General features: G+C 54.6%; 44 protein-coding genes (2 of these 44 only partly in view). 20 read left to right on the forward strand and 24 right to left on the reverse strand.

The features are described from left to right. Positions 1-1,260, forward strand: the 3' portion of a protein-coding gene (locus Poly59_RS28455) for a sulfatase family protein (RefSeq protein WP_146537440.1). 315 nt of this gene lie to the left of the window's left edge; only the last 1,260 of its 1,575 coding nucleotides appear in the window; its start codon lies off the left edge, out of view; the stop codon is at positions 1,258-1,260. Here the strand turns inward: Poly59_RS28455 and Poly59_RS28460 are convergent. After that, a complete protein-coding gene (locus Poly59_RS28460) occupies positions 1,254-1,619 on the reverse strand; it encodes a tetratricopeptide repeat protein (protein WP_146537441.1) in 366 nt (121 codons plus the stop codon). The genes Poly59_RS28455 and Poly59_RS28460 overlap by 7 nt on opposite strands. Positions 1,620-2,125: 506 nt before the next feature. On the opposite strand from Poly59_RS28460, the gene Poly59_RS28465 reads away from it, so the two are divergent. The 4 genes from Poly59_RS28465 (at position 2,126) to Poly59_RS28480 (ending at position 7,258) form a co-directional block, all read left to right on the forward strand. Beyond that, a complete protein-coding gene (locus tag Poly59_RS28465; RefSeq protein ID WP_146537442.1) occupies positions 2,126-3,535 on the forward strand; it encodes a sulfatase family protein in 1,410 nt (469 codons plus the stop codon). A gap of 150 nt (positions 3,536-3,685) precedes the next feature. Beyond that, positions 3,686-5,242, forward strand: coding sequence for a glycoside hydrolase family protein (locus tag Poly59_RS28470; RefSeq protein ID WP_246152005.1), 1,557 nt, complete (start codon positions 3,686-3,688; stop codon positions 5,240-5,242). A 73-nt stretch (positions 5,243-5,315) separates the two neighbouring features. Beyond that, positions 5,316-6,176, forward strand: coding sequence for an alpha/beta hydrolase (locus Poly59_RS28475; protein ID WP_146537443.1), 861 nt, complete (start codon positions 5,316-5,318; stop codon positions 6,174-6,176). 131 nt (positions 6,177-6,307) lie between these two features. Then, on the forward strand, positions 6,308-7,258 hold the full coding sequence (locus tag Poly59_RS28480; protein WP_146537444.1) for a tRNA dihydrouridine synthase: 951 nt from the start codon (positions 6,308-6,310) through the stop codon (positions 7,256-7,258). A 333-nt stretch (positions 7,259-7,591) separates the two neighbouring features. Here Poly59_RS28480 and Poly59_RS28490 read toward each other — a convergent pair whose 3' ends face one another. Continuing rightward, a complete protein-coding gene (locus Poly59_RS28490) occupies positions 7,592-8,548 on the reverse strand; it encodes a metallophosphoesterase (RefSeq protein WP_246152006.1) in 957 nt (318 codons plus the stop codon). 235 nt (positions 8,549-8,783) lie between these two features. On the opposite strand from Poly59_RS28490, the gene Poly59_RS28495 reads away from it, so the two are divergent. Beyond that, positions 8,784-9,011, forward strand: a complete 228-nt coding sequence (locus tag Poly59_RS28495) for an RND transporter (protein ID WP_146537445.1) — start codon at positions 8,784-8,786, stop codon at positions 9,009-9,011. Positions 9,012-9,471: 460 nt separating this feature from the next. Here Poly59_RS28495 and Poly59_RS28500 read toward each other — a convergent pair whose 3' ends face one another. The 13 genes from Poly59_RS28500 to Poly59_RS28560 form a co-directional block, all read right to left on the reverse strand. Next, positions 9,472-10,191, reverse strand: coding sequence for a class I SAM-dependent methyltransferase (locus Poly59_RS28500; protein ID WP_146537446.1), 720 nt, complete (start codon positions 10,189-10,191; stop codon positions 9,472-9,474). After that, a complete protein-coding gene (locus Poly59_RS28505) occupies positions 10,188-10,913 on the reverse strand; it encodes an ABC transporter ATP-binding protein (protein ID WP_146537447.1) in 726 nt (241 codons plus the stop codon). The genes Poly59_RS28500 and Poly59_RS28505 overlap by 4 nt, the downstream gene beginning before the upstream one ends. Further along, positions 10,910-12,121, reverse strand: a complete 1,212-nt coding sequence (locus Poly59_RS28510; protein ID WP_146537448.1) for an ABC transporter permease — start codon at positions 12,119-12,121, stop codon at positions 10,910-10,912. Before Poly59_RS28510 ends, Poly59_RS28505 begins: the two co-directional genes overlap by 4 nt. Then, the gene (locus Poly59_RS28515) at positions 12,118-13,278 is read right to left on the reverse strand and encodes an efflux RND transporter periplasmic adaptor subunit (protein WP_146537600.1); all 1,161 of its coding nucleotides are present in this window, start codon (positions 13,276-13,278) and stop codon (positions 12,118-12,120) included. The genes Poly59_RS28510 and Poly59_RS28515 overlap by 4 nt, the downstream gene beginning before the upstream one ends. Positions 13,279-13,506: 228 nt before the next feature. Further along, positions 13,507-14,040, reverse strand: a complete 534-nt coding sequence (locus tag Poly59_RS28520) for a rhodanese-like domain-containing protein (RefSeq protein ID WP_146537449.1) — start codon at positions 14,038-14,040, stop codon at positions 13,507-13,509. Between the two features lie 49 nt (positions 14,041-14,089). Next, positions 14,090-14,704: a c-type heme family protein gene (locus Poly59_RS28525; RefSeq protein ID WP_246152007.1), complete on the reverse strand. Its 615-nt coding sequence runs from the start codon at positions 14,702-14,704 to the stop codon at positions 14,090-14,092. Then, complete coding sequence (locus tag Poly59_RS28530; protein WP_146537450.1) at positions 14,701-15,360, reverse strand: methyltransferase domain-containing protein; 660 nt, start codon at positions 15,358-15,360, stop codon at positions 14,701-14,703. The genes Poly59_RS28525 and Poly59_RS28530 overlap by 4 nt, the downstream gene beginning before the upstream one ends. Further along, positions 15,350-16,612 (reverse strand): DsrE family protein, encoded by a 1,263-nt coding sequence (locus tag Poly59_RS28535; protein WP_146537451.1) that lies wholly within the window; start codon positions 16,610-16,612, stop codon positions 15,350-15,352. The genes Poly59_RS28530 and Poly59_RS28535 overlap by 11 nt, the downstream gene beginning before the upstream one ends. A gap of 62 nt (positions 16,613-16,674) precedes the next feature. Next, positions 16,675-17,148, reverse strand: a complete 474-nt coding sequence (locus Poly59_RS28540) for a bacterioferritin (RefSeq protein ID WP_146537452.1) — start codon at positions 17,146-17,148, stop codon at positions 16,675-16,677. 125 nt (positions 17,149-17,273) lie between these two features. Then, on the reverse strand, positions 17,274-18,698 hold the full coding sequence (locus Poly59_RS28545; protein WP_146537453.1) for an MBL fold metallo-hydrolase: 1,425 nt from the start codon (positions 18,696-18,698) through the stop codon (positions 17,274-17,276). Between the two features lie 63 nt (positions 18,699-18,761). Next, positions 18,762-19,586: a sulfite exporter TauE/SafE family protein gene (locus Poly59_RS28550; RefSeq protein WP_146537454.1), complete on the reverse strand. Its 825-nt coding sequence runs from the start codon at positions 19,584-19,586 to the stop codon at positions 18,762-18,764. Further along, positions 19,574-20,128, reverse strand: coding sequence for a rhodanese-like domain-containing protein (locus Poly59_RS28555; RefSeq protein WP_146537455.1), 555 nt, complete (start codon positions 20,126-20,128; stop codon positions 19,574-19,576). The genes Poly59_RS28550 and Poly59_RS28555 overlap by 13 nt, the downstream gene beginning before the upstream one ends. A 131-nt stretch (positions 20,129-20,259) precedes the next feature. Beyond that, positions 20,260-20,571 (reverse strand): ArsR/SmtB family transcription factor, encoded by a 312-nt coding sequence (locus Poly59_RS28560; RefSeq protein WP_390621532.1) that lies wholly within the window; start codon positions 20,569-20,571, stop codon positions 20,260-20,262. A gap of 497 nt (positions 20,572-21,068) precedes the next feature. Here Poly59_RS28560 and Poly59_RS28565 point away from each other — a divergent pair, with 497 nt between their 5' ends. Both Poly59_RS28565 and Poly59_RS28570 read left to right on the forward strand, forming a co-directional pair. Then, complete coding sequence (locus Poly59_RS28565) at positions 21,069-22,418, forward strand: sensor histidine kinase (RefSeq protein ID WP_186776579.1); 1,350 nt, start codon at positions 21,069-21,071, stop codon at positions 22,416-22,418. Beyond that, positions 22,403-23,815 (forward strand): sigma-54-dependent transcriptional regulator, encoded by a 1,413-nt coding sequence (locus tag Poly59_RS28570; RefSeq protein WP_146537457.1) that lies wholly within the window; start codon positions 22,403-22,405, stop codon positions 23,813-23,815. Before Poly59_RS28565 ends, Poly59_RS28570 begins: the two co-directional genes overlap by 16 nt. Positions 23,816-23,838: 23 nt before the next feature. Here Poly59_RS28570 and Poly59_RS28575 read toward each other — a convergent pair whose 3' ends face one another. The 3 genes from Poly59_RS28575 to Poly59_RS28585 form a co-directional block, all read right to left on the reverse strand. After that, positions 23,839-26,949, reverse strand: a complete 3,111-nt coding sequence (locus Poly59_RS28575) for an efflux RND transporter permease subunit (protein WP_146537458.1) — start codon at positions 26,947-26,949, stop codon at positions 23,839-23,841. 89 nt (positions 26,950-27,038) lie between these two features. Then, positions 27,039-28,559, reverse strand: a complete 1,521-nt coding sequence (locus tag Poly59_RS28580) for an efflux RND transporter periplasmic adaptor subunit (RefSeq protein WP_146537459.1) — start codon at positions 28,557-28,559, stop codon at positions 27,039-27,041. 236 nt (positions 28,560-28,795) lie between these two features. Next, positions 28,796-33,745, reverse strand: a complete 4,950-nt coding sequence (locus Poly59_RS28585) for a beta strand repeat-containing protein (protein ID WP_146537460.1) — start codon at positions 33,743-33,745, stop codon at positions 28,796-28,798. 248 nt (positions 33,746-33,993) lie between these two features. Here Poly59_RS28585 and Poly59_RS28590 point away from each other — a divergent pair, with 248 nt between their 5' ends. The 3 genes from Poly59_RS28590 to Poly59_RS28600 all read left to right on the forward strand — a co-directional run bounded on the left by Poly59_RS28590 (position 33,994) and on the right by Poly59_RS28600 (position 38,023). Continuing rightward, positions 33,994-34,797 (forward strand): RDD family protein, encoded by an 804-nt coding sequence (locus Poly59_RS28590; RefSeq protein ID WP_146537461.1) that lies wholly within the window; start codon positions 33,994-33,996, stop codon positions 34,795-34,797. Between the two features lie 154 nt (positions 34,798-34,951). Beyond that, positions 34,952-35,974, forward strand: coding sequence for a helix-turn-helix transcriptional regulator (locus Poly59_RS28595; RefSeq protein ID WP_146537462.1), 1,023 nt, complete (start codon positions 34,952-34,954; stop codon positions 35,972-35,974). Between the two features lie 174 nt (positions 35,975-36,148). Beyond that, the gene (locus Poly59_RS28600) at positions 36,149-38,023 is read left to right on the forward strand and encodes a tetratricopeptide repeat protein (RefSeq protein ID WP_146537463.1); all 1,875 of its coding nucleotides are present in this window, start codon (positions 36,149-36,151) and stop codon (positions 38,021-38,023) included. 92 nt (positions 38,024-38,115) lie between these two features. On the opposite strand, the gene Poly59_RS28605 is transcribed toward Poly59_RS28600, so the two are convergent. The 3 genes from Poly59_RS28605 to Poly59_RS28615 all read right to left on the reverse strand — a co-directional run bounded on the left by Poly59_RS28605 (position 38,116) and on the right by Poly59_RS28615 (position 44,238). Continuing rightward, positions 38,116-39,330, reverse strand: a complete 1,215-nt coding sequence (locus Poly59_RS28605; protein ID WP_146537464.1) for a type II secretion system F family protein — start codon at positions 39,328-39,330, stop codon at positions 38,116-38,118. A 134-nt stretch (positions 39,331-39,464) separates the two neighbouring features. Then, entirely contained in the window at positions 39,465-41,153 is a 1,689-nt protein-coding gene (locus Poly59_RS28610; protein WP_146537465.1) for a GspE/PulE family protein, read from the reverse strand. Between the two features lie 121 nt (positions 41,154-41,274). Further along, complete coding sequence (locus tag Poly59_RS28615) at positions 41,275-44,238, reverse strand: secretin N-terminal domain-containing protein (protein ID WP_146537466.1); 2,964 nt, start codon at positions 44,236-44,238, stop codon at positions 41,275-41,277. Between the two features lie 339 nt (positions 44,239-44,577). Here Poly59_RS28615 and map point away from each other — a divergent pair, with 339 nt between their 5' ends. The 3 genes from map to Poly59_RS28630 all read left to right on the forward strand — a co-directional run bounded on the left by map (position 44,578) and on the right by Poly59_RS28630 (position 47,359). After that, positions 44,578-45,426 (forward strand): type I methionyl aminopeptidase, encoded by an 849-nt coding sequence (gene map, locus Poly59_RS28620; RefSeq protein ID WP_146537603.1) that lies wholly within the window; start codon positions 44,578-44,580, stop codon positions 45,424-45,426. A gap of 83 nt (positions 45,427-45,509) precedes the next feature. Beyond that, positions 45,510-45,893, forward strand: coding sequence for a C2 domain-containing protein (locus Poly59_RS28625; RefSeq protein ID WP_146537467.1), 384 nt, complete (start codon positions 45,510-45,512; stop codon positions 45,891-45,893). Positions 45,894-46,000: 107 nt separating this feature from the next. Continuing rightward, positions 46,001-47,359 (forward strand): sulfatase-like hydrolase/transferase, encoded by a 1,359-nt coding sequence (locus tag Poly59_RS28630; RefSeq protein ID WP_246152009.1) that lies wholly within the window; start codon positions 46,001-46,003, stop codon positions 47,357-47,359. A gap of 23 nt (positions 47,360-47,382) precedes the next feature. Here Poly59_RS28630 and Poly59_RS28635 read toward each other — a convergent pair whose 3' ends face one another. Continuing rightward, positions 47,383-48,273 carry a glycosyltransferase family 2 protein gene (locus Poly59_RS28635; RefSeq protein WP_146537468.1) on the reverse strand — a complete coding sequence of 297 codons (891 nt, stop codon included), beginning with the start codon at positions 48,271-48,273 and terminating at the stop codon, positions 47,383-47,385. An 893-nt stretch (positions 48,274-49,166) separates the two neighbouring features. Between Poly59_RS28635 and Poly59_RS28640 the strand changes: the two genes are divergently transcribed. The 4 genes from Poly59_RS28640 (at position 49,167) to Poly59_RS28655 (ending at position 52,774) form a co-directional block, all read left to right on the forward strand. Next, complete coding sequence (locus Poly59_RS28640; protein WP_146537469.1) at positions 49,167-49,931, forward strand: rhomboid family intramembrane serine protease; 765 nt, start codon at positions 49,167-49,169, stop codon at positions 49,929-49,931. 304 nt (positions 49,932-50,235) lie between these two features. After that, complete coding sequence (locus tag Poly59_RS28645; RefSeq protein WP_146537605.1) at positions 50,236-51,372, forward strand: serine/threonine-protein kinase; 1,137 nt, start codon at positions 50,236-50,238, stop codon at positions 51,370-51,372. Then, positions 51,372-52,166: an inositol monophosphatase family protein gene (locus tag Poly59_RS28650; protein ID WP_146537470.1), complete on the forward strand. Its 795-nt coding sequence runs from the start codon at positions 51,372-51,374 to the stop codon at positions 52,164-52,166. The genes Poly59_RS28645 and Poly59_RS28650 overlap by 1 nt, the downstream gene beginning before the upstream one ends. Beyond that, complete coding sequence (locus tag Poly59_RS28655; RefSeq protein ID WP_146537471.1) at positions 52,166-52,774, forward strand: flavin reductase family protein; 609 nt, start codon at positions 52,166-52,168, stop codon at positions 52,772-52,774. Before Poly59_RS28650 ends, Poly59_RS28655 begins: the two co-directional genes overlap by 1 nt. Before the next feature lie 44 nt (positions 52,775-52,818). Here Poly59_RS28655 and Poly59_RS28660 read toward each other — a convergent pair whose 3' ends face one another. Beyond that, complete coding sequence (locus Poly59_RS28660) at positions 52,819-54,573, reverse strand: outer membrane protein assembly factor BamB family protein (protein ID WP_246152010.1); 1,755 nt, start codon at positions 54,571-54,573, stop codon at positions 52,819-52,821. Positions 54,574-54,603: 30 nt separating this feature from the next. Here Poly59_RS28660 and Poly59_RS28665 point away from each other — a divergent pair, with 30 nt between their 5' ends. Then, entirely contained in the window at positions 54,604-55,368 is a 765-nt protein-coding gene (locus Poly59_RS28665; protein WP_146537472.1) for a metallophosphoesterase, read from the forward strand. Here Poly59_RS28665 and Poly59_RS28670 read toward each other — a convergent pair. Then, positions 55,365-56,381, reverse strand: a complete 1,017-nt coding sequence (locus Poly59_RS28670) for a hypothetical protein (protein WP_146537473.1) — start codon at positions 56,379-56,381, stop codon at positions 55,365-55,367. The two genes, Poly59_RS28665 and Poly59_RS28670, sit on opposite strands and share 4 nt — an antisense overlap. Before the next feature lie 423 nt (positions 56,382-56,804). Between Poly59_RS28670 and Poly59_RS28675 the strand changes: the two genes are divergently transcribed. Further along, positions 56,805-57,671: the 5' portion of a M24 family metallopeptidase gene (locus Poly59_RS28675; protein ID WP_146537474.1), read on the forward strand. 273 nt of this gene lie beyond the right edge of the window; the window shows 867 of its 1,140 coding nt (coding positions 1-867); its start codon is at positions 56,805-56,807; its stop codon lies off the right edge, out of view.

Here is a 57,671-nt window from a genome sequence, read left to right on the forward strand (position 1 = left end):
AGCAAGCTGACCCTTAGCAAGCTTTTCAAAGACAAAGGTTACTCCACCGCGATCGTGGGCAAATGGCACTTGGGCTTCGGATCGGGCCAGACCGACTGGGACAAGCCACTGCGTCCAGGGCCACTTGAACTGGGGTTCGACTACTACTTTGGCGTCCCCAAAGTGAACAGCGGCTTTCCCTATGTGTACGTTGAAAACGATCGCATCGTCGGCTGGGATCCCGCGGATCCGTTGGTATATGGCAAACCGCCATTTTCAAAGACACCGACGTTCCCGCATGAAGCCGGAAACAAAACACCCAACCGTTTCTCGGGTGCTAAGAAGGCGCATGAAATCTACGACGACGAGCGAACAGCAACGCTGCTTGTCGAAAAGAGTGTGAAATGGATCGAAGAGAACAAAGACGATCCGTTCTTTCTGTATTTGCCGACCACCAACATTCACCATCCCTTCTCTCCGGCACCACGGTTCAAAGGGACCAGTGAATGCGGACTCTACGGCGACTTCATTCACGAACTGGACTGGATGGTTGGCGAGGTCATGAACTGCCTAGACAACAATGGCTTGACGGACAACACGCTTGTGATTTTCACCAGTGACAATGGTGGCATGTTCAATACGGGCGGACAAAATGCGTTTAAGGATGGACATCGTCAAAACGGCGATCTGTTGGGCTTCAAATTTGGGATTTGGGAAGGCGGGCACCGAATACCGCTGATCGCCAAGTGGCCAGGCAAAATTAAAGAATCCACAACATCGGATCAGTTGATCTGCAGTATCGACATGCTGGCTTCCTTCGCTGCGCTGACTGAACAGACGATTGAAAAGGAACAGCTGGCGGACAGTGTTAACATGCTTCCTGCACTGCTGGGTGAACCGACATCACCGCTGCGTGACCACGTCGTCCTGTCACCTTTCAAACCCACTCACCTTGCAGTTCGCAAAGGCAAGTGGATGTACATTGACGCGAAAGACTCGGGTGGGTTTGGCAACTCGAAGCCAGGGGCTCACACGTTTTCGGGTGCTGCCGCTGCGGCCCTCGTCGGCAACGTGAACAGCGATTTCACCGCCAAGGGAAAGATCCGTAAAGATGCTCCGCCTGGGCAGCTCTATGATCTCGATGCTGATGTGCTGCAAACGACGAATGTCTACCGCCAACACCCGGACCTGGTCGCAAAGATGAAAGCGATGCTGAAGTCGTACACACCAAAACCAGCTGTGAAGGCTCGCCGTCGACGCGCACAAGACCAATCTCAATGAAACCAGCCAGCGAACCATCGCTGTTGACGCACAGCGATTTCACAGAACGAGAGATAGATCGCCATCCGCTTGGCGTCGGTCGCCGACGCACGCTCGAGCCACTGAATCCCCTCTTGTTGGCGTCCCAATGCGAAGAACAAATCAGCCATCACAACGTCGACATCGGAAACATCCGGATGCGATGCAAGAGGCTTCAAATGATCCAGCGCCGCAGCAACGTCACCTGCGGCGAGTGACTGTTTTGCTGGTTGCAGAACTTCGTCTAAATCCGAATCGGGCTTATCCGGAATCGCCGCAAGCGACTCGCCAGCTTCGATTTGCGAAACGACTTCGCAGCGACCGGAATGACTGCACAGCAACTTCTCATCAGCACCACAACAAGCGATGTGGCTCGCAGAAAAACCGAGGCTTTGAGACCGCTGTACCCTGCCAGACTCATGTACTGACCCATCGCTCGTTAGCTGGACAACGCCACGTTTTCGCGGAAACGTCGAAGAAAAGAGGCATGTAAATGAGTGCGTTACTGGTCAGCTTGCGTCTGTCAAAAAACTGAAAACGCTCGTTGATTCCGAAACAACCGGATATTCCCCAATCGCTTGGGACGATCACCATGAACCGGCACGCCGCCATCTTGCCCTGAAAAGCTTTCCGATCCCCATGATCGTGCGCCGTCTTGCCAGAACGCTGTGCCAAGCGGCCAAGCACTCAGGTAAACTACTGCCTTTCAAACGACTGCCGTTTTTGATCGATGCGCCGGTGTGGCAAAGCACTTAAATCACCCAACAAAGCATCCATCGACAGCAAACCCGTTTTGAACTCCGAAGACGGGTCGCCAAAGTTCTCAATTTCCAGATGGAAACCATCGATGCGAACACGATTCACGCTGATGCTACTGTTCTTCATTCCGCAAGCCGTTTTGTGGTCAGCGGAACCAACGAAACCCAACTTCGTCGTGATCTTTGCCGACGATCTCGGGTACGGTGACATCGGCTGTTACGAGTCGACGGGCGTGTCGACTCCGCATCTAGACGCGTTGGCCAAGGACGGTTTCCGTAGCACTGACTTTTTTGTTCCAGCGAATGTCTGCAGTCCCTCGCGCGCGGCCTTACTGACCGGTCGCTACCCGATGCGATGCGGGTTGCCAGTCGCACGCAACGAAGCGTTTGAAAAATATCAGAACTACGGTTTGGCGTCTGACGAACAGACGATACCTGAATTGCTTGAACCGGCCGGCTATCACTCGTTGATGGTTGGCAAGTGGCACCTCGGCATGGAAGTCAAAGGTTCCCACCCACTCGACGCGGGTTTCGATGAACATCTTGGTATTCCAAGCAACTATTCGAAGGGTCGCGGCCCGAATCACAACACTTTGTACCGAGGCAAACAAATCGAACAGAAGAACGTCGCTTGCGAAGAGTTGACGAAACGGTACACCGACGAAGTCGTCGCGTTCATCGAGCGGCAAGAGGACGCTCCGTTCTTCATCTACGTTTCCCATCACATCGTGCACACTCCCTTGCGTCCCAGCAAAGATTTCGTCGGCACAACCAAGAAAGGCAAGTACGGCGACTTCATCGCAGAACTCGATCACAGCACAGGTCGGATCATGAAAGCGATCCGCGACTCTGGCGTTGATGACAACACGATCGTGGTCTTCACCTCCGACAACGGACCGATCGCACCTGGATCCGCGGGCACGCTCAACGGCGGGAAGTATTGCACCATGGAAGGCGGACACCGCGTTCCCGGAATCTTCCGTTGGCCTGGTCAGATTCCACCTGGGCAAGTTTCAAACACCACACTGACCAGCATGGATTTGTTACCGACCTTCTGTGAACTTGCGGGTGTCGAAACACCCACCGATCGCAAATTCGACGGCCAGAACATCCTTTCGATTCTGCAAGGCAAGACGACTGCCACACCGCATGAATTTCTGTACTACTACAACGGCACGAACTTGCAGGCTGTGCGGCAAGGCGATTGGAAACTGCATCTGCCCCGAACCGGCGCGGACCAACCATTTTGGTCAAAGCCAAACAAAGCAAACAAAGCAAACAAAGCAAACAAGAAAAAGGGATTCGTGACACTCGACAACCCGCTGCTATTCAATTTGCAGAACGACCTTGGCGAGCAAACCAACGTCGCAGCCCAAAATCCCGATGTGGTTGCTCGCTTGCAAACGCAGGCTGATGCGATCCGTGCCGAACTAGGCGATGTGCGAGTCACCGGCAACGATCAGCACGCGATCAATCTAGTCGAACCGCAGGAACGCTAATCGTTGCACCGAACCATTTGCCACAGTGAGCGACCGACGATGCACGTGTTCAATTATCCGAAATCGTCACGAACCACTGCTGCGTACAGTTACTGAGCTAAGATTGCAACCTTACGCCATGACCTTCCCAATGTCGAGAAATGAATCAGCATGACAATGCCAAGACCAGATCGAACGTTCGCATTTTCCGTCGCGGTATCCTTGATGGTTGTTGCATCGACAGCCTCGCAGGCAACAGCGGATGAATCGTGGACGATCGACAGCCAGAGCGATTGGATCGATGCGGTTGCCGTTCAAACCAATTTGGACCTCAAGGATGGGATGGCTACGCCAACGGCAAATTCGGCGATATTCCGCAGCAAGCCGAAGTCGTTCAATGAAAAACGCACTGCTAAATCGATTGTTGTTGCCCAGTCGTCGGTCTGGGAGAACTGGGAACCGACGCCAAACATTGGTCCTCAAAATCTCGCGGATGCCCCGGTCCTGCTCAGACGCGGACCGGACGACTATTGGATGTTCGGCCGATACAGCAGGCCTCGTCCCAGGAAATCAACAAAGGAAGGCAAGTCGTCGCCTGCCGATCCAGCTTTTATTCCCAAAGCAGCGACGCTTGCAGGTTTCGAGATTCCATTACAAACGACGATTTACAAAAATCAGTTTGACGCGCTTGGTGGATTAAAAAAGGGATTGGGCGGTTACCACGCCTGGCAAAGTCGGGACATGGTCAACTGGGTACACCACGGCCCGATCACCGACAGCAAGGGTAAGTGGATGACGACGGCAGAGTTCGCTGACGGCAAAGCGTATTTCTACTACGACTTCCCCAACGATCAGGATCCGCATCTCTACATTGACGACGACCTTACCGACGGCCTACCCGGCAAAAACATGGGGATCGCATTCAAAGATCCTACGCACGGTTCGGATTGCGGTTTCATCCGTGACCTCGATGGAAAGTTCCATGTCATCGCGGAAGACTGGAGCCCGATCAATGCCAAGACCCACGCTTGGGATTCGCCGCTTGCCACCCATGCGATCAGCGCCGATGGAATTAAAGACTTCAATATCCTGGCGCCACCCGTTGATCATCGCACCAAGGCGACCGGAAAAATTGGAACTTACAAGCATCCTCACTGGACCAAAGAAGATCCAGCAAACTACAAAACAAGCATTGCCGAGTACGAAATCCACGAACCCGAGCAAGACGCCTACGGTGACTGGGCAATGATTGCGATCGGCGGGCAATACTATCTGTTTTGCGACTACGATCCAGCATCAGGTGACGGAATGAGTGTCGGACGATTCACGGCGCCGACAATCGATGGTCCATTCACTTGGTGTGGGCACGTCGGCAAAGGCCATCCGGATCCCGACGTGATCTTTGCCGAAGGCAAGTTCTATCTAGCGACCCAACAAAAGTCCGATTTTGTCAGCCCCGGACCATGGGTAGAAAATGTCGAAGTGCGAGTTGGTGTCGACACTAACAATGACAGTTCCATCAACAAATGGACGGATTGGCAAACCGTCAAGGAAACTTACAGCGATGTCCCCGGATTCGCAAAACAGGTCGCAAAAACACCGGCACAGTTGGATCTGTCTGACCTGCCGGCCGGATACGGTTTTCAGTTTGAATTTAAGATCACCGACACGACCGAAAACACGTCCAAGCCAATACTGGATTCCATTCGGATCAGTTTTAGTAACTAGCCAACCGTCCTTTCGCCGGCAAGGCCCCAAGCCGCCATCCGATTTCTCAGTCCTCGAAATTAGCCAATGACCGATGCTCAATCTTCGTTTCTCTCTATTGCTGCTACTTACTCTATCAGTCAGTCACGTTTTCGCGGACGACAAGATCACCGCTTACGAAGATCTGGAATTTGCAAAAGTCCAAACCAACGTGGGCGAGAAGACTCTAAAACTCGACCTCTATCGACCGAAAAATGACGAAGCCTTGCCTGGGATCGTGTTGGTTCACGGCGGCGGTTGGTCAGGTGGAACTAAAGAGTCGTTTCGACCGCTGGCACGCGAGTTGGCGACGGACGACTATGTGGTCATTACCATTGAATATCGTTTGTCAGGCGAGGCGATGTTTCCAAGTGCAGTGGAAGACTGCAAAGCTGCAATTCGCTGGCTTCGTGCTCACGCGGCAGAGTACAAAGTCGATCCCAAGCGAATCGGCGCCGTCGGCGGCTCTGCCGGCGGACATCTAACCGGAATGGTCGCAACGACCGTTGGTAAGTACGACGTGGGCAATCACCTGGATCAGTCAAGCGAACTGCAAGCCGCCGTCTTGCTTGGTGCGGGCGTGGATCAAGTCAAACGGTCCGAGGAATCAGCAAAACCCATTCAAAACTGCGTCGTCTTCTTCGGTGGAACGTTGAATGAAAAACGCGAAATCTATGCCGAGGCGTCGCCCATCACTCACGTCTCGGCAAAGACCTGCCCGATTCTGTTCATGGATGGCGAAAAGGATCGCCCGGGAATGCGCTACGTCGACATTCGCCCTAAGCTTGATCAGTTCGGAATCGACAACGAGTTCATCATGATCCCCGGAGCGAAACATGGCCAATGGAACAAGCAGCCGTTTCGCGAGTTGTATCGAAACGAGTTTCACAAGTTCTTTGACGCAAATCTGAAGTAGCGTTGCTTCGTGCCCGCAACTTTACCGCGGCGCCGATCCTAACGCGAAGAAGCCCAGACGCTGACTGAGCTTTCGCTGGACTGTTTTGATCTCTTTCCCACTTCAAACTTTCTGAGATTCCCAAAACCATCGTGCCGAATCTTCCCTGGACCAATCCGAACCCGTTGATGTTGGCGCCGATGCAGGGGCTTACCAATCGTGCTCTACGGGCAGTCTATGGCGAACTTGCCACACCCGACGTGTTGTTCACCGAGTTTGTCCGAGTACGACCGAATGCCAAGAAGGTGATCGCCGATTCTGACTTTGTCGAAGCGACAACTTCGGTTCCGGGGATCCCGCTTGTGGTGCAAGTCATTGGCTGCGCTGACGACGGAGTGGTCGATGCAGTCAGCGACCTGGTCGCACGTGGTGTCCAGCATATCAACGTCAACATGGGATGCCCGTTCGGACGCATGACATCGGTTCTCGCAGGCGGCGGCATGTTCAAGTATCCCGAGACGGTCTATCCGATGCTCGCCGCAATGCGGCAAATTGTGCCAGGTTCACTCTCGGTCAAAACCCGACTTGGCATCGACGACCAACGCGAAGTTTTTTCGGTCTTGGATGCGTTCGAAAAAGCAAGCGTTGACTTCCTGGTCGTTCACTCACGCACGGTAAAACAAAAATACAAAGGCGAAGCTGATCACGATCTGTCGCGCGAGATTGTCCTGGCTGCCGCGATGCCCGTCATTGCAAACGGAGACATCCGATCGGTCGAGGACGCCCAACGTGTGATGAAGCAAACGGGTGCCGCAGGATTGATGCTAGGACGAGGTGCGATCGCCGATCACAAAATATTCGATCGCATCCGAAGCCGAGAACCGGGCAATCCATCAGCGGAAGCCAGACAACAAGAGGTGACAGAGCGTTTGCGGCGGCTACTTGATGGATACGAAGACATCTTTCACGGTGACGCTCAGGTGATGGTGAAATTTAAAGAGGTCCTCGCGCATATAGAGGCTCCTGAACTTGACCGTTTGAAGAAACGATTAAAAAAAGCAAGCTCCTGCATGACTCTTCGGCAACAGTTGCAAGCAATCTGAATGCGAATGAGGTAGCAGAGTTGGCTCGAACTGTGGGCCAAACGCAAATCGCTGACAGGACGCTCAAATTGCGGATCGAACACCGGCCGATAGACGTTCCATCATTTGCCACGAGATTTGACGATTGCTCGGATTGCGAGAATGCCACTCTCCGGCTTCCTCCTTGCCGAAAAGTTCGCCGAGCGGACTTCATTGCGGGTGGCACAAATCCGTGCAGTGCAACCTGCTTTCCGTTCGAGCGATTCAATCAACCAAATCACCACTGGCCGATAACCAAGCAATCGCTCTCGCGTTGGACGATCGTACGCAAATTTCCCCGCCACTTTGATCCAATCAAGCATCCATGTTTTCCTTTCTCACCCAGTGAAACTTGTCCGCCGACAATGTCTGTTCGCCATCCCAGCGATATGCGACCAGCTTACCGCCTTTGGCCACGCTGTAGTCCGTGCAGGCAACATTGCTAGCCAGTGGCGACGGCGTACCGGTCAGCCAATAGTGACCAAAGAACACGGGCGATGCATCCCGCGGATAAGTTTGAAACGATGCTAAATCAGAATCAACAATTCTGACATCCGGAACTTCATCACTGCCAAGATGGTGCTGGCGATAGCTTCGGCCAACACCGTTTTCGTACCACTTGATACGAACAGAACCGCGCTGTTGTCCTGCCCTGTCGACGATCGAGTGCCCAGCCGGCAATTGCAACTCGGGTCCCTTTAACACATTCTCGATTGCAAGATTCAGGTCGCTATCAGAGTCTTCTGCCAACGTTAGAAAATCAGGCGTGAATTGTCCACTGGTTGCAATCGCACGGTTGATACAATCGATCCCCTGTGTCTGCCACGACGCATGAGCAACACGGATTGCACCAATGTCAATCGCGACGGGAAGCGTCTTGAACCAATCAACGGTATCCACGATCTCTTTGGTTGAAAGCTGGTTCAAAGTCGCCTGATGCTGTTTCAAATTCTTGACAGAATGAGGCCGAAACCATCCGTCATGTTTTCCCGCCCGCCGAGTGTGAAACGCGATCGCGTTGTATTCGTGATTCCCCATCACGGCCAACGCGTCCCCGGCGTCCACCATCGCACGAACAATCGCAATCACTTCGCCGATTGCTGGTCCGCGATCGACAAAGTCGCCGACGAAAACAGCCTTTCGATTGGCACACCGAAACCCGTTGCCATTGCGCGAGTAACCAAGGTCAAACAGCAGAGCTTTCAATTGATCCGCGTGCCCATGGATATCACCAATGATGTCGAAGGATATTCGCCGATTGGTTACTATCAAAACTCGAATCCCATTTACGTCGCAGCAAGCATCGATCGCAAGAAATCTCGCCAACGTCAACTGACATCGAATACGCTATCGTTCCGGTGGTTGTATTCTTGTCGTTCGAAAGAGTCAACTTATCCGAGAACCGTTGGCATCTTGTTCGCGCAGCCTCAAAGCGACAGATTCATGTGGGTCACAATGCGCAGGGTGAGCGAGCGATTGACATCAGTATTCACGCAAGGGATTCTTTATGATCTGGCTGGACCGGTTACCGTTGTTCCTCTTTATCGTGGCGGCGCTAACGCTAGGACTGGCACCGTTTGTCCCCGAGCCGCACATTTGGGAAAAACTCAAGATGTTGGCTGGCGGTACCCTCAGCCGGCCGATCGACGTCTTCGATCTGCTGCTGCATGCGACGCCGTGGTTGTTGCTAACCGCTAAAATCGCCCGCATGCTGATGCAGCAAAATGATGCCTGAATGATGGATTTACGTTGCTGCTTCCGCGTCACCGACAACGTCGCACAATCAGAAAAAACACCTCTCAGTGTGTCAAAGATCGAAAACCGGTCGCGTTTTGTACTTTGTATTGTAGAGGAACCTATGCCGAAGATACCAATGCCGGAAACGAGCGAAAGTCTGCTGATTCGCGTCCACAATCCCGCAACCGCGACAATCGCTTCAGAAACGACAAGCCGATGGCTACACTTCGATCACGCAGCAAAAAATTGATCGAGTCAAGAACTTCTTCCAGACAGGGCATTCGATGCTGCTTGTTTCAAGTGCTCAGGTCGCTTCGATGCCGGAACTGAGCGAGTAGTCCTTTGTCGCAAGCCGATGTGTAAGTTACTGATTCGCAAAACACCAGCGTGCGACACGTCTCGGCCCAATCGTCAAGACACGCCCCTACGAAACCGTCCGCCAGACATGCAAGCGACTGCTACTTTGCGTGTGGCTTCTTAAACCTCAGCAGATAATTCTCCTCGAATGATTTGACTGGAACTTCATCGATAAAATCGAAACCTGCCGCAACCACCTCAGCTTGAAATACTTCCTTCCCTGCCCGCATGTGGCCAATCAGGAACTCTCGCGTTACACCCGGGATTCGGTTGAAGTCGACCAGTACCAATCGGCCACCTGGCTTTAGAGCTCGAAAGATCGAGGCCAATGATTGTTGCGGGCTTTCAAAGTGATGATACGTGTCACAGATGAAGACCAGATCAACCGAATCGGGTGGCAAGCGAATCGAAACATCCGTCCCCAAAACCGTGGTCAGATTTTCAATTCCGTCAGCGGTCGCTCGCATGGCGATGTGTTGCAAAAACTTTGGTGCGATATCAACGCTGTAAACCCATCCATCCCAACCAGTCTTCTTGGCAAACAGGCGACTGTAGAACCCCGTGCCCGCACCAACATCGGCGATCCGTTGTCCCGGTTGAATGTCACACGCCGCCATGACGTCTTCACGAGCGGCGTAGACCTCTCGGCTCTCGACCTCGAACTTCTCTAACCATTCATCAACCTTCAAATCAGGACTTTTGAAGTTGTCGTTGATACCGGCCGGCGGTGTCTTCAACGCTGCCGGCGCCTCCTGACTCCACGTCGACGTATTGGATACAAAGGCCAGGACACAAAGAGTAACTGAGAAAAAGCACTTCATTTCGATACTTCCATTGTTGTGGTTTTGGTTCTATTTAGAATTCCGTCTTCCATTTCGTACGTCGTGTCAAAGACATCCAATGATCGATGATCGTGTGTGACGACAATTACACCAGCCCCCTGTTCGTGAGCAACTTTGGCGAATAACTCCATCACCTGTCGCCCGCGCTGACCATCGAGCGCCGCGGTGGGTTCGTCAGCAAGAATCACACTCGGGCTGTTGGCCAGCGACCGGGCAACAGCAATCCTCTGCTGCTGGCCGCCGGACAGCATGGACGGATAGTTGGCGGCGCGATCGGCCACGCCTAAGTAATCTAGTAACTCCATCGCTCGGCGATATGACGCTCGCTTCGATTGCCCGTTGAGCTGCATCGCGATTTGCACGTTTTCGACAGCGGTCAAGAAGGGAATCAAATTCGATTTCTGAAAAATAAACCCAATGTGCCGGCGACGGAAGGATCGTAAGTTTGCATGAGCCGTCGCACCATCAAGAACTAACTTGTCACCAATCGTAATCTGTCCCGAAGTTGGCGGATTGATCAAACCAACGGCAGTAAGAAAAGTCGATTTCCCGCTGCCGCTAGGCCCAAGTAATGCGACGACTTCGCCTTGGGCAACCTGCATCGAGGCATCCCGCATCGCTACCACTTCGGTGTTCCCGCTGCCGTAGATTTTAGTCAACTTTGCTGCTTCGATCGCAATGGGTTTTGATTCCGTCGTCATGCCAGAGCCTCGTTCGGCGACACTTTCATCGCTTTCCAAATCCCGAGCAAACTGGAAACCACTGAAATCCCAATCACGATTCCCGCCAGTTGAATTAAATCAGCATCCGCCAAGATGACGCGTCTTGGAAAAAGCGGGAAAAGCTGTTGCCCCACCAGATACGCAATACCAAATCCGACCACCCCCAAAATCAAAGCCTGTTGCAAGATCAGACCGAGGATCACCGTGTTGGGAGCGCCAATCAGTTTCAATAAGGCGATCGAATGGATTTTGTCGAGAGTCAAGGTATACAAGATTAACGCCATGATGATCGCCGCGATCACGGTTAGCAGAACTCGAAACAAACCAATTTGCCGTCGCACCCGTTCAACGCTGCCTTTTAGCAACAACTCTCGTTCACCTTCCTTAGTGAACACAGAAACATCACCCCAACCAGAAATCGTTTCCACGGCTTGGTCAATGTTCGCACCGGGGGACATCGTCACCATCACGGCACTGATTTGCGGCCGTGCCACACCAGGCAATTCAGACGAGGGGCGAGCTGCGTTCTCCAGAATCATCGGCTGCTGAATTCCCAACTCGAATTCGGCGCCGCGTCCTTCCCTTGCCGCTCGTTCCAATCGTACGGCTTCACCGGGCGTGTCGAATTGAATGGCTTGCGCGTCGCTGACCGTGAACATCGCGATGCCATCACCACTTGAACTGATCATGTTGTTGGTGATCCCCACGACGGAGTAGGTTTCCTTGCCGAGTTTAATTTGCTCACCCAAACCAAGTCCGAGCGTCTTGTCGGCGATCATTTCGTAATGCGCTTGGCGGAGCGGTCGACCGGCATTCAGTTCAACCCAGTCCCCCTTATCCAACGGCCAACTCAAACCAAGCACGGCGATACGAAGCGGCTTACCATCACGCTCGCGTTGGATCGTGTGGTAGACAAATTCACGTGACGACTTTACTCCGGGCACCGCTGCGGCCCGATACACCAAGTTCGATGGTACTCGCGACAATTCGGCAAATGGTCCGCGAGTACTTCTTTGAACGATCCACAAATCGGCATCCACGCGTTCAATCAGTAACGTTGCGTCTTCGACGACGCCGCGGTAGATGCCCCCCATTCCCATCACGACCATCAACAACATTCCAATGCCGACGGTGGTCAGCACGAAACGCCCGAGGCTTTGACGGATGTCCCTGATCGCAAGGTTCATATCTCCGTTTCCAATCGAACCGTCACCGTCTGATCGTCTCGCAGGATGGCACCGGGTTTCGCAGGCCTGATGACAACGTCGCCTGCGCTTAGACCATCGGTGACCTCGACTGCGTCACGACTGCGCAGCCCCAATTTGACTGGCTGCCATTTCGCGTGACCACCGGACAAAACAAACACACCTTCGGCTCCGTTGCGGCGCTGCACCAGCCTAGCAGGTAATGTAACAGCGTTACTAACCTGCTCGACTCGGATAAAAGCCTCCGCTCGCTGTCCAACCGCCCAGTTCGTCGGCAGTTCATGCACTCTCACGTCGACGAGAAACTCGCGCGTCTCACGGTCCGCTTCACGACCAAGCCTGGCAACACTGCCTGGGAACGACTCATAAGGCTGAGACCGGAAAACGATTCTCGCGGGCTGATCGGTTTTCAAACGAGCCATTTCTGTTTCGTCAACCCACGCACTGATCCAAACTTCATCCATGGAGATCAGCGTCAAGATAGAACTTCCGGGAACCGCAATGTCACCCGGTTCTCGATTACGACGGATGACCAGTCCGTCGAAGGGAGCCACGATCTTCGTGTCCTGCAAACGAGCACGGTGATACTGCAAGGTCTTCTCAGCCGCTACAAGCTCCTTCTGGCCTTCGGCAATTGCTGCCTCCGCGCTTCCGATCCCCGCTTCAGCAACCGCTAAGCCTTCGGTCGCCTTGTCGGCCTCTTCGGGACTGGCGGCATTCTGGCGGGTCAACTGCTGCAACCGCGCGTTATTCCTTCGAGCTTGTTCGTAAACGGCTTCAGAACGTTCTTTGTCGCTGCTGAGCCTCGTGACCGCAGCAGATGCCGCGTTGACGTTGGCCTCGGCAATCTCGACTTGCTGTTGCAACTCCGCGTCGTCAAGCTGAACTAGCAAGTCGCCCACCTTGACCAAATCACCTTGATCCGCGTTCAAAGCCTCGATTCGCCCGGAAATCTTTGGCGAAATCGTCGCGGAAACACGAGCTTCCAAAGTACCCGTGCCCATGGCCTCGGATACGAGATCGCCTTTTGTCACCTCGTGCGACAATACAGCGACGGGTGCAAACCGAAACCAGTAAACCGCTACCGCGATCAACGCGACAAAGACAACGATCTTTGTCAATGTTCTAAACAAACGCACAAACGCTCCCGCAATTTTTGACACAACTTTTCGCCGCACAGCATTTCGCGAGCGTGACCACCGCAAACAGCAGACGATTTCACGCAGCGAATCTCGTCACGATTTTCAGACTGTCCTACAGGTACACCGAAGGTTTGGACGACGTTCGCGACACCTCTTTCGCTCTAAGTGGTCGCCAAGCAAGCACAATCACCACGAAACGCTTGAACGGCAATTTCGTTTTTGCGCTCACTCCGTCACTTGTTCGTACGTTGCCGGAATACGATACCGGTCGCTGTAGGTGTGAACGCGGTTAGTTGGTTTGCCATCAAGCGTGACCAGCGGATGACCGGCGTCGACCCACTTTAAGATGCTGCCCTTATAGTTTTTCACTTTCACGCCTTTGCCAGCCAGCAGCTTTGCGTAGGCTCCGCTGCGACCGCCAATAGTGCAGTAAGGAATCACCAACCGATCAGCGTACAAGTTTGTGTCTTTTTCATACTGAGCTTTCGTAATCGCACCAGGAATCACAGAGACTCTTTGTTCCGCGTCGCTGCGGACATCAACAACGACAAAACTGGCCTGCGGGATTTCCGCCGAAGACTCTTTGGCTTTGAGTTCAGCTTGGGATTGGCTTTCCAGCATCTTGTGCAATTCGTCGGTTTCGATGGTTTCAATGTTCGGGCCGCCAAACAGACCGCCAAATTGGGCTGATGCAATTGGAGTTTCAGCAATCAGACAAAGGGCGAACGCAATCAGTATCAGAATTTGTTTTAAAGTCATCGTCGTTTTCGGTTTCTTACGTTGTGAGTAAACAGTGACAGCACGAATTCTAACCGTTTGGCAGTTCAACCCAAAACCAACCTCGCAATTCGCCTTCCTTGAAACCAGTCGCCTGGTCATTCGGATAAAGCTTGGCGAGCTGCTCTTGAATCACGGGCGAGATTTGTGAGGTTGGCCCGTGGCACATCAAGCATTGACCTTGCAACTTGATCGGCAGCAAAGCGGCCGCGTGACCATTAGTTAGACTGACAAAATGTGCGGTGTCCGTCTTCGCGTCGGTTAACGCAGTAGCCCAAGCAGGCGCCGCATTGTCGGGATTGCGTAGACGCACGCCAGTCCGACCAATTTTCAGCCCCTGTTCTGAGCCCACGTCGCTTGCGATTTTAGGAGCTTCTTTCTGGCACACCGAGATAGCAGCGACGGGGCCTTGAGCGCCCATCGTTTCCATCAACCGGCCCGATAGCTGAGTGAACAACGCCTCCTTGGCTTTCAGCATGCGGTCAATCTGATCCTGAGTCGGCTCTTCACCGTCAGCGATCGCGACTTCGGGATTCGAGACGTCGATGGCAACCGTTGAATTGTCCGATGACGAACAACCACCAACGATCAAGCCGACCAACATTGCAGTGATCGAAAATTGTGTTCTGAAGTGAGTTTGAATCATTGTTCGGATTCCTTTCGAGTCAAAATGTAGGCCAGTTCGTGCATTCCGCTCGGGTGCTCGACACGTTCTGCTGCTGCGACTGGGTCATCGGGCCACTGCCAGGTTGGTTCTTCGAATAGACGTCGCATGGCTGAAATGTCGCATGTGAATGGAGGGCCGCCAGCCTTATCTGACTGCATAAAACAAGCAAACAGTTTTCCGCCGGGACGGAGCCAGCATGCCATTAACTGTTGGTAAGTTTCCCACTGGCTCGGATCAATCGCGCACAAACTGGTTTGTTCGTAGATCGCGTCAAATGACTTCGATTGACAGAACGCAAATACGTCGGTTTGCACCACGTTCGCTTGCAATCCACGTCGATCTAACTCTTTTTCGAGCGACTGCACAGCAGCATCGGCAAAGTCAACTGCCGTGACGGTAAAGCCCGCTTCTGCAAACGCGATCACTTCGTGTCCACGTCCACAACCGGGGACAAGAATCTCGCACGGCTGCAGATCGCCGGATTCCACCCAACGTGACAGAATGGGACTCGGCCGTCCACGGTCCCAACCGGTCATGGCGTTGTCATAGCGATGTTGCCAATCCGCATTGGATAGTTGCCCATGATCTCGACAACACGCCCCACACCGCCTCGTCGAACTGATACTACTTTCCATCCGTTCGAGTTCCGTTTGGGAAATCAGGCAGGGTGTAAGGAGTGTGGATCTCTTCCATGCCATTCTTCAAGAATCGGCTGACCAGCTTTGCGTGTTCTTGCACAAGCATCACGACGTAGGGATCGTCTGACTGATAAACCACCTTCATCCCCTTGTCCGTTTCCTCATACGCAAGCGTGTAGTCGTCAGCATGCTCGATCAGCTCAACAAAAATCGGATGGAACGTCATCGGAGGCAGAGGCTTGTTCCCGAGCACGCGGTCTTCCATCGCGGGAACGTGCTCTTTGATCATGTTCGCGATCGCCTCGTCATCCGATTCCGTGACTGCCTCGGCGCCATCCGACAAGTTGGTGACGGTGCGTTTGATTTTGTCCTTGTCGGCGAACATTGCGTGCAAAGTCGTCATGTCGCCTTGCATACCCTGCATCGCTCCGGGCCCTCGTCCCATTCCCATTCCACGCCCCATTCCCATCCCCATTCCTTGTCCGGCTGGGCCATGACTTTGTTCTTCATCTCCGGCGTCAACTTCGTTTGCCGGCGCGACGTTTGCAACAGCGGCAGACGCCGATTGTGAAATCGGTAGATACACGTAGCCGTCCGCTTGAAGATTCACGACAGCTGTCAAAGCCGACACGGCGGTTTTGACGCTGTCATCAACCTCGCTGGGCGTTGAACCTTCGGAAAGAAGTGACTGACCGCAAACGTACAGTTCGACTCCGGATTGACTGAGCTGTTGCAGCAGTTTCAAGTTCGGATTGCCATCCGTTTTGAACTTCGCCGAATAGGCGTCCGAGTTTAGAACCGACAACGTTGCACCGCCGTGAAAGACCACAGCGATTTTCACGTCGGCCGGTTCCGCGCCGCCGCCCGCGTAGATATTCAGGTACTTCGCGACTCGCTCGATCCCCGCATTCAAACGGTTCGCGTCACTGCTGCTAGTCAAATCGATCAGCAACTTTGACCACGCGCGTGGTTGCTGCACAGCGTCCGGCAATTGAACCACACCACCATGGTTGGCGATCACAGGGTACCGAAGCTCGCTCGACTGGGCTGGCTTATCGTTCGCAGCAACATGCGACTCCATCCCCCGGCCTTGTCCAAAACGAGGCCCGCGACCTCCGCCGAATCCGAGCCCGCGACCACCACCAAAACCTTGGCCGCGTCCTTGCCCGGTCTGAGCTAACGTAATTGTCGGCTCGACAACAAGTAAGCCGACGACAAGAAAGACGAACAATAAGATTGTGCGACTCATGAAACAGATCCTTCAGCAAGTTTAATCGTGGTAATCGGTCAGTTCAAAGATGTTCAAACGTATCAGGCGTCGGTCGACATGTGCTGGGCAATGTATGCCGGTTCGCCCATTCGTTCGAGCAGGTCAAGCTGTAACTCCAACCAACCAACATGCCCCTCTTCGTCGATTGCGATTCGTTCAAAGAGTTGCCGTGTCCCGATATCTCGTGCTTCACCCGCTTGCATGGATGCTGTCGTATAAAAGTCGACCGCTTCTTTTTCATCTGCGAGATCCGTTTCAAACATCTGCTTTAGCGTCGTTGCGCGCACAGGCGTTTTTTCGAGATTCAAACTTGGCTCGGCATTGAGGAAGAGCAGACGCACCAGAAACTCTTCGGAATGCCCGAGTTCCTCTTGCAACTCTTCGCGCATCTTAGTTGCCAATTTCCCCATGCCCCACTCGTCCAGCACGCAAGCGTGCAGTTGATATTGGTGCATCGCGGTAAGCTCCATCGACAAGGCTCGTTGGAGATTCTGAATCGTATCGTTCTGTGTCATAGCAAGTCATCAATCAGTAAGAGGTTAACTTCGGAACGGGCAAATTAAAGAACATCGCTCAATCACACGATCGTGTGTTTTTAAGCTGAACAAGATCGTCGTCAATTTCGGTAGGTGAAACCTACCTAGACATTTACGGCCGGCTGAGATTTCACAGTGGCGAGCCCAGCTTCTTTCCAGGCCATGTAGCCACCCGTCAGATTGACCACCTTTTTGAAACCGGCGGCTTGCAGGACACTTGCCGCGATCGCCGAACGAGCACCACTGCGGCACTGAACAACCAACTTTTTGTCTCGAGACAGTTCGTCCAGGCACTTCGACAAACGTCCGAGAAAGCAATGTTCAGCTTCTTCGATGTGCCCTTCTTTCCATTCTTCATCCGAGCGAACATCAAGCAGCTTCACGTCGCCGGCTTCGATACTGTGCGATAGGTCCACAGGTGTGCCAGACAAGTACACTTCGGTTGCCAATCCGCGCGATTGAACTTCGCGTGCGTCAAACCCGCCAGCGATATGCTCGACGCCAATTTTATGCAAAACTCGCGCCGCTTCCTCGATCTGGTCTGGTTCGCAAATCAGATACGTCGGGCGGTCATAGTCAACTAACCAACCCGCCCACGCCGCAAGCATCGGCAAAGGAATGTTGATCGTTCCCGGCACATGTCCAGCACCGAACTTTGATGATGGCGATAGATCCACGACGGTTCCGGACCCAACGGCCGCTGCCAGTTCAGTAACAGCGAGCAGCTTGTGATGATGTCCAGCCCCCAAAATCCGCGGGCCTTCCTTGTTGACTTTCTTCATCACAGCAAAATACTTTGGCGCCTCTGGTTGGTCCGCCAAAATGTAGCGAACAAACTGGTCTTCGTCGTTGAACTGCAGCGCCGGGTTGAACCGTTTTTCGTAGCCGACGGTGGACGATGGAATTGCGCCTAACCCTTTTCCGCAGGCACTTCCGGCTCCGTGCGCTGGCCAAACTTGCAAGTAATCGGGCAAGGACTTGAATCGCTCGGCTGATTTGAAAAGGTCGCGAGCGCCCGGATCTGCTGTACCCGTCAATCCCGCAGCTTCTTCGAGCAAATCCGGCCGACCGATTGATCCAACAAACACAAAGTCACCCGTGAAGATCCCCATCGGTTCGTCGGCGCCACCCCCTTGATCCGTCAACACAAACGAAATGCTCTCTGGCGTATGCCCGGGTGTGTGCATGACGTCGAAACGAATCTTGCCAATCATGAAGTGATCGCCATCATGAAGAAGATCATTGTCATAGCCATCCAAGTACAAGTACTTCCACTCGGCCGACCCTTCGTCAGAAACGTACAGCTTTGCGTTGACTCGATCGGCTAGCTCGCGTGCGCCCGAAACATAGTCAGCATGAATATGCGTCTCGGCAACGGCGATGATCCTGACACCCTCTTTTTCAGCCATGCGAAGGTATTGTTCGATATCGCGACCGGGATCGACAATTACCGCTTCGTTGGCTCGTTGACAACCAACCATGTAGGACGCGTGGGCGAGTTTATCGTCGTAGAAGTACTTCAATAACATTTTGATTGTCCGTTGATTTGGGGGTAGTGGCTGACAATGCGAAGGGCATGCCAAGTTGGAGAGTTACAGAACCACTGTTTTGAAAATCACAAAGATCGCGACAAACACGACCGCGATCGAAAAGGTTTTTTGCAGTGTTGGTCCCTTAAGTCGCTTGGCGACGATGCCGCCCAGCCACATTCCAATGAAACCACCCGCCATGAATTGCAACGTCGTTTCAAGCGACAACTCGCCACCACCGACGATATGTGATGCTACGCCGCTGATGCTGACCAGAACGATGACAAACAGAGATGTCCCAACTGCTTGGTGAATCGCCATCCCGCTGAAGATCACCAGTGCGGGAACGATCACAAAGCCACCACCGACGCCGAACATTCCCGACAGCACGCCCATCATTAACCCGACGACCACAAGCAGACGTGCACACTTGGACGTCAATCGCAGCTTGCCATCAGCGTCGCGTTGGCAGGCACTTCGATCTGGCCCTGGTTCGCTTTCCGTCGTGCAAACTCCGCTCGGAATGTTTGGATTGCAAGCCTTGGACCACATCCGCTGTGCGACCACAAACATCAATACCGCGAACATCACCAACAACACTGTCTCGGGAACAAGCTTCGAAAGGTAGGAACCGACAGGCGCGCCCAGCATGCCGGCGACTGCAAACAGCAATCCCGTTCGCAGTTCAACCTCGCCACGGATCAGTCTTGGCACCGCGCCAAACAAGGCGGTACCACCAACGGAGGCCAATGAGATTCCCACAGCCTCGCGGGGCGCAACCGCCAGCCCGTAAACAAGCAACGGCACCGCAAAAATACCGCCACCGCCACCGGTCAATCCCAATGCGAATCCAACGACAGTCCCGAACAAGATGGCTAGGCCGAGCATGAGCTGCCACAGCCTCCGTCGCCGCACTGGTTCCAGGGCATCTTTGCGATCATCGACGCCATCGGACACAAACCCGTCAAGCCGGCAAACATCAACCCACAGCCAACGAAGGCCGAGAGTCCAACGAAGTAGGGATGAACAAGATAGGCAAGCACGACGCCGAGCACCGTCAGGAATCCGGCAGCGATCTGCACTTGCTGCATCAATGGAAACGACTTCTTGCCACGAACGACTGGCAGATTCGCGCTGTCCCAGGCCGTCGTGCCGCCCTCGACGTTAACAACATTATCGAAGCCAGCGTCGATAAACTTCTTGCACGCCTGCGCCGACCGGTTTCCACTGCGGCAGATCACGTACAGAGGGAGACTGGCCGATCCGTTCCGGGCCGCCATGACAGCCTTGGGATCCAGCGAATCCAGAGGGACGCTACGCGCACAATCGGCATGCACCTCGCGAAACTCGGTAGGCATCCGGACATCAATCAAATCAATTTGCTCGTTCTCTTGCTTCGCTGCTAATTCCTTGACACCAATCGTCTTCATTCGAAACTCCCCGTTTTGGAAAACCCTGCCACCCAAAACCCCGCTACCTCGCAAGGTTCCGATATATTTGTGTAAATGTTTGGATCGTTTCCGATCCGGCTTCAACTCAGTTCAACAAACTCACGTTTCCATCAAGGCAAGAATCGACTTTCAATGCATGCCATCAACGGAACCAGATGTGGCTCGGCGACCTGATAGTAAACGTTTCGGCCCTCACGCTGACTGACCAGAAAACCGCACCGCTGTAACAGTCTCAGTTGCTCGGATCCAACGTTGTCTTGAATCTGACAATCCTCGGCAATTTCGCCAACCGTGTATCGCCCGTGCAGCAATAACTGCACAATCCGCAACCGGACTGGGTGGGCAAGTGCTTTCAAACACTCAGCCGCAGCAGCAAAATCCTGGATCTGCCCTGGTGGCTTCGCTAGTTCATTTGATTTCATTTCTGCGTTCATGTCGTTCACCCAAGCCTCGTCACAACATAATATCGGAACCTAACGATATGTCAATGAGTGTTTCTGCAAGTTTCTACCCTTTCAGATCCGTGAGCCGTCGCAGCCAGACAGCCAGTTTGCATTCACAGCAACGAGTGCAGCGCAGGACACAATCTGTCCAACAGATGGAAAGTGGCTGTCCAAGAAAGCCACCATCATCCACCTGTCTGCGTCAATGAAGCAAAAACGGCGGTGGCACAACTCTTGCTTCCCCAACCTGGGTTGGAACCATCGACTGCGGTGATGTTCCTTTCCGATGGATTCGGCCTATGGATATGGCGAGGCGCAAGATGTCTAACCCGTTGCTAAACTACGATCACACAAAACAACGGATCGCCACGAGCTTTTCGCAAGATGCTACTAGCCGTCCATTCTCGGGCTCTCCTTCACAGTTTAGACCACTGGCGTCGGAACCGCCCTTTCCGCGACTGTATCAGCTTTTGCTCATGACGAATCGCATCTCAGCCCTCTCCACCATCCTGCGTTCACCGATGCGGATTCTTGGCTTGGTGCTGGTGCTTGTCTTCACGGCCGAGGTCGCCGTCATGCTTGTGCTGCCTCACGTGACACCTGCCATGCTTAGCGAACCAGTCGAAGCAATTGTCGACGCGATCCTGCTGACGCTCGTCTGCGCCCCAGTGCTTTGGTTAGTCATCATCGGCCCGCTTCGCCGTATCGCAATCCAGGAACACCAGCGCAGCGAGACGATCGTCGCGAACGCCGGCGAAAGCATTCTGACGTTCGGTCGTGACGGGACCGTTTTATCTTGCAACCGAGCCGCCACTGAAATGTTCGACATCAATGCCGAAACGCTGATCGGTCGTTCCATCACGTCATTGGTTCCGGCACTTCCCGACATCCCAGATCAATTGCCGTCCGAGTTTCGCCTCGACGGAGTGCGAAGCGACGGCGAACAGTTTCCGCTGCAAATATCTGTCAGCGAGTATCCGTCGGAGTCGCAACAAACGCGGATTGCGATCGTTCGCGACCTGACCGATTCGCAAAAGTCCGAAAACGAACGAATTCTGATGGCTCGCAAAACGGAAGCTTTACGTGCCCAGCAGATGACGACTCTCGCGCAACTCGCAACCGGCGTGGCTCACGAAATCCGCAACCCGCTGACGTCGATCAAAATGCTGATTCAAGTCAATCGTGCAAAATTCGCGGATGAAGGACTGCCGACCGATGATTTGGAACTGGTCGAGCAAGAAATCCGTCGCATGGAGCGGTCGGTCAACAGTCTGCTAGATTACGCCCGTCCCGAAACATCCGAATTCAAAAGATTCGCGATCCAAGAAGCAGTTCGCCGAACGGTGCAATTGATCGATGGACGTTGTCGAAATCAAAACGTCGAACTGGTCGTCACAGCGCCCGACGCAGCGGTTCCAGTCGAAGGCGATGCCGCTCAAATTCAACAACTGCTGTTGAACCTAGGTTTGAACGCGCTCGATGCAATGCCCACTGGCGGAACTCTCAATCTGATCGTATCTGAAGTCGACGACCAAGTCGTCGTTTCGGTTTGCGACAGTGGCACAGGCATCAGTTCGAATGTGCTGGAAAAGCTGTTCACTCCATTCGTGACCAACAAAACCAATGGTATTGGCCTAGGCCTGGGCATTTGCCGCCGCATCGCCGACGCTCATCAAGGAAAACTAACGGGTACGAACCAGGCCAGCGGCGGCGCCAAATTTCAGTTGACATTGCCGAGCGTGACGGAACATTCTGCGCCCAACCAATCGAAACCCGACTACGACCCGCTTGGTCACTCTCAGGAACCACCATGCAAAGCCTGTTAGTCATTGATGACGAACCATCGATTTTGAAAGCGTTCGAGCGTGCTTTTTCCAGCGAAACGACTACGGTACTAACGGCCAAAAACGCGGCGGATGGGGAAGCGGTTTTTGCTAAGTCCAAGCCCGACGTCGTCGTGATTGATCTGAGTCTACCCGACACATCGGGACTGGAATGCTTCAAACGTCTACGCGAGATGGACGCTCGTGTTCCTGTGATTTTCATCACGGGCCATGGCACCGTTGAATCGGCGATCGAGGCGACCAAGCTTGGTGCGTACGACTACCTGTTCAAACCGCTTGAACTCGACGAGATGCGGACGCTGTTGGACAAGGCACTGAATCTTAGCCGTATGGTGCGCGTTCAACCGATGTTGGCCGACGAAGAAGACACCGTCGCCGATGCAATCGTCGGTCGTTGTAAAGCGATGAAAGAAGTTTACAAAGCGATCGGTCGCGTAGCCTCACAGAATCTGACGGTATTGTTACTCGGCGAGAGCGGTACCGGCAAAGAAGTCGTCGCCCAAGCGATCTACCACCACAGCGCACGATCGACCGGTCCGTTTCAAGCGATCAACTGCGCGGCGATCCCCGACGCGTTATTAGAAAGCGAGATTTTCGGTCACGAAAAGGGTGCGTTCACCGACGCCCATCGTCAACGAATCGGAAAACTAGAACAGGCCGACAAAGGCACGTTGTTCTTGGATGAAGTCGGCGATATGTCGCCAATGACCCAGGCAAAATTGTTAAGAGTGTTGCAAGACCAAACCTTCGAACGTGTCGGCGGCAACACACCGATCAAAGTCGATGCCCGCATCATCGCGGCGACGAATCACAACCTAAAACAGCTCGTATCCGAAGGTCTGTTTCGATCCGATTTGTACTTTCGACTTAGCGTCGTGACGATCCAGTTACCACCGCTGCGTGAACGCGAAGATGACTTGCGAGTGCTGTCGGAATATTTCCTTCGGAAGTACAGTAACGAGTTCGGGAAAGACATCCGCTCGCTCGCACCTGAAACACTGGAACTGCTGCACCAATACCATTGGCCTGGCAATGTGCGCGAGCTCGAAAGCGTGATGAAGCAATCCCTCCTGACGGCGCGCGGCAACATTTTGCTGCCAGAGTTTGTTCCGCCTCTATCGGATCAATCAAACAATCTCGCCGGTGGAAAAAATGACGGTGAGTATCTTACCGAAGCGTTCATTGCCGAGCGTTTGGAATCAGGGAGCGATAACTTACACGCCGAAGCAATCGCGAAGGCCGAGCATCAGCTTCTACGTCAAGTACTTCACAACACCGCGGGCAACCAACTGAAGGCTGCCAAGATCCTCGGCATCTCGCGAGTCACGCTGCGAAGCAAACTGAAGTCTCTTGGCATCGAAGCAAGTGATTTCTCCTAGCATCGTCACCAGATTCCGATTTATTAGTGCAATGTTGGCTCAGGCTCGCCATGATGCGTTAACTTGATTTGTTGCAAGCCGCGTGCGAACCAAGGGTAAACGCAAGGCACGAACAACGAAGTCAACAGGGTCGACGTGATCAGTCCGCCGATCACGACAGTCGCAAGGGGGCGCTGCATCTCGGCACCGTCACTTGTTGAAAGTGCCATCGGCAGGAACCCGAGACTCGCAACCAATGCGGTCATCAACACCGGTCGCAAACGAACCAACGCAGTCTCGTGAGCCACCAAACCGAGCGGCATGCCGGTTTCTCGCAGATGTTCTGCAGCACTGACCCAAACCAAACCGTTCAGCACCGCAACGCCGAACAGTGCAATGAAGCCGACCCCAGCAGAAATACTGAACGGCATCTCACGAAGGTACAACGCGATGACTCCACCGGATGCCGCCATTGGAACGGCCAGGAAGATCAGGAATGCTAGCCGCATCGATCCGAGGCTGGTGTGAAGCAACAACATGATGACGACCAGCACGATCGGCGTGATGATGGCAAGTCGTCGGCTAGCGGATTGCAAGTTTTCGAAGTCACCACCCCAGCGGATTTCGTATCCGGGCGGGAGTTCGACTTTGGCGGGAATCACTCGCTGAGCCTCGGTGACAAAAGTCGCCACATCGCGTCCCCGCACGTTCGCGGAAATGAACGTCCGACGGCGATTGCCTTCGTGTTCGATCGTTGGCGGCGTTTCTTCTAGACGAATTTCGGCGAGTTCTTTTAATGGCACCGCTTTTCCGTTCGAGTCCGCAACGGGAACCTGTTCTAGCAGCGATAAGTTTTCACGCCATCGCTGGGGAACTCGCACCATGATCGGATAGCGAGTTCGCCCCTCATAAATCTGGCCAACCTGATGTCCACCCAGCGATGAAACGACATCCAAAACAACTTGCGCATCGATTCCATACTGAGCAAGTGCCTTGGGCTTGGTTTGAATCGTCAAAGTCGACAAATTGGCTTGATAGTCTGCCTTCACATCGACAGCCCCCGGGATCGACCGCAAAGCAGCTTCGATCTCTTTGCCCTTGGCACCAAGAACTTCCATGTCATCGCCATACAACAGGACCGCAACATCGGCTTTCACACCAGCAACCAATTCGTCCACTCGCATCTCGATCGGTTGTGTGAATCCGAACGCGACACCCGGAACATTGGCGTTCAGCTCATCCGACATCTGCTCGATCAATTCATCGCGAGTCTTCTGGACCGGCCACTCGCCGATGGGATTCAGCAGCACCCAAACATCGGTCTGGTGCACGCCCATCACATCGTTGGCGATTTCTGGCCGGCCAGTTTTCGAGAAAACAGTTTGAACTTCGGGATACTTTTTCAAAATGGATTCGATCTGGGTCGACATCTCAATCGAACCTTCGAGCGTTGCACTGGGCAGTCGCGACGCTTCGACCAACAAATCGCCCTCTTCTAAGCGAGGCATGAATTCCGCCCCCAAATTCGCGGCCATCGGCAAACTGATCGCAAACAAAGTCAGCGCCGTCCCGATCGTGACGACAGGATGCTTGATCGCTCGTGTGACAATGGGTTCATAGAACCATTTGACAATCCGAACCACGAACACATCCTTCTCGCTCATCTTTTTCGGCAAAAAGATCGATGCCATCGCCGGCATGAATGACAGCGACAGAATCATCGAACCGCCCAGTGCAAACAGGACAGTTAGCGCCATCGGTCGAAACAGTTTGCCTTCGGTGCCCTCGAGCAACAAGATTGGCAGAAACACAACCGCGATAATCAGTTCGCCAAACATCGTTGGCTTGCGAACTTCCACCGCGGCATCGCGAATGATGTCTTCGTGTTTGGTGTCACCGTTATCGTGCGAAAGCTTACGAATGCAGTTCTCGACCATGATGACGCTGCTGTCGACGATCAACCCAAAGTCGATTGCTCCTAAACTCATCAAACTAGCCGTCACGCCGGACGCCAACATCACGTTGGTCGCAAACAACATCGAAAGCGGAATCGCCAGCGCGACGATGATGCCTGCACGCAGGTTACCGAGCATCAGCAACAGCACGATGATCACCAACATGCCACCTTCGGTCAGGTTGGTTAGCACAGTTTTTAGCGTGCGGCCAATCAGCGCCGCCCGGTCATAGGTAACCTCGAGTCGCACTCCATCGGGCAAAGTCGTTTCGATCTCTTTGAGCCGTTCTTTGGCCGCAGTTACAACCTCGCGTGAGTTCTCGCCGATCAACATCATGACTAGCCCCGTCACGATTTCGCCACGACCATCGCGCGTAACCGCCCCCTGGCGCGTCATCGGTTCAATGCTGACTTTTGCGATATCGCGAACAAGAATCGGGTTACCGTCGGGTTCGCGGCGAATGACAACGGATTCGATATCTTCAGCAGAGGTCAACAGCGAGACACCGCGAATGAAACGCTGTTCGCCGTGGTGAATGACGTACCCGCCGCCGGACGTGTTGTTATTGTTTTCTAGCCGAGAGAACAACAAATCCATTGGGATGCCATAGCTAGTCATCCGATCGGGATCCGGTTGAACTTCGAACGTTTTATAGTAGCCGCCGTGAGTATTGATTTCAGTCACGCCGGAAACCTGACGTAGACGTGGCGAGATATCCCACTCCAACATGGTGCGCAACTCCATCGGAGTGTGCTTGTCGCTACGAACTTCGAATTGCAGAATCTCGCCGAGCGCAGTGGTCAGCGGGCCAACCGCGGGTGTTCCATATCCGGCCGGAATCACCGCCGCAGCATCGGGCAAACGTTCGGCGACTAACTGGCGTGCCCGATAGATATCGGTGCCTTCTTCGAACACGATCGTGACGACCGAGATACCGAACTTGGAAACGCTGCGAAGCTCCTCGACGTCGGGCAAACCGCCCATCGTGTTTTCGACTGGGTATGTGACATAACGTTCAACTTCGACCGGCGACAAAGACCCCGCGTCGGTGACCACTTGCACCTGAACGTTGGTCATATCGGGCACGGCGTCGATCGGCAACTTGAGCGCCGAATACATCCCGGCACCGGCCATCAGCAACGTCAAGATGATGACGAGGCCTCGATTGACGACCGAAAATTCAATGATTTTGGTAAGCATGATGAATTTCTAGTAGGTAGCCGCGACGTTGACGGCTGGATGAAGGGCAGGGGAGATAGGAAAACCGAACGCAGTGGGTTCGGTTGCGTCTACTCGCCTTCGCCCTGCAAAAGAAGTTCGGATTTCAACAAGAAAGCACCTTTCGTGACCACTGCCAGGCCTGGCTGAAGACCGTTGGTGACTTCGATCCAGTCGTCTGACACATGTCCCGTCGATACATCAACTCGCTTGAATGTTCCGCCGCCTTCATCAACGAACACAAACGACTGGTTTTCGTGTTGCACCACTGATTCTGGTTTCACCGACAATGCTTCGCGGGCATCGCCGATCGGAATGGTCACGCGAACGAACATTCCCGGACGCAAAAGGCCTTCGCTGTTTTCGATCTTCGCAACCAAGGGAACTGAATTCGTGTCCGCTTGCACCTCGCGTCCGAAATATCGAATCTGAGCTTCGAAGACACGATCGTCGAGGGCGGGCACTAATACCGAGACGGCTGTGCCTTGATCAAGCGAAACCGCCGACCAATCGCTTTCACGAATGCTGGCTGCGACATAGAGCGAATCGGTGTTGGCAAGCACAATCAGCGAATCACCTCGACTGACTCGCTCGTCATTGGCGAAAGCACGTGATTCGACAGACCCAGCAAATGGGGCCCGCACTTCAAGTCGCGAAAGAGCCTCTTCGTTACTCAAAACGGCCGTCGCACGGTCTTCTTTGTAACCGAGCAAGGTTTCGACCGATTGCCAGGCAAGATTCAATTGACGATCGGCTTCCGACAGCTTTGCCTCCGCGTTGAGTTTTGCTTGGTTGGCCGCAAAGGTTGCTTGGTCGCGAGCGGTCCGAAACTCGGTTTCTGCCATTTGACGCTCAGCTTGTCGTTCACGAACCGACCGACCAGAAACAGACCCTGAATTGGCGAGCGGCTCGATCATGTCGAGCAGTTCCGACGACAATTGCATCTTGGCATAGGAAGACAATATCCCTTGACGATAGCTACCAAGGGTTCGATTGCTAAACGCGTTCTCGATCTCATCAACCGACACCCCTTGGTCGAGCATTGCTGACATTTGTTCGAGATTCTTCGCCAACGAGAGTTCTCGTTGAAACAGTTGCTCAGCGATCTCGCGTTGGTTTTGACGTTTCAGAATTTCCGCGCGAGCTTGTCCAATTTCGGGACTGCGGAGCACTGCAAGCAACTGACCGCTTTCGACATGTTCCCCAGGCGTGACGAACACCTCGGCAAGGATGCCGTCCATTGGCGCCTTAACGTCCACGTGCCTGGTTTCGTCGTAACGAATCCGCCCCGGTATTGTGTGAACATGCTTGACAACCTGCATTTGAGCCGGAACCGTTTCAAACTTTGCGGCCTTGATCTTGCCGGCCGGCAACGTCAGTGAATCGGGGATCGCGACTTCTTCCGCCACCGATTCCTCGACTTCAGATTGGCCGCCTGTGTTGATCTCGTGAACGGCCAACCAACCGCCCCCCATGACGGCTAGCACGAACAGCGTCGGAGCGACTTTGGCGATCGCACCCAAAAATCCGCGCTGGGATTCGGCGGATTGTTGCGATACGGTTTCTTGCGGTACGGAAGGAGCGTTGGGCATCAAGAATCGCTGCGTAAAAGGTGATCGAAATCAGTTCCGAGTCACTTACCTAGCACGATTCGTGCCATCGCCAAAAAACCCCTGTTTTTGCGACGTTTGGACCAACGGAGCGTCGCCGTCGACCCAAAAGAGAAAGAGTTTCACCACCGCAGTGGACAGATTCTGTCCACTGGAAAATTACTGACACGAGGCGGTTCGGTGCTGCGATTCGACTAATTCCGTCCCCTGATCGCCAGCTAACCGATACTGGTCTGCAGGCCAAGTTCGGTTAGGAATTCGTCGACGCTGTTCGCCCATGTCTCGGTCGCGCCGGATTGCTCGGAAGCAGCCCTCTGCGGTTCGGCAGTTTCACTGGTCTGCTCGGCGAAGGAAGCGACCTTGTCGATGGTGGTCTCGGAGTCGAAAGTAAACTCGATGTCCCTGGTCCTTTCGAACAAAGTGATTGGCGACGAAGGAGGCTGAACAAGCACTTGTTCGCCGTCGACTTGTTCGCCGCCACTGTTACTGATCCTAGCCAGTTGATTGATCACACGCAGTGCATCAAGTGCAGTCGCCCGTCCGTCGCCATTTTGATCGTAGTACGTACCTGGAAATGGATTTGACGTTGTTGGATCTTCCAGCAGGCTGCTGGCGCCGTCCGAGTAGGCCCGTCGTCCCAGTTCGTTGATGACCACCAACGCGTCGCTGGCTGTGACGGAGCCATTGTTGTTGACGTCGGAAGGCTCGATCACGTTGTGCCACCCCGACGTGGCTTCTGTTCGCACGATCTGACCTGTCACTTGGTTCAAAGCCACGATCACGAATCCGCCACCCGACGTATCCGGCGTGTCCATTCGCCAGTCCGCGACATCAACAAAGACCAATCGATCTTCGGCCGAGTTGGCGCGGACCAGAATCGTTTGCGCAGCAGGGGAAAGCGAGGTGACAACGCCCGCATCAATCGTGATCGTTTGCGATCCTGGCGTCATCAGATCAATGATCGCAAAATTCTCGATCACAAGGACCGTGGGATCCGTCAAATCAACGGTCGCCGTTTCGACAACCAACGTGTTTGTACCGAGCGAGCCGTTGATGGCAAGCGTTGCCGAATCCGACAACGACGACACGACCAACGTGAATGAATCGTCGGATTCCGTGCCATCAATTTGCAGGTCTGTCAACGCGTTCACCGGCGCCTCGAAAAGCGTGTCGGCACCCGAGTCGACGGTAACGTTGCCACCGGCTGATGTTACGCTTCCCAAGCCGCCCACCACGGTAACAATCGCATCGGCTTGCAAATCCCCGTCGAGGATTTCGACAAGAACGTCTTCGACTTCACCGTCCACCGCGGCGCCGGTCGGACCAAGTGAACCTGCACTGCTGAGCCGGAATCGGGCGAACGTTTCGCCAGCGAGAGTTCCCGCGGGAACGGTGAACGAGATCACGTTGTCCCCTGCGGTGACTGACAGGTTGGTTGCAATTTGATCGGCACTGTCCCAAGATCCATTGGCATCAAAATCAAGCCAGGCGTCTAGTTTCGCATCAGCCGAAACCGACACCAAGAAGCTGGCGATTGTATCAGTGCCGGAAACGGCAACCGGGTTCGCCAGCAGAGTCACACCGTCATCATCGTCTGCATCGGCTGCCAGAGATGGCTGCCCGTCGTCGTCGGCAGTAACTACCGATCCCAAACGAAGCGATCCCACCGTATGTCTGGCTCCGTCATCAGCTAATGATACGGCATAGTCACTCGGCGCGTCACCAAAGTCCTCGTCCGAGACCGCTTCTTCAACCACGTCGATCAGCACGGTCTTGTTGACTTCGTGATAATTCGCATCATCGGGCGTGAACCGAACACTTAACAATTGTCCGTCACCCAGTTCCAACTCGGTATCGACCGGCGGAGTGTAAACAAACGTCCCCGCGATATCCGCCGTCGCATTCAACTGATCCGTCGACAACACGGTCCCGACGATGATCGCAATGGGTGTTTCCCAATTGACGTTCGGTTCGGCTGTATCGACATCGATCGTCGTTGTGATGGTCACTGATCGAAACGCAAACGGATCATTCGGCGTAAACACCGCCGTCAACGTCTGGCCAGCACCGGCGTCCAAAACCGTTCCTGATACTGGCGTATAGGTGAACGAACCTGCGGCAGTCGAGACTGCGTTCAACTGCGTGCCACTAAGCGCCTCACCGAACGTGATGCCAGCGGGCGTGTCCCAGGTCACCGTGGGAATCGGCGCAAGTTCGACGGATCCCATATCGACGGCGCCAACGACGCGGGTTGCCGTCCGAACGTCGACGGGCAAGATTTCAGTCCGGCTACCATTGCCATTGATATCGTAAGAATCCAGCGGCAGTCGAACGGTACTGCCATTATCAATTGCGGGACTTGATTGAAGAGGCAAATGCACACGAAGCCTTCCGCCTTGAGTCATCAGCGGACTTAGTTTCGGGTCAATCGCATCCGCCCCCGCACCGCCAATGAAATTGCCGCCGGCGCCCGCGACCGGTTGCCCGTCGGTGACCGGAGTCGCAGTAAGCAGCGTGCCCGAGTTGTCACCGATCAACGAGAAATCAACGTCAAGGTTGGCGACAGGATTCTGAGGAGAGTTGAATTCAGGGGCGATCGGGGCCGTGTTCGCTGCGACGATCGAATTGTCGATCGCCAGCGTTGTCGAACCGGCAGCCATCCGTATAGCACCGCCCTGCACGACCGCGGAATTACCCGTGAACGTAGACGACTCGATCGACACCGCGCCCGCGGACGAAAACACGCCGCCTCCATCAGCACCGGCCGCGTTAGTCGAAATGGTTGAATCAACCAACACCAACAACGTTGCCGCGCCATCAAGCACGACGCCACCACCTGACTGAAGCGAAACATTCTCGGCGACCAGCGAACCAGCGATCGAGAGCGATCCAGCAGAGACATGAATGGCACCTCCGGAATTCGCCGAGTTCCCAGACAGCTCGACGCCGACCAGCACGAGGTCACCCGGCGAACTTGACGTGATCGCACCACCTTTGCCGGCCGCGCCAGTCGACGCGGACACGTCGCCACCGGAAAAACGCAAACCAGACATGTTGACGTTACCCGCCGTTGATGCAATCTCAACCAAGCGTTTCGTGGTGCCGGCAGGGCCGACGATTGCTAAAAGATCAGCGCCAGGGCCGACGATCGAAACCGTCTCGGTAATGGTCAGTGGCGGAAGAGAAGCATCAAGCGTGATCGTAGCACCGATCGATCCCGGTACAACGATCGTGTCGAACCCTTCGCTGGCGTTGGCAAGTTCGATCAATTCGCGAAGCGAACGATCGCCGGGCGCTAAATTACCATCCGATTCATCAGAGATTGTGTCGACCGTCAGAATCGGACGCGACTGGCGTTCGACGGCTCCCATGTCGACCGTTGCGCCTGATCCAGACGCATTTGCAATTCGGCTGAACAGGCCGCCCCGCTGATCGTTCTCCAGCGTCACATCATCGCCGCCACCCGAAACACCGTCTTCGCCAAAATCGACAGCCAAGGCGTTGCTACCTGCATCAACGACAATGCTCGACGACGCTGGATTGTGAGTTCGTGTGGTGCCACCATTATTAGCCAACGGTCCCAGTGCCGGGTCCACTGGTGAAGTCGGAGTTCCAATGTAATTGCCTCCAGTACCGTTCGATGCCGCTAGCGATGTGTCTTTGTTATTTCCGATCAAGCTGAAACTGACGCGCAAGTTGGCCACCGGGTTGGCTGGCGAGACAAAGTCGGGTCCAAGAGGCGAGACGTTCTCGGCAACGATCGAATTCTGGATCGAAATCGACCCAAAATTGTCACCGACAAAGATCCCGTCGTTTAGCGTGCCGATACCACCGCCCGAGATGTTCGAATCGTTATCCGTGACGGTTGAGTTGACCAAACGTATCGGCGCGTTGTCGGTCTGGATTCCGCCGCCGCGAACATTGCCCGTGTTACCGGAAATGGTCGAGTTGGTCAGCGTGACTCCCCCCGTCACCGTCGCGATGCCGCCGCCATCGCCGCCTGCCGTATTCGAGTCAATCGTCGATTCGCGAATGATCACCTTGCCGCTGACGTTCGAAATACCACCGCCATCGGTAACGCTGTTGTTTGAGCTGATGGTTGAACGAGTGATCGTCAAATTGCCGGCGAAGTTAGAGACTCCACCGCCATCACCGTACTGGGCTTGGTTATTGGTGATTTTTGAATCACTGATCGTGATCGCCCCAGAATCGTTCAGGATCGCACCACCGTTATACAGTGCAGTGTTACCGTCAAACGTCGACGCCGAAATCGTAACCGCACCACTGATGCTGTAGAGAGCACCGCCGTCGCCGCCCGCGGTTGAGTTGCCACTGATGATGCTGTTATTGATCGTGACGTCGCCATCACCGCTGTCGATGGCACCGCCGTTGAAGCCCGATTCACTGACTTGGTTGTTGGTCAGGTTGCTGCCAGAGATTGTGATCGGACCGGCCGACGGACTCGAGATTGCACCGCCGCTGCCATAGGACTGATTGTTGTTGAACGTCGAGTCTTCGATAACGATCGAGCCCTCGACGACTTGGATGGCGCCGCCGCCACCGCGTACCGCTTCGTTGTTTTCCAACGTACTGCCGACGATACGGACCGTTCCGTCATATTCGCTGTAGATTGCACCGCCGCTATCGGCGACATTGCCCGAGATGACGCTGTCTTGAATGGTCAGCGTGCCTGAACTTTGGAAACGAATTGCGCCGCCGAAATCGGTTTCCACGCGGCCACCTGTCAGCGTTAACCCTGAGATCGATACATCACCGGCAGCAGCCGAAATATCGAACAATCGAAATTCGTTGACCGCGCTGGTGGTGGCACGAACGGTTAGCGACCCTGCGCCCGGGCCAGTGATCGTGACGGGATCGTTGATCAACAACTCGCCGTTGGCGGCCGTCAAATTGATCGTGCCCGTCACCGACGGTGCGAACGTGATTTCGTCAGGGCCGGGGGATGCGTTAGCCGCAATCACTGCGTCGCGAAGTGTGCAAACCGAAGTGCCGCAAGCTCCACTGCCTGCGTCACCGCCGGTGACGACAATGTAAGCAGCAAGGACGCGGCGGTTTTCGAGCGATTCCATCCTAGAGAGTCGTCGGCGAACACGAGCGGTGGCGCAACGACTGGACTTAACGCGAGAGAACAGTTTGCGGACTTGCATATCAGAAGATCTTGATGAGAGAGAGTATTGCAAGGAAACAATGATAGCGGATTCAGCGGATTGGCATGAAGCAGGAGCGCAGCCACCGTGGTGCCTCTGCAGAGACCTCGATGGGGATTTCAGCAGGGATCACGGCCGGGACCGATTGCCGGTGCTGCTCAGCCCCACAAATCCGCCAATCAACTATCATAAACGTCGAAGAATCCTGTGCAGCCTCTTTCAATGCTTCTCTTGTTTAAAACCTGTTCATGAAAATCAAGTGCCCGGCGTGTGCCACCGTATTGAATGTGCCTGACACAGCCGCCGGCAAGGTTGTGAAATGTCCTTGTGGAAAACAATTGCGAGCTCCGGGCGGTACAGCTGGGCCAGCGTCCGGCGCAGCCGCGGCTCGGCCAGCCGCGGCCCCCGCCGCAAGACGGCCGACGGAGCCAGCCACGACGACCAGACGTCCTGCTCCGGCGGGAAATGACTTTGATCCGGGACTATTCGACGAGTTAACCGAAGCTGACTTGCAGCCCGTAAAAATGGCGTCGACTGGCCCGAAATCATCCAATCCCTACGCACCGACGGCCCATGGTGGGGGTGCTTCATTTGGTGGTCCTGTGGCAAGTGTTGGCAAACGATTTTTTGGCGCTTTTATCGACGGCGCGGTCTACTTTGTCGCGACCTTCATCTCGACCGGGCTGTTCTTTTTGTTTCTGAATATCCAGTTCGGCACGATCCGTCCCGAAAACCCGCCTGCCTATGTTCCAATCGTCAACCTAGCGTTCACGCTGACTGCGATGATCATCGTGACGGGCATCAACATCTCAATGATTTGCAAGTCGGGCCAGTCGATCGGCAAAAAGGCGGCAGGAAGTCGCATTGTGATGGAATCAGATCGCCAGCTGCCTGGTTTTGTGCATGGCTGGCTGATCCGATCGTTTGGATTCGGTTTGCTTTCGTCGCTTCTGTTTAATTTGCCAGCTTTGGTTGACGCCCTATTCGTATTCTCAGATAACGCCCGGACTCTGCATGATCGAATGGCGAGCACCATCGTGGTTGATGCTTAATTTGGAAAGCTAATTCGAAAATGCGAATCAGCTGCCGTTGTTTCGCTGGCAAATCGAACGCACGTCCAAGACGACGCTCTGTCTTCCCAAGCGAGACGATCTGGGGGACAATCCAGGTCGGTTCAATTTGACACGGACGGAGAGAGTTTGATCGATGGCTCGTAACGACCAACTGATTCGGCAGCACAAGTTGCTGCAACTGCTCGAGTGCTCACGATTCGGGCGAACGCTCGAAGAATTGCGTGCCGATCTCGTGCTCGACCTCGGGTTGACCACACTGCACGAGCGGACAGTGCGACGTGATGTCGAAGCGTTGCAAGCGGCCGGTTTCGATATTCAAAACGACTCGGTTGAACGCGGCAAAGTCTACAAACTGGGACAGAACAACAAGGGCGTCCACGAGGTTGGACTATCGGCATCGGAAATGATTGCGCTGTCGATCGGCCGCGAGCTTCTTTTTCCGTTGGTCGGCACCCAGTATTGGCGTGGGATCGAGACGTTCTGGAACAAGGTCCAGGAAGCCGTACCCGACGGCGTCTTCGATCACTATTCGCGATACCGAAAAACGCTGCACGTGTTTGGTGGACCGAGTAAGTCGTACGAAAACCACGAAGGAATGTTGAAGACAATTAATCGAGCGATCATTGAACACCGAGTCATCGAAGTCGAATACGAATCGGTCGGCAAGCCTGTTTCGACTCGCAAAATCGAACCCTACGGCTTGGCAGTTTATCAAAGCAGCATTTACATCGTCGCAGCGGCCCCCGAAGTCGTCGAACCGAGCGAGCGACTGCGTAACTGGAAACTCGATCGCTTTCGCCACGCAACAGCTTTGGACGAATACTTCAAGCCAGACCCCAACATCGAATTGTCCAAGCACCTGGGCAAGTCGATCGGCATTTTTTCGGGCGAAGACCCCACGATGGTCAGCATCCGATTGGGCTCGCGAGCAGCCGCGTACGTGCGTGAGGATCCCTGGCACCCCGAACAAAAACTAACAACTCAAGATGACGGAACGACCGTGATGACGGTCCCTGCATCGCATCCCCGCGAAGTACTGCCCAAAGTCTTATCGCTTGGCGCCGACGCCGAAGTGTTGGCGCCCCCAGAGTTTCGTGAGGCAGTTGCTGAAGCGGTTCAAAAAATGGCGACCAGCTATGCCGGTGCGTCGGCCTAAACCCAGCCGGCCTAAACCAAGCCGGCCGGCGAAACCCCGTCGATTACCCGAACCGTGGCCACCGGCCGCCGGCGATGGGGGCTCGATTGGACTTCGACGCGCCTTGCCATATCGGTTAGATTGGGGGTGAATCTTAGCCGGGGTTACCGAAAACCACCTTATCCAGAGTCTACCGTGCGAAACGCTTTCCGAACTTCGATCGCTTCGCTTTCAATCGCAGCCGCATCGGCGACCGCAATTCCCGCATCGGCCGAGGACTTTTCGAATGGCCCCACCGAGCGCCGCGAAACCGAAGTGGGTCGCCTGATTCAAAAACTGGGCTCCGAAAGCTACGTGACCCGAGTCAAGGCGATGGACGCTTTGCAGCGAATGGGTTTGGAAGCTTTCGACGAATTGCATTTGGCTCAGTTCGATCCTGATATCGAAATCGAAATGGCGGCTCGCTATTTGGTCAGCAGCCTCGTCGTCAGTTGGTCCAAGGAAACTGACCCTGCCGAAGTTCGTGAAGCGCTTCACGAATACGGTGCCCAAAATGAAACGGAACGAAACAGCCGCATCGAGTTGCTGGCTGAATTTCCGGATCGCAAAGGCGTGCCCGCGCTAGTGCGTTTGGCTCGATTCGAGACCTCAATGCGACTTAGCCGGCTAGCCGCACTAGCGGTCATGCAGCAAAACATGAGTGATGATGAGGGAATTCGCCGACGCAACGGAAAACTAATCGACGAAGGATTGGGCGACAGCGACCGACAGGCGTCGGAGTGGTTGCGTGTCTATTCGCAAGATCTTTCGCAAGGTGAGTACTCGGCCCAAAAGTGGCGTGACCTCATCGCTGTCCAGCGAAATGAAACGGACGCATCAACCACACAAGCGGCCACCCGATCGTCCGTTCTTGAACTGGTGCAGATCTGCGCGACACGCGCCATCAATGCGAGCAATATTGACGAAGCGTTGTCGTTGGCACGAGACAACATCGACTTGATCGAACCGACGACCCGTCATTTGACCGACGCTTGCTCATGGGCGATCGACCATCAACTGCATTCATTCGTTCTGGACCTTCGATCACAATTCCAATCGATCTTCGACCAACAACCGGTACTTCTGTATGGCGCCGCCGAAGCGGAAAAGGTCGCCAACAACGACGCGGACGCTGAACGTCTCGCTGACATGGCTTTGGCGATTCGACCATTCCCGGCCAACGATGCCGAGCGCGAAAAAATGTCGCCTCGCGACATCGAAGAAACCGCGCAGGCTCACCTTGAAATCGGCATCAGCCTGCAAGACCGCGGCCTGTTCCATTGGGCGGAACGCGAGTATCGAAAGATCATCGAGAACCTGGAAGTCGACTCGCATCCGTCAGCAGTCGTTCGCGGCCAATTGGCGACGATGTTGGCAGAACTCGAACGGCACGAAGCAGTCGTTGAGATCTTGGAACCGCTGGTCCAGCGAGTGGAAAAGGACGACAAGATGAAACAGCGGTTGAACTTGATGTTCATTCGCTACAACCACTATCGCAGCGAGATGCTGTATCACAGCGCGATGGCAAAAATCAAAACCGGCGACCTCGACGGTGCACGCCCGCTTTTGATTCAAGCTCACTCATTGTCCGAGAACCCGGTCGACATTTTGATCACCATGTATCGGACCGATGGGGACGAAGGTTGGAAACAATTGGTGCAGTCGAAACTTGCCACGGCAATTCGGCGTGCCGACGCGGAAGTTCAATCGGCTCAAGTGAAATCGCTTGCCAACGGCCGCGTCGGACCAGCCTTGGTGGCCGAAATGCTGAACCAATACGCATGGTTGGTCAGCAACACTGAAGGTGATCTTCAGAAAGCACTGCAGTACAGTTTGACTTCGCTTGAACTAGATGCTGACGGCGCTAAATACGATACGTGCGGCCGGTGCTATTTCGCAGTTGGTGACTTCGAAAACGCGGTGATGATGCAAAAGCGAGCGTTGAAACTGATGCCGCATTCGCCGCCGCTTGAACGGCAACTGAAACAGTTCGAAGAAGCACTCGCCGGCGCGGCAGCCAAGTCAGACTGATCTTCGGCCCCATTCTCGGCCCGCAGTACGGCGTCATCGCATTGCCATCACGTCACGGTTATTTGTCCGCGACTCTGTTCCAGCGAAATCTCTTACAGCGACGTGCTGCTCTTCAATACTGGTACTAGCAGTGCGAGCACCACGCCCAGCACAAGCACCGCCATCACCAACAACATCATCGGTTCGAGCAAACGGACGAACAAATCGAGTCGACGAAACGTGGTCTTTTCTAGTGAGTCCGCGATGTCGGGCAGAACGGTGTCCAACGAGTTACTTTCTTCACCGACGCTAATCATTTCAGCAACCGATTGCGGAAAATAGCCACTGTTTCGCAGCGGCAACGCCAAGCTCTCGCCGGCCTTGATGTTTTCAGTCGCATCGTTGATCGATTGTGTTAGCAAGCGATTCCCGGCCGCCGATCCAGCGATCTCTAGCGATTTCAGAAGCGGCACGCCGTTGCTTAGCAGAGTTCCAAGGACGCGACAAAATCGAGCCACCGCCAAGTTCATCAGAATATCACCAAGAACAGGAATCTTTAGCTTGATCCGATCGGCCAAATCTTTGCCGGCGTCGGTCTTCAACTTCATGTTGATCAAGACAAGGCCGATCGCGGCGGCTACCAACAGGATCCATCCGTAGCTTTGCAAAAAGTTGCTAAAGTTCAGCAACCATTCTGTCATCACAGGCATCTCGCCTTTTTTTCGCAGCCGTTCAAACAGCATGTCGAACTTCGGCACAAAGAACACCAACAGAGCCGACAGGACGACACTACCGACGCTGAACAAAAAGATCGGGTACGCCATCGCGCTGACTGTCCGGCCCTTCAGGTCTTCTTGCAGTTCGGTAAACGCACCGACTCGTTCTAATGCATCCTCTAGAAATCCGCCTTCGGAACCAGCACGCACCATGTTGCAGCCCATGTCGCTGAACACTTTCGGGAACCTCGCCATGGCTTCACCGAGCGGTTGGCCGTCTTCGACCTTGCCTTTGATTTCCGAGACGACCTCTTTCAGCGTCACGTTGGACGACTGATTCGAAAGCACTGTCAAGGACCGAATCATCGGCACACCGGCGCGCAAAAGCGACGCCAGTTGGCCGTAGAAGATCGCCATCGTTTGGCCGCTGACTTTCTTTTTGCGGCCGCCGAATCCTGGCAAAGATGACGACGCAGTAGCGTCTTTGACTTCGACGGGAAACAACGAACGCTCAGCTAGCATTGCCGACGCTTCACGCTGGCCGGGCGCTTCAAGCGTCCCGTTGACTTGTTTGCCCGTCATGTCACGAGCGATGTAGGCGAAGGTGGGCATGGGAGCAGTAGGGATCAGGTTACAGGTGACAGGTTTTAGGAAAATGCGACAAGCTCGGCTGCGATTTGCAACAGGGACGCTCATCCAGACCCTGAATCATGTGGCCTGAAACCTGTCCTCTGTCACTTACTCCGCTACAGTTGTTCGCCCTTGGTCACTCGAAGGACTTCGTCGACGCTAGTGTCACCGGCAACGACCTTGTCCCACGCATCCATCCGCAACGTTCGCATGCCGTTCTTCACCGCAGCACGGCGAATGTCCCAACTGCTGGCACGATCTTGAGCAAGTTGCCGGATGTCGTCGTTGGTGACCAACAATTCATAAATACCCATCCGGCCGCTATATCCAAAACCACGGCACTCGCGGCATCCGACAGGGCGATAAATTTTCCCATCGCCAAGGCGATCCCAACTGAAATCTGGTGGCGCGTCGTCGCTCGTCGGCGTGAACGATTCTTTACAGTGGGTGCATAGCCTACGCAGCAGTCGCTGAGCCATGACGGCTTCGACCGTACCCGCCACGAGGAACGGTTCAACGCCCATATCACCCATCCGAGTGAACGCGCCTGCGGCATCGTTGGTGTGTAGCGTGCTGAATACCAAGTGCCCCGTCAGCGAAGCTTGGATCGCATTTTCGGCAGTTTCCAAGTCTCGAATTTCGCCGACCAGAACCACATCCGGGTCGTGCCGCAAAATACTGCGCAGGGAAGCCGAGAACGTTAGCCCAATCTTGGGGTGAACTTGGATCTGGTTGATCCCATCCAACTGATACTCGACGGGATCTTCCGTCGTGATAATCTTCGTCGCTGGCGATCGAATCTGCAGCAAACTGCTGTACAGCGTTGTCGTCTTCCCCGAACCTGTCGGGCCCGTGACCAAGATGATTCCATGTGGCAACTCGATGATCTTGCTGAACCGTTCAAAAATCTCGGGCGACATGCCCAGTCCTTGAAGATCGAACACCATCGACGACTTATCAAGAACCCGCATGACCAAGCTTTCGCCGTGGATCATCGGGATCACACTTAATCGAATATCGACGTCTCGCCCGTGAACTCGCAACTTGATGCGACCGTCCTGCGGCAATCGCTTTTCTGCGATGTTCAAGCGAGCCATGATTTTCAAGCGGCTGATGATGGCAGCTTGAAAGCGATTGATTTCTGGAGGCGTCGGCTGAGTATGCAAGATACCGTCAATGCGGAAGCGAACGACTAATCCATTGCCTTGCGACTCGATGTGAACGTCACTGGTACGAGACTGGATCGCTTCGAGCAAGATTTCGTTTACCAGTCGAACCACCGACGCTTCCTGCGCCATCTCGCTAAGTTCGCTGCCATCGGATTCGATTTGCTCGAGCAGTTCGACTTCGCTTTCTTCGCCCTTGGCCGCCATCAGGCCTTCGATGGTTTCGCTGCCGACTCCGAGATGCCGATTCATCAGGCGCGCGATCTCTTCGCGTGCCGCGACAACGGGAATAATATTTTTTCCAGTTACCGCGCTTGCTTCGTCCAGCGGATACAGATCCAGCGGATCCGACGTTGCGACGATGATCGAATCGCCCTCGAAGCCAATTGGGAACAACGAATTTCGATAAATCAGCTTCTGCGGAAAGCCTTCGAGCGCGGTCAAGTCGACGTCGATTTCTCGCAAGTCGACATAGTCCAAGCCAACCTCATCCGCCAAAGCATGCAACGCATCTTTTTCGCCAACGTACCCCAGTGCGATCGCCGATTGGACCACATTCGACGCATCCTCTTGCCTACTTTGCGTGAGTTGATCGTCGGTCAATAGTCCGCGTCGTTTTAGGATTTCGCCAGCGCTCATAGAAACAAGTATCGGGAGTTACATGGATAGTTCAGGCTGCTGCCACCAGGGTAGCAGCAACAAACACCGCCGTAGCAGAAAAAATACTAGCGTCGCAGTAATGTAAGCCACGTCGGGCGCGTTAGCGTCCGGGTCGACCGCTACCGCCACCGCCTGTTCGTCCGCCACCACCGCTAGGTCGACCGCCACCGAACGGACTGCCGCCGCCAAATGGACTGCCACCACTTCCTCGACCGCCCGTATCACCGCCGCCACGTAACGAACGGAACATTTCGATGCGTCGTTGGATCTCGGACGCCGATTGGGCTGCTGCATCGCCACCGGAATCACCGCCGCTCGACGTCGTTGGCTTAGCGCCGCTGCTGGAATTTGTCGTCGAAGATTTGGCTTGGGTTCCAAGAATCGATTCGAGCGCCAACTTTAACACATCTGGATTGACGGCGCCCGTCATCGTGTAAGTGCTGATCGTTTCTTCGGTTGTCATGCCGCCTTCGTCAAGTTGTTCGACAAGGGCACGAACTTCATTGAAATCCTGGGGTGTTGCAATCACGACCAACGAATTGCTTTTCGTGTCGACAGCGATGCTGATTTTCGCTGGCGTACTGGCTGCAGACTGACCGCCACCTCCGCCGCCTCGACCACCGCCACCACCACGCAGCGCCTGGATGAAATCCTGAGGCGAAGGCTGTCCGCCGCCGCTGCCGCCGCGACCGCCGCTTCCACCACTATCTTGGCCGGCAATCCGGTCACCAAACACACTTTTGACCACAGTGGCAACCTGTTCGGCATCTTGATAGATGACAGGAATCAGAAGTGGCTTCGCAGCCGTTTCGACATCCTCGGGGCTCTCTTGAATGTCAATTTTTTCCAAAATCAGTTCGATCATTTGCATGTCGACGGGTCCGGCCTGAACGATCAATGCGTTCAGCCGTGCGTCGGGCACCATGCTGACCGAGCCGGTTGTCGTTAGAACCGATTTAGCAGATGAGGTTTCGCCGCCACCACCACCTCCGGCAAGTCCCATCAAGCCACCAAGCATGCCGCCACCGAAACCGCCCACCATGGAATCCACAGCCGACGATACAGAACTTTCGGCACCGCCAAGAATCTTTGCAATCAACTCGGCTGTTTCGTCAGCTTTGGCATACTTCAGCCAGAAAATAGTCGGCAAATTCGACTGAGCCGCCGATGGCCCCGCAAGCGATTCCATCAGACCTTGAAATGCGTCAAGGGCCGCAACGTCATCGGACGCGATCAAGATTCCTGCAGGCGTGAACTGAACGACGATGTCTTTGCCGCCAACCGACAACGTTTGCGTCGAACCGTTGAAGGGCGATTGCTCTGCGGTTGCCGTTTCTTCGTTTTCGGTTTGGAACATCGTCAACGTCTGATCTGATACGCGACCATAACGAGCTTCGGATCCAACGGGGGTTTCGATCGGCGATGCCTTCTCGTTTTCGTTGGACTTCTCGTTTCGGTCGCCACGAATCACACGGCGTTCGGGAATTCCACCGTTGCTATTTGATGAACCAGAGGAAGGTGCGATCGTGCGGATCAGATTGTCTCGGCCCATCATCGGCCAAAGACTTTGAACTTGGTTCAGTGCATCTTCGGCGGCACGACCGGTGTAGGGCAAGATCCTGACCTTGTCGCCCATGTCACCGAATTGGCTTTCACCCTCGAGTTCACGGAGCAGGTTTTCAACCATCGCGATTTGAGTTGACGTGCCGCGAACCCACAGTTTTCCCGTCGCAGGATCGCCATCAACAATTGGCCCATCGCCACCTTCGGCCGTAACGCCAAAGAACTTGTTGATCGTCAAAAGCGCTTGGGCGGGATCGAGACGCTGTAGGTCAATGACTTTGAATTCCTGTCCGCTGCCTTCCATCTCAGCGATGCTCCTGTCGATCATCTCGTGCATTTCAGGGCGAGCGAATGCGACAATCGCATTGGTTTTTGGATCGATCGCGATGCGTGCGTCGGGGGTTCCAGCCAACAAAGTCTGCAGCACATCGAACACAGTCGCGCTGTCTGCGTTGGTGACCGAATGAGTGCGAAAGATGGGAGCCGAGATCGTTTCGCCAGAATCCAACGCCGCCACGACGATTGGTTGATCGGCTTTGTCAACGATCGATTGCAACAAGCCCGTTTTGCCTGGCAAGCCGGTTGCGTAGATGCGATCACCTAGAGGGCCGACCGAAATACGAATGTCATCCGCAGCGTTCACGGTGGGCTCGAGTCCCAGCAATGGCCGAGCGATTTCTAACAGTTCTTCAGCGCCGCGGTACTTCAGCACGATTTCGGTGACGTCCGTATCCGCAGTCGACGCGTTCTTTAGCATTTCGCGGATCGCGATCAGCTTGCTAGCAGTTTCGGTCACTTTGACTTGGCGGGCAGTATCGAGCACGACGACACGCCCCCACGGGCCCACCAACAACGCAAGTTCTTCTCGAGCTGCCGTTGGCGTCAAACTGCCAAGTGGGAAAACGGTGCTGACAATGTCGCTGCGTCCGCGCTCGTCAAGCTGCTCGGCTTTCACCAGTTCCGCAATTTCGCTAATCAGTTTGTTGGCGTTTTCACCTTCCAAGTCGATGACTTGCAGCATTCGACCGCGACGGACCAACGAATATCCGCGTTTCATCAGCGACAAGTTCAGCACATCAAGCGCTTCGTCAAGCGTATAACTGCGTGTCGGGTCGGCAAACGTGAACGTTCCCAGTGGAATTACGTCCAGCTGCAACGACAAATCTGCTTGGTCGGAAAACCAATCGAGCACAGATTTCCATTCGGTGCCGGAGAAATTAAAACGCAACCCATCACCGTCGGCGTCCGATGCTCCACCAACAATCGGGGCCGCCGGAGCAACAACGGGCGCAGGCGTTGCAAGTGGCACAGCCGGCGCGGCTGCCGACGCAGGCGCGTTGTCGGATTCGACTTCTTCCGCGGTATTATCCGCAGAATCGGCAGCTGAATCCGGGACTGCGACCGGCTCTTGCGCCCACACCAGGGAAGGCTCGAGTGTGCCTGACGAGAACGCCAGAACAGTCACGAGCGAAGCGATTGAAAGTACAGTTGTTGGTTTCATAAGGATTGACGGGACCAGTCTGGACGAGATTTTTTAGGCTCCGTGACATCTTAGTCGCACGTTTGCCGTTGGTTTGCAAGGAAACACCCGGCCGCCATCACTCCTGCGGCGACAGTGCCTCCCATTTCCTTTAACCCTCGTAATTGGTTCGGGTATCGGGGCAAACGATCAAAACAAACACTTGGGCGACGCTTGCTAGGCTGGTAAGATGATGCCCATCAGAACCGAACTGGTCATTTGGTCGCGATCGTATCGCCAGATTCGTGGGCTTTTTCGCAGAGCCGACGGTGTTCCAGTGCGAATTTTCGATCCGATGGGAATTTTCAAAGAATGAAATCGATGCTGAAGAAGCAAAAGAAGCTGATTCTCACCCCAGAGCAACAAGACGCGATGCGCCGAGCCGGTCGGGTAAACGCGCGGTTGATGGATTACATCCGCCCACATGTTAAAGCCGGTGTCACGACGCTTTCGATCGATAATCTGATCCACTCCTGGACAATCGATAACGGGCATATTCCAGCAACGCTGGGCTACCAAAATTACCCCAAGAGTTGCTGCACAAGCATCAACGACGTCATTTGCCACGGAATTCCCGACGAATACACGCTCAAAGACGGCGACATCATCAACGTCGACATCACGACGATCGTCGACGGCTGGCATGGCGACCAAAGTGAAACGTTCTTCATTGGCGATGTCTCGGAACAGCGTCGGGCGGTGACTCAGTGTGCGTTTGATTGCTTGTACTTGGCGATCGATGCCCTAACACCAGGAAGCCGCGTCAGCACGATCGGCGAAACCGTGGTTCCCGAAGCCCATCGCCGCGGCTTTACCGTCGTTCGCGAATACGTCGGACACGGCCTGGGACGGGCGTTTCACCTTGATCCCTCGATTCCCCATTTTCCAAACCGCCAAAGCCGAATTGACCGTTTGTACCCCGGCATGTGCTTTACAGTCGAACCGATGATCAATGCGGGCAGTCGATACACACGAAGCGATAAAGTCGATGGTTGGACAGTGCGGACGAAAGACGGCATGGCTTCGGCTCAGTTCGAACACACACTGCTGATGACCGAAGACGGGCCGGAAATTTTGACGCAAACTGAATACGGTCCCCGAAAAGGTCACCAATTCGAATGCCTCGAGGCCGATCGAGCTGGCGAAAAAGCGAACGCAGAATCCACGTAGTCCTACCCTGGATGGCGAGAATCTGCCTACTGACGAAAACGGCGAACTGACGAAATCTGACTTCTTCTTTCGAGGCAACGACCATGCAGTTGATCGCGCGAGACGTTCTGATTCACCGTTTTGTTCCGGACGAGGGGGAACCGTCGACCGCCGTCCGAGTCACTCACCGGACCAACCGTACTGAGGTCATCAACGAAGAAACCGTTTCGCCGCGAGACAACTTGCGTCGTGCCCTGGCCGAACTGGTGGCAATACTAAATCCCCACCCTGACCACATTCGCGAACCCCGATTGCAATTGTTCGACGAGGTGACACTTAAATTGCCGGAATCGACCCAAGACGGTCGGATTCTCGAAATGAAATGGAATTTCACGAGCCGCGAGTGGTTCTATTTTGTGGAGTGCCGCAACACTCATGCATCGGGCGAGTACGTGATCGCTGACCTGCAGCTGTTCGAAGAAGTTTGACGCTCAGCTTGGCCCTTGCTTGCTTGCCTGACATTACCGCTGGCTTTTCCTAAGTCGCCTTTACCTCCCCCCCTGATTTCCCGCCTCCAACCCATGGTCGTGTCCGAGTGAAGTTTCTGATTTGCACCTTGATCCTGTTTTCGTTTGCGATCGCGCCGACCCATGCGAAGGCTGAAACGCCTCCGAATATTGTGTTGCTGTTGTCGGACGACCAAGCGTGGACGGACTACAGCTTCATGGGGCACGAGGCGATTCAAACGCCGAACTTAGACGCACTGGCACGTCGCAGCGCCGTGTTCCGCCGTGGGTACGTGCCAACGGCTCTGTGTCGACCGTCTCTCGCGACGCTACTAACCGGCCACTACGCGTCGACTCACGGTATCACCGGCAACGATCCATCGCCCAAGTACGCCAAACCTGACTCGAAACTGTACGATGCGCGCCGCGCTCAATTGATTTCTTACTTGGATCGTTTTGACACGGTTCCCGAACTGCTTGGCAAACGCGGCTACCTTAGCCACCAGAGCGGCAAGCTGTGGGAAGGCAGTTATACAAACGCTGGCTTTACCGACGGCATGACCCGCGGCTTCCCCAATCCAGGCGGGCGTCATGGTGATGATGGGCTAACGATCGGCCGCCAAGGCATTGAGCCAATCGCCGAGTTCGTTGACAAAGCGGTCGCGGCAAAGAAACCGTTCTTTTTGTGGTACGCGCCCTTCCTGCCTCACTCGCCGCACAATCCGCCTGAACGAATCCTATCGAAGTACAAAACTGACGGACGAACCGATTCGGTTGCGAAGTACTTTGCAATGTGCGAATGGTTCGACGAAACTTGCGGCGATGTGATGAAGTTGATCGACGACAAAGGGCAACGTGACAACACGCTATTCGTTTACCTGACCGACAACGGCTGGATCCAAGATCCCAACAGCAGCAAGTACGCGATGCGATCAAAGCAGACTCCGTACGAAGGCGGGATCCGTACGCCAATCATGTACAGTTGGCCCGGAAAGATCATCCCCGGCGAACGAACCGAGTTGGCAACAAGTTTAGACATCGCACCGACGATGTTAGCAGCAGCCGGGCAAACGATCCCCGACGGGTTACCAGGATTGAACCTGTTGCCCAATTTGGAAACAGGTGCCGCAATTGAACGAGACAGAATCTTTGGCGAAAGCTTTGCGCACGATGTCGCCGACATTGAAAATCCCGAAGCCTCGTTGTTGTTCCGCTGGGTAATCGAAGGCAAGTGGAAACTTCTGCTGACCTACGACGGAGAAACCAACCGTTACACAAGCACTCACCCGAGAACTGAAAAGGGTCCGCAGCTGTTCGACTTGATCGCCGATCCGGCCGAAAAAACGAACCTTGCTAGCGACAACCCTAAAGTTGTCGCAAAACTCGCTCGCGAAATCGAAAAGTGGTATCCCGTCAAAGAGCGAAAAACGATCACATCGGCGCCGTGAAAGTGCGTTGAATGACGGCGTAGCTATTGGCGAAACAGTCCGTACTTTGCGATACAACGCAGCGCACTGAGGCCGTCTCGCCAACCGATCTTTTTGCCTTCGTCGTACCACCGGTGATGGTAGCGGATCGGTCGCTCGGTAAATCGCAATCCTTTTCGAGCCCAACGCGCCGTTACTTCGATTTCGATTCCAAAGCGATTTTCCTGCAACTCGTCAAGAATTGTCTCGAAGTGCTCTCGTCTTGCCATCTTGTAACACGTTTCGACGTCGCTAAGCCGAATTCCCACAGCAAGGCTCGCCAGCATCGTCAGAAAGCTGTTGACGGCTTGGTGCCACCAAGGCGATAGAGATCGATCGCAGTGGCCATAGCGAGTGCCGTAGGCGATGTCAGATTCACCCGCCAAAATCGGTTGTAGCAACGCACGAAAATCGGACGGGTCGTATTCGCGATCCGCATCTTGGATCACGATCACATCGCCCGTCGCAGCGCGAATCCCCGTGCGGATCGCAGCGCCTTTGCCAGCATTGGCAGCGTGATGACGCACGACCACGTCGGGATCGCCATCAAATTGATCAATGACGGTTCCAGTGCCATCGCTGCTGCCATCGTTTACGAGAACAATCTGCATCGGCATCCCTGTTTCGCGCAGGCGGTGCACGACGCTTGCAATGGTTTTTTGCTCGTCAAAAACGGGAACGATCACTGTCAAACAGAAACCGTTTGGCAATCGATAAATCGAAAGTTTTCGGCATGCCGAAGGACCGAGTTCACGGTGCATCGCGTCAACGTATTCATCGGCCCACCAATGTGTTGGGCTAACGACCTTGCTTTCAATTGCCAGCAAATTTTCATCATTGTGCTGATTGCGAGAACCCGCATCACTGGCACTTGAATCTTCGTCATCGTCAGGCATCGCAGGTCGTTTTGTAGAAAGCATCGGTGAATAGGAACACTGCGCCATTTTGGTCTCACATCGGCTCGCTGTGTGGCGCGACGCGAGCAAAAAAATTTTAGCTGATGTTGCACCGCATTTCATTGCCTTTCAGTCCAACCCGTCCATCGAAATGAAAATGTTGCGTTAGATTGTTGTTGACATTCGAGTGCGACGACGCCAAATTCTGTCCCGTTCCAAGTGCGGAACGCGAGCGGACAGCCGCGGCGAATCGCAACTTATCTTTTCAAACTTTTTAGGGCGTGTGCGATGCATCGTTCGGGTACCGAACAAACTTTGGCATCCATCGGTTTTCCGCTTGGAAGCTGCTCTCCGATCGCAAATCAACCTCCTCCTCACTCATCAATAGCCGCAGTCGTTTAACGACGATTCAAGCGGACAGAAGTCGACAATAAAAACAGTTGTCGAAATCGACCATGGAACGTTCAAATGAATTGAACTGACCGCGGAGGATCGCAGTGGACGCGATCAGCCAAACTTCGAGGGGTGGTAACGACGGAACGCACCGGCAAGTTTTCTTGCGAACATGGATGTCACCCTCTCTTTCTGCTTTCACTCTTTGAGTTGCGTCATCGCCTGACGGAAAAGGATTTTCCAACGGCAATGCTCGCTGCAGTGATTCGCGACCGGCCTGCATGATGCACGTCCGGTCGTGTTTCTTTCTTTTTTTGGTTTTTAGTTTTCGAACTCACCAAGATTCGAAACCGAAGTTGATACTCTCAAACGCATCGGGCGGCTGGCGTCAATCGCTACAACACATCTTGCGACAGCAGTGGGTTGCGAGATGCGAGCCCGATGCAAATCGAAGTCGAACTGGGTTGCCGTGAAGCGAGCTGGAACGATAATGCAGCCCCATGATCCCACTGCGCGACAACATCCCCAGCCGAACCACGCCGATCGTCAATTATGCGATCATTGCAATTTGCGCCTTGGCCTTCATCACTCAGTTGAGCGAACCGGAAGGCACGATAGCTGAATCGTTCGGGATGGTACCACTGAGAGTCTCGGATCCAAGTGCCATTGCGACGTTGCAACACCAAGCACAGGTGCGTACGCCGGAAGGTATTCAGACGGTCATCGTCGAGCATACGTTGGCGCCCGCTGTGATTGCGCCCTGGATGACGATAGTGTCGTGCATGTTTCTGCACGGCGGATGGATGCACTTTCTGGGGAACATGTGGTTCCTTTATATCTTTGGTGACAATGTCGAAGACCGACTTGGTCATGTCGGTTACGCGGTCGCCTATTTGGGGACCGGTATCGCCGCAGGTCTCGCTCACTACGTAACGGATCCGACCAGCCCGATACCGACGATTGGTGCCAGCGGGGCGATCGCCGGAGTGATGGGAGCTTACGCTTGGCTTTATCCTCATGCACGTGTCCAAGCGGTACTACCTATCTTTATCATCCTGCAAATCTTCGTGTTACCAGCGCCCGTTTTTCTGGGAATCTGGTTTGCCCTGCAAACCTTCAGCGGAGTTTCGGCTTCGGCTAGCGGCGAAGCCGGTGGTGTCGCGTGGTGGGCACACATTGGCGGATTCGTCGCCGGTGCAATGATTGCAATTTTGGTTGGCCGAACTCATATGGGTAACGATCCCGTCACCACGCGTCGCTTTTAGCGGCCGAAGCTGCCATTCGTTGCGGGCCGAGACTTTTACGAGCCGAGCTTCGATGGGAATCGCTTGAGTCAATCGGTCGGCGACAATTTATGCGTTGGTCAAAAAACAGATTGAACTGCGATCTTATTCGAACTGTATCATCAACTCGCCACTGGTCGTCTATACTGGTCCAAGTCTGAGACAAAACGCACATGGTGACCATGTGTTCCCAACCAGGCCGAGCAGACATCAGGTCCTTGGCCTGGCTATCCCAAAATGCCTGCAACGCATGAACCGACCGCAATCACGGATGGACGTTCCTTCAATGCAATCCACCACTCGCTTCGAACCGAATCCGACGATCACGGCCGAAGGTTCCGTCGCTTCGAAGACGGACCCAAAGTTGATGGAGGCGTATGATCGCCTATCGCGTGATGGGAAAGTCAGTTGGACTGGCCATCATCACATGCTGCGAATGCTTGGCCGCGGTGGTCAGGGCGAAGTCTATTTGACAGAGTACCGAGGGACCGACGGCTTCACCGTTCCTGTGGCAATGAAGGTCTTCTCGCCGGAACGATACAACGGCGTCGCGGCCTACACCGAGGCGATGCAACGAGTCGCATCGATTGCCGCTCGCGTTGCGATGATCCAGCACGACAATCTACTCGATGTACAAAACTTTTTTGAACGCGAGCGTGTACGAATCATGATGATGGAATGGGTCGACGGCTATGACCTTCGCCAATTGATGTCGCCACGGTGTCTGCACTTGCTGCACGGACACGTCAGCAGTCGGCGATGGCGATACATCAACGAAGTCATTTTGACCGAGGGTGTCGACCAATCGCGATTCAAAGCCGGTGTCGCCGTTGCGATCGTACGCGAAATCCTATCCGCACTGGCGGCCCTGCACCGCGAAGGCATCGTTCACGGCGATGTCAAACCATCCAACATCATGTTGAAACGAAGCGGTCACGCAAAGCTGATCGACATGGGTTCGGCAATCGATTACCGCAGCCCACCGCGCGACCGCGAGTGCACTCCGTTGTATGCGGCGCCGGAAGTGCTCGAAAACCGCGAAGCGACACCGCGTAGTGACTTGGCCAGCGTCGGCTATGTGTTGATTGAACTACTAAGCGGACGCCTTCCGTTCGGTCAGCAATCCAAGATGCGTGACTTGTTGCAGGCCAAGCGAGAACTGCCCGCCAATCTTTCGGCGATCTTGCCCGAGGACGTGCTGCGAAACGAACTGCTGATGAACTTCATCGGCGGCCTGATTTCGCCAGATCCGAACCGCCGGTTTCCCAACGCCGAAGCGGCTGAACATGTTGAGAAAGGCGCCGCAGCCTTTCATCGCCAGTTGATTCTTGGTGACATGGCCACCGAATACGACAATGACATCCGTGTGTGGCTGCAGGAGTTACGCCGATTAGAAAACGAAAACGACGGACTTGATCTTTGATGGATGCGAAACACCTTGAAGTTGCTGTTGCCGCCGCACACGCAGGCGCCGTCGAGTTGATGGCTCGCCGCGATGACCGAGTGGTGCGAGAGAAGGCGCCCAAAGATTTAGTCACCGATGCCGACTTGGCGTCCCAAAAAGCCGTTCGCAGCATTTTGATGGATGCATTCGGTTCCTATGCATTTGTCGGCGAAGAAGAAGGCGAAAACGATCCGCCCGCGACCGTGCGTCGCGGCGATGCCGACGCCCCGCCATGCTGGGTCGTGGATCCACTCGACGGCACGGTGAACTACGTTCACCGTTTACAGTCGTTCGCGGTTTCCATCGGACTCTACGCTGGTGGAAAGATGCAGCTTGGTGTGATCCTGGACCCGGTCGCCAATGAACTCTTCACCGCAATTGACGGACAAGGCGCCCAATGCAACGGCAAGGCGATCAAAGCCAGCGGCTGCAAAGAGCTGAGTGACAGTTTGGTTGCCTGCAGTTTTCCTGCGGGCGTGAAAGCGGCAGATCCCGAAGTCGCCAAGTTCTTGCGTGTTTTGGAACAGTGCCGTTCACTTCGCCGATTGGGCAGCTGTGCGTTGAACATGTGTTACGTCGCATCCGGTCGCTTGGATTCCTACTGGGCGACGAGCGTCGCGTCATGGGATGCAGCGGCAGGGATCGTGATCGCACGTGAAGCCGGCGCCGTGTTGACCGCATACGATGGCGGCGCGGTTGATGATTGGCTGCCAAAGTTTTGTGTCAGCGGATCAAACGAACTGCATTCGTCGATGACCAAGTTGCTAACCTGATGAACTTCTCTGCAGACGAACCATCGACGCGCCAGATCTATCACTGGATGACGCAATTGATCAGCCCCCGGCCGATCGCATGGGTGTCGACTCGTTCCATCGACGGCGTTGCTAACTTGGCACCGTTCAGTTTCTTCAGTGGCGTCGGATCCAACCCACCAACACTTGCATTTTGTCCCGCAAATCGAGCGGATGGCACCTTCAAAGACACGCTCGCCAACATTTTGTGTACGGGTCAGTTTGTCGTGAACTTGGTGACCGATCCGTGGGTTGAAAAAATGAATCAAACCGCTGCCGAACTGCGACCGGATGAAGACGAGTTTGTGATGGCAGATATTGCAAAAGCTAGCTGCGAAAAAGTCGGGGCGCCACGAGTTGCCAATGCCGCAGCGTCGATGGAATGCGAACTGCATTCGTCAATCGCTATTGGAACCGGCCCCGGCGGCGCAAACATGGTGATCGGCCGAATCGTTTGGTTTCACATCCAAGACGACTGCGTTTGCGACGATGGCCGACTAGACCCAACGACTCTTTCAACCGTCGGACGAATGGGCGGCAGCACCTATGTCCGGACTAGCGACCGTTTTGAAATTGATCGGCCGAAGTAGTGCAACGAGATCGCTTACGTTTCGCAGGCTTTCGACCGCCGTGACTACTTAGCCGGTAAAAAGAAACAAATTGCTTCTCGGTCGTTGCGGACCAGCAAATGTTGTCCAGCAACCGTTGGAATGTTCCATGTTTTTGTTTCCAAGGCTGGCAGGTTGATGCGGACCACATATTGATCGGGATTGGCATCAACAAAAACCACTTCGCCCGTTTCGTTTTGACCAACAAGCACGTCGTCCACCAACAACAGCTGCCCTTGGCCCAATCGTTCGCTGCGAGGTTGCCTCCACAGACTTTCCTCAGACTGAATCTCGACCGCTTCAAGCGCCCCGTTGCTGATCGCGTATGCCACTTCACCGTCTACGCAAGCGTGGGTGAACTTGGTTTTCAAAACGCTGGACGAAGTCCATACGGCGTTGGCAATCATTTCGTCACCCTCGCGAGAGACTTTCACCAGTGCGCTACCACCGCCATAACCTTTGCCGACCAGGAACTGATCTGGTCCCGCCGACACCGTCGATGCGCAGTTTGCCCCCGCGTTGGATTGTCCCGGCCATGAAAACTGCCACAGCACTTTGCCATCCTCGATTGAGTGTCCAGTCACAGTTGCTTCGTTGACCGAAACAATCTGCCGCTTGCCGGCAATCGTCATCAGCATCGGTGAACCGTAACTGATCTGTGCTTCACCGGTGGTCCATTTCACCGTTCCGTCGGCCGCGTCAAATGCGATCAAGCTACGCCCCGACTTCGCCATCGATTCGGGACCGCCAAGTGGCAACACACACAATCCATCAACGATCAACGGTGAACCGGCTCGGCCCCACGCGATCGCTACTTCGGAGGCTAGCTGATCCCAGCCCGCGATTTTCAACAGATCGTGACTCCACACGACATCGCCTGAAATCAAATCCACACACCAAACCTGGCCGGTTGCCCCTTGCGCGTAAACGCGACCGGAGTCAATCGTCGGCGTTGAACGCGGGCCAATGCCACCGAGAGCGTTTTCGTGGCGAGTCTCAATGTTGCGATTCCAAAGCAATTCACCATCAAGCAATCGGTAACACGTCAAGCACTCGCGTTCGTCACGCTGCTCTAGCGTCACTGCACGATCGCCAACCACCGCAAACGACGACCATCCTTCGCCGATACCTTGCTTCCAAAGCGTCTTGATATCACTTGCTGATTCCGGAATCGCAAACCGCCGCTCGGCGATCACTCCATTGCGATCACTGCCCAGAAATCCGTTTGAATCGGCGCTAGCGACCGCTTCCGGTGATCCGTCCGCAATGTTGACCGCAGCATCGTTGACCGCAGCATCGGGGCTGACCCTGGCCAGATGCAATTCTTCACCGAATCGGTAAGCAAATTGTGGCACCATTTCACCACTGAATCCGTCAAACCGAACCAGCGAGAAAATGCCGCCCAAGACAATTCCGACCGCCGCCGGAACCAAGTAGCGTCGCCCAAACGCAGACGCGTGCAGATGAACTTGGATCAACGAGTAGAGCACCGCAACCAACCCGACCAAGTAGCATCCAAAGTTTGCAAATTGGTGATCAGTGTCGTCCGCAACGGCCTGAATCGCTGCGATTGCAATCAACGCAACCAACACGACGATCAACGCGCGTCGCAGTCGCCGACGAGGACGTATTGGTGATTCCTGCGTCGGTGCTGCGACTGAGTCATCTGAATCTGCGGTCACATCGTTCTCCATCGTCCAAGTTGAATTGCCGGTCGAGTGTACCGGACGGACAGCTTTATGCGTATTGTAGGAAAGTGCCGAAACATTGGCCTTCAACACTGAATTTCAATCAAAAACAACCAAACGCTGATGATCGATCGTTGGGAACCATCCGTGCCGCTCAGTCGTGAGCAGTCTGCGTTGACAGTCGCTTTCGTGTCTGACCTTCACTGGTTGAGTGCTCGTTCGAATTACGAGTCACATGAAACTTCGATTCGCAATGCAGTTTCGCGGTGCAATGTTTGCGTGTGGGGCGGTGACTTGTTTGATTTCCGCTGGAGCCAACATGCGAACGATACGTTTGCGATTGAGGCATCACTGGAATGGCTGGATCACTGGTACCGCGATTTCCCTGAAACGCGATTCGTGTTTCTCAACGGGAACCACGACGCCCACGAGTCGTTTCAAGTCTCACTTGTCGACTGGGCGGCGTCGCGAGACCGGTTTGAAGTTGGTGCTGAATGTCTGCGAATCGGCGACACGATTTGGTTGCATGGTGATGTGATCGAAGGGGACGGCAGTGCGGATGCTTTCTCGCACTACAGAAACCAATGGAAGAACAAACCCACCAGTGGAAGGCTTGCCAGTTTGGCGTACGACGTTGCTGTGAACGCGAGAATTCATAAAGCAGCGGCCCTTGCTGCGCATCGCCGCAAAAACACTTGCATGCGATTGCTTCGTTGGCTGCAGCGACAACCGGCCAACCAAACGTCCGGCGTCCGGCGAATCGTCTTTGGACATACCCACCGGCGAATCAATGGATTCCGAATCGGATCACACGAGTTCTTCAACGGCGGTGCTGCGATTCGCCACGTCCCGTTTCAACCGATCGTGTTAACAGTCCAGCAAAGCTAGTTCGCCCAAAAACCCGCTGGCTTGGCACCAACCTTGAACGAATCGTAAAAGACCTTTTGCTCTTCGGCTTCCAAGGCTCGGTCGACCTCTGCACTTGGGTCCGCCCCAAAGCTGGCTGGGGCACTGCCAAGAATGCAGAAACGCTCGTCGATGTGATAAACCTCGACCATCATGCGAGGCAAGAAAATGCTGCCATCGAGAATCCCTTTGATGCCTTTGTATCCATTTCGTTCGGTGTCGTTACCGCCCAGGATTTCACCGCCGAGTTGTCGCCCAGCCTTTTTTCGCATCTGTTCATTGTCGAGCGGCAAGCTCCCGCCGTTCATCGCACCGAAAAAGAAGACCGACCGACTCTTGTCCGTCGTCACAGCCATGCAATCAATCACACTGGGCAAATTATCGAATTCGTCTCCTTTGGGCATCAATGCGACCGCGCCTTGGAAACCGTACGCCTTGTAACCGTCTGGCGAACTCTGTTGCAGTTTCGCAATTGTCTCTGCCGCCGACGGACCGCCGCTGCCGCGGGATTTCCAAACCACAACGGCGATACCGGTACAGACGATCAAAGCGATCAGTCCAACCGCCAATCGCACGACTGCCGCGGTACTAAGTCCACCTGTTTTCTTTTTGCCAGGCTTCCCTATCGGGCCGCCCGCTTCGCCGCCACCATCAACTGGAGATCCCGACGCATCAGTTTCAATTTCCAATGGGTCACCAGGAATCGGCCCCTCAAACAACGTTGCCTGTCCCGACGTTGGAAAATGACTGACTGCCGCAGTAGTTGATGCGGTTGGAAAGCTAATCCGACCAAAATCGAAGTTGTCGTCATCCGGGTCGACCGATGCAGCTGCCGCAGCGGGCCGCGCGGCTGGCGCGCGTGCCGGAGCCGATGCCCCAGCCGAAGGCTTTACCGCGACAATGGCTGCACATTTCGGGCACTTCACGCGCCCGCTGGCAGGTGCTTGGGCCAGTTTGAGTGCGGTCGCACATTTCGGGCATTTTACGGTCAACATCGACAATTGTTTTCCATCATTCAAACGTTTCGAAAAGCGTCGGGTACCACCGGCAGCACTTGCCATAGCTTAACTGAATCAACCGAACTCGTCGCCAACTCTTGTGGCAATTTCCACGTCCACTGAAACGCGCGCTGCAAATGCAACACCATTGAACTGCAACGAGACACTCAGTTCATCCACCAAGCTTGGTGATCCCCAAAGATAGCTGATCGAATCCACGAATCTGCGTCTGGATTACCCAGCTTCGACCAGGTGCGTGATTAAACGCTGCCACCGGCTGTGTGCCGAAAATTGGGATCTAGAAATGCGATGGCACTGGACTCAGACCTGAGGCCGAATCGTGTATAAACGACGTGGACTCGGCACACACGATCGAAACGCCGACATTCGTACTTTCACCATTGTTCGTTCTGCGCTTCTATGAAAATCCACTCCGCACGCATCCTGGCCGGCTTTCCCGAGAAGAACAGCTCGCTGTACCGTCGACTCGGCGTCCCCTTGGGTGATCCGGCGGCTTGGATCGAACTGGATTCGCGCCGCATTGGACTGGTTCGAGATTTGGAAATGGATCGTGTCCGTCAAGCCGGGCATTGTGACGACGTGACGAGTCCGCCGGAACACGCACCACCGGCTGGGCTGAGCGCCGATCGCGAAACGGCTACCGCCGAAGCAGCAGTCCAGATCCTGCGCAGCGCTAAAGTCGAGCGAGTCGTGGCGGACCGATCGCTTCCGTTCATCTTCGCCTGGCACTTGCAACAAGCCGAAATTGACGTTCAGTACGACGCCGAGCTTGGCGTCCTTGATCGCCGAATCAAGACACGAAGCGAGATCGATTCTCTATCCAAGGCACAGGGCACGACCGAAGACGTCATGAAGTGGATCTGCCAGACGATCTCAAAGTGCGATGTTGGCAGCGACGGGGTGCTAATGCACGAAGGCGAGGCCATGACCAGCGAACGAGTGCGTAGCATGGTGGCGTTCGAATTTCTAAAACGCAACTTCACGATGTCGCACGGCGCGATCATCGCGACCGCTCCGCTAGTCGCCGACTGTCACCACAGCGGTTCAGGGCCGCTGCACACCGGATGCCCCATCATTGTTGACCTGTTCCCGCGCGACGAGAGCACACGGTATTGGGGCGATTGCACTCGCACGGTCGTGCACGGCAAAGTGTCCGATCAAGTCCGCGACATGCATGCCGCCGTCCGCGAAGCCAAAGCAGCTTGCACCGAAATGTTGCGAGTCGGAAACACCGCCGACGCAGTCCACAAGGCCGGCGAAAACGTG

Origin of the sequence: Rubripirellula reticaptiva, from assembly GCF_007860175.1 — a bacterium.
Classification (GTDB): domain Bacteria; phylum Planctomycetota; class Planctomycetia; order Pirellulales; family Pirellulaceae; genus Rubripirellula; species Rubripirellula reticaptiva.

What these genes read in the sequence shown, in the direction of transcription:
- Poly59_RS28570 (WP_146537457.1), top strand. Translation starts at nt 22,403, where the DNA reads ATGCAAAGCCTGTTAGTCATTGATGACGAACCATCGATTTTGAAAGCG.
- Poly59_RS28650 (WP_146537470.1), top strand. Translation starts at nt 51,372, where the DNA reads ATGGATGCGAAACACCTTGAAGTTGCTGTTGCCGCCGCACACGCAGGC.
- Poly59_RS28470 (WP_246152005.1), top strand. Translation starts at nt 3,686, where the DNA reads ATGACAATGCCAAGACCAGATCGAACGTTCGCATTTTCCGTCGCGGTA.
- Poly59_RS28530 (WP_146537450.1), bottom strand. Translation starts at nt 15,360, where the DNA reads ATGGAAAGTAGTATCAGTTCGACGAGGCGGTGTGGGGCGTGTTGTCGA.
- Poly59_RS28535 (WP_146537451.1), bottom strand. Translation starts at nt 16,612, where the DNA reads ATGAGTCGCACAATCTTATTGTTCGTCTTTCTTGTCGTCGGCTTACTT.
- Poly59_RS28615 (WP_146537466.1), bottom strand. Translation starts at nt 44,238, where the DNA reads ATGAAACCAACAACTGTACTTTCAATCGCTTCGCTCGTGACTGTTCTG.
- Poly59_RS28500 (WP_146537446.1), bottom strand. Translation starts at nt 10,191, where the DNA reads ATGAAGTGCTTTTTCTCAGTTACTCTTTGTGTCCTGGCCTTTGTATCC.
- Poly59_RS28465 (WP_146537442.1), top strand. Translation starts at nt 2,126, where the DNA reads ATGCGAACACGATTCACGCTGATGCTACTGTTCTTCATTCCGCAAGCC.
- Poly59_RS28645 (WP_146537605.1), top strand. Translation starts at nt 50,236, where the DNA reads ATGCAATCCACCACTCGCTTCGAACCGAATCCGACGATCACGGCCGAA.
- Poly59_RS28475 (WP_146537443.1), top strand. Translation starts at nt 5,316, where the DNA reads ATGCTCAATCTTCGTTTCTCTCTATTGCTGCTACTTACTCTATCAGTC.
- Poly59_RS28580 (WP_146537459.1), bottom strand. Translation starts at nt 28,559, where the DNA reads ATGCCCAACGCTCCTTCCGTACCGCAAGAAACCGTATCGCAACAATCC.
- Poly59_RS28540 (WP_146537452.1), bottom strand. Translation starts at nt 17,148, where the DNA reads ATGACACAGAACGATACGATTCAGAATCTCCAACGAGCCTTGTCGATG.
- Poly59_RS28520 (WP_146537449.1), bottom strand. Translation starts at nt 14,040, where the DNA reads ATGACTTTAAAACAAATTCTGATACTGATTGCGTTCGCCCTTTGTCTG.
- Poly59_RS28670 (WP_146537473.1), bottom strand. Translation starts at nt 56,381, where the DNA reads ATGTTGACCGTAAAATGCCCGAAATGTGCGACCGCACTCAAACTGGCC.
- Poly59_RS28585 (WP_146537460.1), bottom strand. Translation starts at nt 33,745, where the DNA reads ATGCAAGTCCGCAAACTGTTCTCTCGCGTTAAGTCCAGTCGTTGCGCC.
- Poly59_RS28625 (WP_146537467.1), top strand. Translation starts at nt 45,510, where the DNA reads ATGCAGTTGATCGCGCGAGACGTTCTGATTCACCGTTTTGTTCCGGAC.
- Poly59_RS28560 (WP_390621532.1), bottom strand. Translation starts at nt 20,571, where the DNA reads ATGAAATCAAATGAACTAGCGAAGCCACCAGGGCAGATCCAGGATTTT.
- Poly59_RS28545 (WP_146537453.1), bottom strand. Translation starts at nt 18,698, where the DNA reads ATGTTATTGAAGTACTTCTACGACGATAAACTCGCCCACGCGTCCTAC.
- map (WP_146537603.1), top strand. Translation starts at nt 44,578, where the DNA reads ATGCTGAAGAAGCAAAAGAAGCTGATTCTCACCCCAGAGCAACAAGAC.
- Poly59_RS28505 (WP_146537447.1), bottom strand. Translation starts at nt 10,913, where the DNA reads ATGACGACGGAATCAAAACCCATTGCGATCGAAGCAGCAAAGTTGACT.
- Poly59_RS28595 (WP_146537462.1), top strand. Translation starts at nt 34,952, where the DNA reads ATGGCTCGTAACGACCAACTGATTCGGCAGCACAAGTTGCTGCAACTG.
- Poly59_RS28610 (WP_146537465.1), bottom strand. Translation starts at nt 41,153, where the DNA reads ATGAGCGCTGGCGAAATCCTAAAACGACGCGGACTATTGACCGACGAT.
- Poly59_RS28495 (WP_146537445.1), top strand. Translation starts at nt 8,784, where the DNA reads ATGATCTGGCTGGACCGGTTACCGTTGTTCCTCTTTATCGTGGCGGCG.
- Poly59_RS28635 (WP_146537468.1), bottom strand. Translation starts at nt 48,273, where the DNA reads ATGCCTGACGATGACGAAGATTCAAGTGCCAGTGATGCGGGTTCTCGC.
- Poly59_RS28510 (WP_146537448.1), bottom strand. Translation starts at nt 12,121, where the DNA reads ATGAACCTTGCGATCAGGGACATCCGTCAAAGCCTCGGGCGTTTCGTG.
- Poly59_RS28525 (WP_246152007.1), bottom strand. Translation starts at nt 14,704, where the DNA reads ATGATTCAAACTCACTTCAGAACACAATTTTCGATCACTGCAATGTTG.
- Poly59_RS28640 (WP_146537469.1), top strand. Translation starts at nt 49,167, where the DNA reads ATGATCCCACTGCGCGACAACATCCCCAGCCGAACCACGCCGATCGTC.
- Poly59_RS28555 (WP_146537455.1), bottom strand. Translation starts at nt 20,128, where the DNA reads ATGAAGACGATTGGTGTCAAGGAATTAGCAGCGAAGCAAGAGAACGAG.
- Poly59_RS28590 (WP_146537461.1), top strand. Translation starts at nt 33,994, where the DNA reads ATGAAAATCAAGTGCCCGGCGTGTGCCACCGTATTGAATGTGCCTGAC.
- Poly59_RS28550 (WP_146537454.1), bottom strand. Translation starts at nt 19,586, where the DNA reads ATGCTCGGCCTAGCCATCTTGTTCGGGACTGTCGTTGGATTCGCATTG.
- Poly59_RS28605 (WP_146537464.1), bottom strand. Translation starts at nt 39,330, where the DNA reads ATGCCCACCTTCGCCTACATCGCTCGTGACATGACGGGCAAACAAGTC.
- Poly59_RS28655 (WP_146537471.1), top strand. Translation starts at nt 52,166, where the DNA reads ATGAACTTCTCTGCAGACGAACCATCGACGCGCCAGATCTATCACTGG.
- Poly59_RS28665 (WP_146537472.1), top strand. Translation starts at nt 54,604, where the DNA reads ATGATCGATCGTTGGGAACCATCCGTGCCGCTCAGTCGTGAGCAGTCT.
- Poly59_RS28575 (WP_146537458.1), bottom strand. Translation starts at nt 26,949, where the DNA reads ATGCTTACCAAAATCATTGAATTTTCGGTCGTCAATCGAGGCCTCGTC.
- Poly59_RS28565 (WP_186776579.1), top strand. Translation starts at nt 21,069, where the DNA reads ATGACGAATCGCATCTCAGCCCTCTCCACCATCCTGCGTTCACCGATG.